This window comes from Paenibacillus sp. SJS-P3 (genome assembly GCF_056711585.1).
Map to the genome: position 1 here is coordinate 972,903 of NZ_CM160043.1, position 56,949 is coordinate 1,029,851.

At 56.3% G+C, this 56,949-nt stretch carries 54 protein-coding genes and 3 pseudogenes (2 of these 57 running past the window's edge); 43 read left to right on the forward strand and 14 right to left on the reverse strand.

The window, feature by feature from the left end; translation table 11 throughout:
• From AC06G8_RS04400 to AC06G8_RS04430, 7 genes are all read left to right on the forward strand, one after another.
• Window positions 1-822 carry the 3' portion of an ABC transporter substrate-binding protein gene (locus tag AC06G8_RS04400; protein ID WP_447662500.1) on the forward strand. Its footprint begins 255 nt before the window's first position, so 822 of the gene's 1,077 nt are visible here — the last part of the coding sequence; its start codon lies off the left edge, out of view; the stop codon is at window positions 820-822.
• A 341-nt stretch (window positions 823-1,163) separates the two neighbouring features.
• Entirely contained in the window at window positions 1,164-2,513 is a 1,350-nt protein-coding gene (locus AC06G8_RS04405) for an outer membrane protein assembly factor BamB family protein (protein WP_480284503.1), read from the forward strand.
• 422 nt (window positions 2,514-2,935) lie between these two features.
• On the forward strand, window positions 2,936-4,237 hold the full coding sequence (locus AC06G8_RS04410; protein WP_480284504.1) for a multidrug effflux MFS transporter: 1,302 nt from the start codon (window positions 2,936-2,938) through the stop codon (window positions 4,235-4,237).
• A gap of 447 nt (window positions 4,238-4,684) precedes the next feature.
• Entirely contained in the window at window positions 4,685-5,839 is a 1,155-nt protein-coding gene (locus AC06G8_RS04415) for a DUF4062 domain-containing protein (RefSeq protein ID WP_480284505.1), read from the forward strand.
• Entirely contained in the window at window positions 5,836-6,024 is a 189-nt protein-coding gene (locus AC06G8_RS04420; RefSeq protein ID WP_021881857.1) for a hypothetical protein, read from the forward strand. The genes AC06G8_RS04415 and AC06G8_RS04420 overlap by 4 nt, the downstream gene beginning before the upstream one ends.
• 98 nt (window positions 6,025-6,122) lie before the next feature.
• On the forward strand, window positions 6,123-6,527 hold the full coding sequence (locus tag AC06G8_RS04425; protein ID WP_447662508.1) for an acyl-CoA thioesterase: 405 nt from the start codon (window positions 6,123-6,125) through the stop codon (window positions 6,525-6,527).
• Between the two features lie 47 nt (window positions 6,528-6,574).
• A complete protein-coding gene (locus AC06G8_RS04430) occupies window positions 6,575-7,354 on the forward strand; it encodes a Cof-type HAD-IIB family hydrolase (protein ID WP_480284506.1) in 780 nt (259 codons plus the stop codon).
• A 312-nt stretch (window positions 7,355-7,666) separates the two neighbouring features.
• On the opposite strand, the gene AC06G8_RS04435 is transcribed toward AC06G8_RS04430, so the two are convergent.
• Window positions 7,667-8,881 (reverse strand): MFS transporter, encoded by a 1,215-nt coding sequence (locus tag AC06G8_RS04435; protein WP_447662510.1) that lies wholly within the window; start codon window positions 8,879-8,881, stop codon window positions 7,667-7,669.
• A 254-nt stretch (window positions 8,882-9,135) separates the two neighbouring features.
• Here AC06G8_RS04435 and AC06G8_RS04440 point away from each other — a divergent pair, with 254 nt between their 5' ends.
• From AC06G8_RS04440 to AC06G8_RS04450, 3 genes are all read left to right on the forward strand, one after another.
• Window positions 9,136-10,086, forward strand: a complete 951-nt coding sequence (locus tag AC06G8_RS04440) for an NAD(P)/FAD-dependent oxidoreductase (protein ID WP_480284507.1) — start codon at window positions 9,136-9,138, stop codon at window positions 10,084-10,086.
• A gap of 1,164 nt (window positions 10,087-11,250) precedes the next feature.
• Window positions 11,251-12,654: a GIY-YIG nuclease family protein gene (locus AC06G8_RS04445; RefSeq protein ID WP_480284508.1), complete on the forward strand. Its 1,404-nt coding sequence runs from the start codon at window positions 11,251-11,253 to the stop codon at window positions 12,652-12,654.
• Window positions 12,655-12,973: 319 nt separating this feature from the next.
• Window positions 12,974-13,846: an SDR family oxidoreductase gene (locus AC06G8_RS04450; RefSeq protein ID WP_480284509.1), complete on the forward strand. Its 873-nt coding sequence runs from the start codon at window positions 12,974-12,976 to the stop codon at window positions 13,844-13,846.
• Between the two features lie 229 nt (window positions 13,847-14,075).
• Here AC06G8_RS04450 and AC06G8_RS04455 read toward each other — a convergent pair whose 3' ends face one another.
• Both AC06G8_RS04455 and AC06G8_RS04460 read right to left on the reverse strand, forming a co-directional pair.
• Window positions 14,076-14,900: an alpha/beta fold hydrolase gene (locus tag AC06G8_RS04455; protein ID WP_480284510.1), complete on the reverse strand. Its 825-nt coding sequence runs from the start codon at window positions 14,898-14,900 to the stop codon at window positions 14,076-14,078.
• Window positions 14,901-15,152: 252 nt separating this feature from the next.
• A pseudogene (locus AC06G8_RS04460) lies at window positions 15,153-15,353 on the reverse strand (alcohol dehydrogenase catalytic domain-containing protein); the annotation flags it as partial.
• Window positions 15,354-15,505: 152 nt separating this feature from the next.
• On the opposite strand from AC06G8_RS04460, the gene AC06G8_RS04465 reads away from it, so the two are divergent.
• From AC06G8_RS04465 to AC06G8_RS04510, 10 genes and pseudogenes are all read left to right on the forward strand, one after another.
• On the forward strand, window positions 15,506-16,123 hold the full coding sequence (locus tag AC06G8_RS04465) for a TVP38/TMEM64 family protein (RefSeq protein ID WP_447662515.1): 618 nt from the start codon (window positions 15,506-15,508) through the stop codon (window positions 16,121-16,123).
• A 134-nt stretch (window positions 16,124-16,257) separates the two neighbouring features.
• Complete coding sequence (locus AC06G8_RS04470) at window positions 16,258-16,965, forward strand: TrkA C-terminal domain-containing protein (protein WP_480284511.1); 708 nt, start codon at window positions 16,258-16,260, stop codon at window positions 16,963-16,965.
• Window positions 16,966-17,001: 36 nt separating this feature from the next.
• Window positions 17,002-17,163, forward strand: a pseudogene (locus tag AC06G8_RS04475) (DUF4385 family protein); the annotation flags it as partial.
• Between the two features lie 34 nt (window positions 17,164-17,197).
• On the forward strand, window positions 17,198-17,533 hold the full coding sequence (locus tag AC06G8_RS04480; protein WP_480284512.1) for a thioredoxin family protein: 336 nt from the start codon (window positions 17,198-17,200) through the stop codon (window positions 17,531-17,533).
• A gap of 222 nt (window positions 17,534-17,755) precedes the next feature.
• A complete protein-coding gene (locus AC06G8_RS04485; protein WP_447662518.1) occupies window positions 17,756-18,484 on the forward strand; it encodes an amino acid ABC transporter ATP-binding protein in 729 nt (242 codons plus the stop codon).
• Window positions 18,485-18,512: 28 nt separating this feature from the next.
• Entirely contained in the window at window positions 18,513-19,370 is an 858-nt protein-coding gene (locus AC06G8_RS04490; protein ID WP_480284513.1) for a transporter substrate-binding domain-containing protein, read from the forward strand.
• A 4-nt stretch (window positions 19,371-19,374) separates the two neighbouring features.
• The gene (locus tag AC06G8_RS04495; protein ID WP_076358822.1) at window positions 19,375-20,028 is read left to right on the forward strand and encodes an amino acid ABC transporter permease; all 654 of its coding nucleotides are present in this window, start codon (window positions 19,375-19,377) and stop codon (window positions 20,026-20,028) included.
• Window positions 20,029-20,046: 18 nt separating this feature from the next.
• Window positions 20,047-20,685 (forward strand): annotated as a pseudogene (locus AC06G8_RS04500) (amino acid ABC transporter permease); the annotation flags it as partial.
• Window positions 20,686-20,857: 172 nt separating this feature from the next.
• Entirely contained in the window at window positions 20,858-21,619 is a 762-nt protein-coding gene (locus AC06G8_RS04505) for a sulfite exporter TauE/SafE family protein (RefSeq protein WP_447662520.1), read from the forward strand.
• Between the two features lie 25 nt (window positions 21,620-21,644).
• On the forward strand, window positions 21,645-22,442 hold the full coding sequence (locus AC06G8_RS04510; protein WP_480284514.1) for an alpha/beta hydrolase: 798 nt from the start codon (window positions 21,645-21,647) through the stop codon (window positions 22,440-22,442).
• 198 nt (window positions 22,443-22,640) lie between these two features.
• On the opposite strand, the gene AC06G8_RS04515 is transcribed toward AC06G8_RS04510, so the two are convergent.
• From AC06G8_RS04515 to AC06G8_RS04530, 4 genes are all read right to left on the reverse strand, one after another.
• Entirely contained in the window at window positions 22,641-23,129 is a 489-nt protein-coding gene (locus tag AC06G8_RS04515) for a C40 family peptidase (protein WP_480284515.1), read from the reverse strand.
• A 264-nt stretch (window positions 23,130-23,393) separates the two neighbouring features.
• Window positions 23,394-24,431 carry an ABC transporter ATP-binding protein gene (locus AC06G8_RS04520; RefSeq protein WP_480284516.1) on the reverse strand — a complete coding sequence of 346 codons (1,038 nt, stop codon included), beginning with the start codon at window positions 24,429-24,431 and terminating at the stop codon, window positions 23,394-23,396.
• A gap of 16 nt (window positions 24,432-24,447) precedes the next feature.
• Window positions 24,448-25,257, reverse strand: a complete 810-nt coding sequence (locus tag AC06G8_RS04525) for an ABC transporter permease (protein WP_480284517.1) — start codon at window positions 25,255-25,257, stop codon at window positions 24,448-24,450.
• On the reverse strand, window positions 25,254-26,027 hold the full coding sequence (locus AC06G8_RS04530; protein WP_447662525.1) for an ABC transporter permease: 774 nt from the start codon (window positions 26,025-26,027) through the stop codon (window positions 25,254-25,256). The genes AC06G8_RS04525 and AC06G8_RS04530 overlap by 4 nt, the downstream gene beginning before the upstream one ends.
• Before the next feature lie 171 nt (window positions 26,028-26,198).
• Here AC06G8_RS04530 and AC06G8_RS04535 point away from each other — a divergent pair, with 171 nt between their 5' ends.
• A complete protein-coding gene (locus tag AC06G8_RS04535) occupies window positions 26,199-27,062 on the forward strand; it encodes a DUF421 domain-containing protein (protein WP_480284518.1) in 864 nt (287 codons plus the stop codon).
• Window positions 27,063-27,098: 36 nt separating this feature from the next.
• Here the strand turns inward: AC06G8_RS04535 and AC06G8_RS04540 are convergent, their stop codons facing one another.
• Window positions 27,099-27,914 carry a YhcN/YlaJ family sporulation lipoprotein gene (locus AC06G8_RS04540; RefSeq protein WP_480284519.1) on the reverse strand — a complete coding sequence of 272 codons (816 nt, stop codon included), beginning with the start codon at window positions 27,912-27,914 and terminating at the stop codon, window positions 27,099-27,101.
• Window positions 27,915-28,370: 456 nt separating this feature from the next.
• On the opposite strand from AC06G8_RS04540, the gene coxB reads away from it, so the two are divergent.
• From coxB to AC06G8_RS04575, 7 genes are all read left to right on the forward strand, one after another.
• Entirely contained in the window at window positions 28,371-29,411 is a 1,041-nt protein-coding gene (coxB, locus tag AC06G8_RS04545) for a cytochrome c oxidase subunit II (RefSeq protein WP_048745275.1), read from the forward strand.
• Window positions 29,412-29,445: 34 nt separating this feature from the next.
• The gene (gene ctaD, locus AC06G8_RS04550; protein WP_480284520.1) at window positions 29,446-31,335 is read left to right on the forward strand and encodes a cytochrome c oxidase subunit I; all 1,890 of its coding nucleotides are present in this window, start codon (window positions 29,446-29,448) and stop codon (window positions 31,333-31,335) included.
• Window positions 31,332-31,952 (forward strand): cytochrome (ubi)quinol oxidase subunit III, encoded by a 621-nt coding sequence (locus AC06G8_RS04555; protein ID WP_021878464.1) that lies wholly within the window; start codon window positions 31,332-31,334, stop codon window positions 31,950-31,952. The genes ctaD and AC06G8_RS04555 overlap by 4 nt, the downstream gene beginning before the upstream one ends.
• Window positions 31,953-31,955: 3 nt before the next feature.
• Complete coding sequence (locus AC06G8_RS04560; protein ID WP_076358834.1) at window positions 31,956-32,273, forward strand: cytochrome C oxidase subunit IV family protein; 318 nt, start codon at window positions 31,956-31,958, stop codon at window positions 32,271-32,273.
• A gap of 237 nt (window positions 32,274-32,510) precedes the next feature.
• Window positions 32,511-33,416: a cytochrome c oxidase assembly factor CtaG gene (gene ctaG / locus AC06G8_RS04565; RefSeq protein WP_480284521.1), complete on the forward strand. Its 906-nt coding sequence runs from the start codon at window positions 32,511-32,513 to the stop codon at window positions 33,414-33,416.
• A 48-nt stretch (window positions 33,417-33,464) separates the two neighbouring features.
• On the forward strand, window positions 33,465-33,929 hold the full coding sequence (locus tag AC06G8_RS04570) for a DUF420 domain-containing protein (RefSeq protein WP_048745272.1): 465 nt from the start codon (window positions 33,465-33,467) through the stop codon (window positions 33,927-33,929).
• Window positions 33,930-33,953: 24 nt separating this feature from the next.
• Window positions 33,954-34,913, forward strand: a complete 960-nt coding sequence (locus AC06G8_RS04575) for a carbohydrate kinase family protein (RefSeq protein ID WP_480284522.1) — start codon at window positions 33,954-33,956, stop codon at window positions 34,911-34,913.
• A 144-nt stretch (window positions 34,914-35,057) separates the two neighbouring features.
• Here the strand turns inward: AC06G8_RS04575 and AC06G8_RS04580 are convergent, their stop codons facing one another.
• Window positions 35,058-36,719 (reverse strand): alpha-keto acid decarboxylase family protein, encoded by a 1,662-nt coding sequence (locus tag AC06G8_RS04580; protein WP_480284523.1) that lies wholly within the window; start codon window positions 36,717-36,719, stop codon window positions 35,058-35,060.
• Between the two features lie 229 nt (window positions 36,720-36,948).
• Here AC06G8_RS04580 and AC06G8_RS04585 point away from each other — a divergent pair, with 229 nt between their 5' ends.
• From AC06G8_RS04585 to AC06G8_RS04620, 8 genes are all read left to right on the forward strand, one after another.
• Complete coding sequence (locus AC06G8_RS04585) at window positions 36,949-37,665, forward strand: hypothetical protein (protein WP_480284524.1); 717 nt, start codon at window positions 36,949-36,951, stop codon at window positions 37,663-37,665.
• Window positions 37,666-37,701: 36 nt separating this feature from the next.
• Window positions 37,702-38,091, forward strand: a complete 390-nt coding sequence (locus AC06G8_RS04590; protein WP_480284525.1) for a GntR family transcriptional regulator — start codon at window positions 37,702-37,704, stop codon at window positions 38,089-38,091.
• Window positions 38,088-39,089, forward strand: a complete 1,002-nt coding sequence (locus AC06G8_RS04595) for an ABC transporter ATP-binding protein (protein WP_480284526.1) — start codon at window positions 38,088-38,090, stop codon at window positions 39,087-39,089. The genes AC06G8_RS04590 and AC06G8_RS04595 overlap by 4 nt, the downstream gene beginning before the upstream one ends.
• A 49-nt stretch (window positions 39,090-39,138) precedes the next feature.
• Complete coding sequence (locus AC06G8_RS04600) at window positions 39,139-40,041, forward strand: ABC transporter ATP-binding protein (protein WP_480284527.1); 903 nt, start codon at window positions 39,139-39,141, stop codon at window positions 40,039-40,041.
• Entirely contained in the window at window positions 40,034-41,353 is a 1,320-nt protein-coding gene (locus AC06G8_RS04605) for an ABC transporter permease (protein ID WP_480284528.1), read from the forward strand. The genes AC06G8_RS04600 and AC06G8_RS04605 overlap by 8 nt, the downstream gene beginning before the upstream one ends.
• A gap of 254 nt (window positions 41,354-41,607) precedes the next feature.
• Window positions 41,608-41,784: a hypothetical protein gene (locus AC06G8_RS04610; RefSeq protein WP_480284529.1), complete on the forward strand. Its 177-nt coding sequence runs from the start codon at window positions 41,608-41,610 to the stop codon at window positions 41,782-41,784.
• 110 nt (window positions 41,785-41,894) lie between these two features.
• Window positions 41,895-42,296 (forward strand): hypothetical protein, encoded by a 402-nt coding sequence (locus AC06G8_RS04615; protein WP_480284530.1) that lies wholly within the window; start codon window positions 41,895-41,897, stop codon window positions 42,294-42,296.
• A 1,444-nt stretch (window positions 42,297-43,740) separates the two neighbouring features.
• On the forward strand, window positions 43,741-43,995 hold the full coding sequence (locus AC06G8_RS04620; protein ID WP_480284531.1) for a hypothetical protein: 255 nt from the start codon (window positions 43,741-43,743) through the stop codon (window positions 43,993-43,995).
• On the opposite strand, the gene AC06G8_RS04625 is transcribed toward AC06G8_RS04620, so the two are convergent.
• The gene (locus AC06G8_RS04625) at window positions 43,992-44,246 is read right to left on the reverse strand and encodes a hypothetical protein (RefSeq protein WP_480284532.1); all 255 of its coding nucleotides are present in this window, start codon (window positions 44,244-44,246) and stop codon (window positions 43,992-43,994) included. The two genes, AC06G8_RS04620 and AC06G8_RS04625, sit on opposite strands and share 4 nt — an antisense overlap.
• Before the next feature lie 394 nt (window positions 44,247-44,640).
• On the opposite strand from AC06G8_RS04625, the gene AC06G8_RS04630 reads away from it, so the two are divergent.
• Together AC06G8_RS04630 and AC06G8_RS04635 are read left to right on the forward strand one after the other, a co-directional pair.
• Window positions 44,641-46,200: a hypothetical protein gene (locus AC06G8_RS04630; RefSeq protein ID WP_480284533.1), complete on the forward strand. Its 1,560-nt coding sequence runs from the start codon at window positions 44,641-44,643 to the stop codon at window positions 46,198-46,200.
• 186 nt (window positions 46,201-46,386) lie between these two features.
• Window positions 46,387-46,566, forward strand: coding sequence for a hypothetical protein (locus AC06G8_RS04635; protein ID WP_480284534.1), 180 nt, complete (start codon window positions 46,387-46,389; stop codon window positions 46,564-46,566).
• 334 nt (window positions 46,567-46,900) lie between these two features.
• On the opposite strand, the gene AC06G8_RS04640 is transcribed toward AC06G8_RS04635, so the two are convergent.
• The gene (locus tag AC06G8_RS04640) at window positions 46,901-48,532 is read right to left on the reverse strand and encodes a diguanylate cyclase domain-containing protein (RefSeq protein WP_480284535.1); all 1,632 of its coding nucleotides are present in this window, start codon (window positions 48,530-48,532) and stop codon (window positions 46,901-46,903) included.
• A 432-nt stretch (window positions 48,533-48,964) separates the two neighbouring features.
• Here AC06G8_RS04640 and AC06G8_RS04645 point away from each other — a divergent pair, with 432 nt between their 5' ends.
• Complete coding sequence (locus AC06G8_RS04645) at window positions 48,965-49,180, forward strand: hypothetical protein (RefSeq protein ID WP_480284536.1); 216 nt, start codon at window positions 48,965-48,967, stop codon at window positions 49,178-49,180.
• Window positions 49,181-49,417: 237 nt separating this feature from the next.
• On the opposite strand, the gene AC06G8_RS04650 is transcribed toward AC06G8_RS04645, so the two are convergent.
• The 3 genes from AC06G8_RS04650 to AC06G8_RS04660 form a co-directional block, all read right to left on the reverse strand.
• Entirely contained in the window at window positions 49,418-49,567 is a 150-nt protein-coding gene (locus tag AC06G8_RS04650; protein WP_480284537.1) for a hypothetical protein, read from the reverse strand.
• Window positions 49,568-49,791: 224 nt separating this feature from the next.
• The gene (locus AC06G8_RS04655; RefSeq protein ID WP_480284538.1) at window positions 49,792-50,115 is read right to left on the reverse strand and encodes a GNAT family N-acetyltransferase; all 324 of its coding nucleotides are present in this window, start codon (window positions 50,113-50,115) and stop codon (window positions 49,792-49,794) included.
• The gene (locus AC06G8_RS04660) at window positions 50,088-50,576 is read right to left on the reverse strand and encodes a tetratricopeptide repeat protein (protein WP_480284539.1); all 489 of its coding nucleotides are present in this window, start codon (window positions 50,574-50,576) and stop codon (window positions 50,088-50,090) included. Before AC06G8_RS04660 ends, AC06G8_RS04655 begins: the two co-directional genes overlap by 28 nt.
• A gap of 375 nt (window positions 50,577-50,951) precedes the next feature.
• Here AC06G8_RS04660 and AC06G8_RS04665 point away from each other — a divergent pair, with 375 nt between their 5' ends.
• The 4 genes from AC06G8_RS04665 to AC06G8_RS04680 all read left to right on the forward strand — a co-directional run.
• Window positions 50,952-51,872, forward strand: a complete 921-nt coding sequence (locus tag AC06G8_RS04665) for a M15 family metallopeptidase (protein WP_480284540.1) — start codon at window positions 50,952-50,954, stop codon at window positions 51,870-51,872.
• A 151-nt stretch (window positions 51,873-52,023) separates the two neighbouring features.
• Window positions 52,024-53,388 carry a helix-turn-helix domain-containing protein gene (locus AC06G8_RS04670; protein ID WP_480284541.1) on the forward strand — a complete coding sequence of 455 codons (1,365 nt, stop codon included), beginning with the start codon at window positions 52,024-52,026 and terminating at the stop codon, window positions 53,386-53,388.
• Window positions 53,385-55,667, forward strand: coding sequence for a glycoside hydrolase family 3 C-terminal domain-containing protein (locus tag AC06G8_RS04675; protein WP_480284542.1), 2,283 nt, complete (start codon window positions 53,385-53,387; stop codon window positions 55,665-55,667). The genes AC06G8_RS04670 and AC06G8_RS04675 overlap by 4 nt, the downstream gene beginning before the upstream one ends.
• A 428-nt stretch (window positions 55,668-56,095) precedes the next feature.
• Window positions 56,096-56,949 carry the 5' portion of an alpha-L-fucosidase gene (locus AC06G8_RS04680; protein ID WP_480284543.1) on the forward strand. 553 nt of this gene lie beyond the right edge of the window, so the window shows 854 of its 1,407 coding nt (coding positions 1-854); the start codon lies at window positions 56,096-56,098; the stop codon falls past the right edge of the window.

The following is a 56,949-nucleotide window of genomic DNA, read 5'->3' on the forward strand; positions in this document are numbered from 1 at the left end:
GTCGCGGTCCCGTCCGAGTACGCCATCGACAAGATGACGCAGGAGGACCTGCTGCTGCCGATCGACCATGACCGCCTGCCTAATCTCAAGCATATCGATTCGCGGTTCCTGAATCTAAGCTTCGACAAGGACAACCGGTATTCCATTCCTTATTTCTGGGGAACGGTAGGCATCGTCTACAATCCGGAGCTGACGCCGAAGGATCTCGTGTTCGACAGCTGGGACGACCTGTGGGACCCGCGCCTCAAGAACAACCTGCTGCTCGTCGACGGCGCGCGCGAGGTGATGGGCTTCGGCCTCAACAGCCTCGGCTATTCGCTCAACGACCGCAAGGAGGAGCATCTGCAGGAAGCGCTGCGCAAGCTGCAGAAGCTGACGCCGAACGTGAAGGCGATCGTCGGCGACGAGATCAAGATGCTGCTCGCGAACGAGGAAGCGGCCGCCGGCGTCGTCTGGTCGGGCGATGCGTCGGAAATCATGGACGAGAACGACAAGCTCGACTACGTCATTCCGAAGGAAGGCTCCAACGTCTGGTTCGACAACATGGTCATTCCAAGGACGGCCCGCAATCTGGACGGAGCCTACAAGTTCATGAACTTCATGCTCGATCCGGCCAATGCCGCCCAGAACGCCGAATACGTCGGCTACTCCACGCCGAATAAGGACGCGATACCGCTGCTGCCCGAGGAAATCTCCTCGGATGAGCGCTTTTATCCGCCGGAGGAGCTGACGGACCGGCTCGAGGTGTATGATAACCTCGGCAAGCGCATGCTCTCGCATTATAACGAGCTGTTCCTGGAATTCAAGATGCATCGGAAGTAAGTGCTCCGGCCATCCTCCAACATAAAACCTGTTCCCGCACGTGCCTCCAGGCATTTCGGGACAGGTTTTTTTGCTTCTTCCGCTTCTCCGTGACGGGGCTTGCCGCGCAGAAGAGAGGGAAGGACGGGCGGTGTGTGGAAGGAAAGGGAGCAAGGGAAGGAATTTGGGATAGAAGCGCGTTTTGGTGAGAATACGGGCGCGCCCGAGGCAACTTTTATCCGCTAGCTCCGTCTAGAGAAAGGAGACTGGGAGTAAACCCCAGACGGGGAGGAACCGCTGCCGGTTGTTCCGGCGGGATTCCTGCTCCACTACCTTCAACGATGGAAAGGATGCATGCCCATATGTTGACTTCTACCCGAAAAAACTCCGCTCTGCGGCTGTCTTCCGCGCTGCTTGGCGTATCCCTGCTGCTCGGAGCGGCGATTCCCTCCGCTCCTGCAAGCGCCGAGGCGCCGGTACTGTCCGCGCCGGGCTACGCGCCGGCAGCGCTGAACGCGCCGCTGGCCAAGCCTCTTTGGACCGCCCCGATCGACAAGCCGGGGCCGCAAGGCTTCCTGTACGCGACCAATGCGGTCGCGGAGAAAGGAAACGTCTATTCCGTCATGGGCGGAAAGCTCCTTGCCCGCAGCGCCGAGAGCGGCAAAGAGAAGTTCCATTACGGAACGGGACTTCGACCCTTTGTCGTGTATGAAGGCAGTTCCGTCTATGTCGTGCAGCGGGACGGCAAGATCGCCGCTCTGAATGCCGCAACCGGCAAGCTCAAATGGACATCGTCCGCAGGCGCGCAAGAGGAAGGACGCACCCCTATCGTGCGCGGCGATACGGTGTACGCGACGACTGGGAATGTCGTCACGGCGTTCCGGGCTTCCGACGGCAAAAAGCTGTGGAAGCAGACGGAGAAGTCGGCAAGCTACGCGCCTTATGAAATCCAGGAGCATGACGGGGTCGTGCTGATGTCCTATGTCGTATCCGGGGCCATTACATCGATCCAGCTGGACGCCGTGGACAAGGGAACGGGCAAGCTGCTGTGGAAGGCGGACTCTACGAGCAGCCTGCTCGACGTGAAGGACGGGAAGGTCTATGCGGTCAAGGACGGCTTGCCCAATGCCGATCTGGACGCGACACCGAACCGCGTCTTCAAGGTCTCGGTGCTCGACCTGCGGACGGGCAAGTCGCAGGGAACCCGGGAATACGGCTACAAGCTGCCGGGCCAGCCTCCCTATCCGTACGGAGGGGAGAGGGCGTTTCTGGACGGAAACGATCTCTATCTGGATACGGGTGCCAATGTGCTGAAGTTCGACTTCAGCCGGTACGCCTCGGGCCAGAAGCCTTCGAAGACATACGCCAAGCGCAGCGAGCGGACGGAGCTGGCGGGCAAGCCGGCCTCCGGCAGGCTGTTCCTGGTGGACCGGGACAACGGAGCGCTGCGCGGGCTCAAGACTGCCAACGGAAATCCCGTGTCCTGGGCCGGAGATAATCCTGCGGTCCGCACGGAGGTGTTCGGCAACGGCGTCTACTCCGCCCAGTCTGACGGCTTCCTGTATGCGTTCAATCTCCAAACGACGGATTCCGTCCTGAAGGTGAACGCGGGATCCCGCCTGTTCGGACCTACTCTCCGGACCGGCTCGGTCCTGATCGTGCAGACGGACAGCAAGCTCATTGCCGTCCGCATCCCTGGCGCGCTCAACTAGCAAGTCCCGCCCTTTCAGGCTGAAGCAATGAGCTTCGAGCCTGCCGATAGGCTGAAATCCCCGAGGAAGATCACACTGCCGCCTTCAGAAGGCGGCGGAATTGTGGCCGGCCGAGGGGATTTTTTTCTAAATCCCGGAAGCAGGTCGAGGAGCTGGCGGAAGCTGTTTCGTTCGGGCGTATGGACAAGCCGTTGATGGATGAACGGGATGGAATCTTGTCCGGGATGGCGAAGGCGCCTTGAGAATATAGGCATAGCCGAGCCTTGCGGTAGAAGGGAGAGATATCTTCCTTCAACGAAAAGAGAGATTGGCGGGAGGCGGGATTTGCGGTACGATAGGTGAATTCGATGTATTTCGGCCGGGCGGGATTGGGCGGATCGCTCCCTTCCCGCATCCGCGGCTGAATCCAAGGAGGATGCATCTTGCCGACCACCACTGAAGACCATCCGCAGCCGGGCCAAGAAGGAGCTTCTTCCCGACAGCCTGCCGGCAGCCAGGCAGCGGTCTCAGCCGGGCAGCCGGACGCCGGAGCGGATTCCCCAGCGCCGCGCCGCTGGGGATTGGCGATCATGCTGGGCTCGCTCACGGCGATCGGGCCCTTTTCGCTGGATATGTACTTGCCGGCGCTGCCGGAAATGACAGCCGAGCTCGGCGGGACCAAGCTGCTGGGGCAGCTCAGCCTGACGTTCTGCATGCTCGGCCTGGCTGCCGGGCAGCTGCTGGCCGGTCCGCTCAGCGACGCCCGGGGCCGCAAAAAACCGCTGCTCGTCGCTCTCGCCATCTATGCGGCTTCCTCGCTGCTCTGCGCCTTCAGCGGCAGCATCGCGATGCTGCTCGCCTGCCGGCTGATCCAGGGCCTCTCCGGAGCGGCCGGCATCGTCATCGCCAGAGCGGTCGTGCGCGATCTCTACTCCGGCAAGGAGATGACGCGATTCTTCTCGCAGCTCATGCTGATCAACGGCGCCGCCCCGATTCTGGCGCCGATCTTCGGCGGCCAGCTGCTCCGCTTTGTCAGCTGGCGCGGGACGTTCGTGTTCCTCGCCATTCTCGGCGTCATCCTGCTGACCGCCGCATGGCTCGCGCTGCCGGAGACGCTGGCTCCGCTGCGCCGCGCCAAGGGCGGGCTGAGGCAGACGTTCGGCAGCTTCCGCTTCTTCCTGCGCGACCGTTCCTTCATGGGCTTCGTGCTGACGATGAGCCTTGTGTCGGGAGCGATGTTCGCGTACATCTCCGGCTCGTCCTTCGTACTGCAGCAGCTGTACGGAGTGTCGCCATCCCAATACAGCTTCATCTTCGCGCTCAACGGAGCGGGAATCATCATCGCTTCCCAGTTGACCGGAAGGCTCGCTATGAGCATGAACACTGAGCGCCTGTTCCGCAGCGGCGTCCTGCTCGCACTCTGCGGCGGCGCCGCTCTGCTCGCGACCGTGCTGCTCGGAGGAGGCCTCGCTCCGGTAATGGCCTCGCTGTTCATCGTCGTCTCGAGCGTGGGCATCGTCGGCACGGCATCGACGTCTCTGTCGATGCAAAATGCCGGCAGCGCCGCAGGCAGCGCATCCGCGCTGATCGGCATGCTGCAGTTCGCCGCAGGAATGGCGTTTTCGGCGCTGTCGGGACTCGGAGGCGAGGGCAGCGCCCTCCCGCTCGCGGTTGTCATCGCCGCCGCCGAAGTTCTGGCCCTGCTCGCGATGGCGACGCTGCTCGGCCGCCGCCGTACCCGCTGAGGCCTGCCGCCGGCCAGCGCGTCCGGTCAGGGCGGGCATGCGCGCTGGACGAAGGCTGCTCCTCCCAGACTTGAATCCCAACGGCCTCCGCGGGGCGTTCGGGTACGCATCCGAGATCGTCAACTCCTCGCTGGAGGCGATCCACTGTTGACTGGGGTTCGAATGCATTCCGCTCGGAACCGTATTCTACATCACTCAGGCCAGCCGGTTGTTCCGGCTGGCCTTTTTTCCATTTCCAGTGGATTCATGCGGCATGGTTTTGACCTTTTGCCCGTTTTCCTTGTCTCCAGGAAGCAGCCGTGCCACGCTAGGGTGGGATTTCCTCCAACCGCCTTATTATGAACTCTGCGCTCGGATTGCTCCTTTTGTCCCTCGAACCCTTCTTTCCATATGGTACAATCAGGAAACGAGCTCTGGCTGAACGGCCGCACGGGAGGGAAAGCCGGTATGGGCAAAACGAAAGTATTCATCAGCTCCGTCAACGAGGATGGATTGAAGCCGCTGCGGCGGACGGCTTTCCGGGAACTGGAGAGCCTCGGCCATGAACCGCTGCTGTGGGAAGAAAATCTGGGCCCGTGGCCCTCCTATCTCAACCCGGTGGAAAAATGCCTGGAAGCGGTCGGGGAGTCTGACCTCTATGTGCTTTTCATCGGAACGAAGGCAGGGACCTACGATCCCGTCTCGGGCATCACGGTGACCCATTCGGAGCTGATCTCAGCGCTCGACAAAGGGATCGCGGCTCTCGTCTGGGCCGACGTGCAGGTGAAGGGCAAATTTTTTGCCTCTGTGGCTTACCGGCTCGATGCCTTTATCGATCATTCGGTCGAGGAGACCGGCCAGTATCCCGATAATGGCCGGCTGCTGGATTTTCTCCGCACCTGCGAAGAGGCGGACGCCCATGTCGATCCCTATGTCTGGCTGCTGCTGTACGACATCCGCCAGCGCGGCATCTATATGGAGGATCTGGCCGCAGCGGTTCCGATCGACTGGAAGAGCTGCTTCAGCGATCTGCTCCGCCGCGGCCTGCTGCTGCTCCCGCTGGAGCCGTCCATCATGGACAACAGCCTGCGGCTGGAGCAGGCCGGCCAAAGCTTCGACCTGATGACGGCGCTGCTGCCGCAAGTTCGGCTGGAGCCTCCGGGCAGCTGGGCGGACTGGCTGGGCACGGTCAGCCAGCGGCTGCAAGGCCGCCAGGTGGAGCATGCCTACGGCAACTGGAGCCGCGAGACCGTAGGGCATTACGAAGCCTGCAACGGGGCGTCTTTATACCGGCATGAGGGCGGAGAGCTGCGGTTCGTCGCCTGCTGCGGGGAGACATCGGCGGTGCGGGCTTTTGCCCTGGGCGATCAAAGCTCCTATGTCGCGCTCACGTACGGCATGGGAAGCCGCGCCGAGGGCGTATACTACAAGGAAGCCCGCCAAAAGTTCTTTTATTGTGTCCGCAGCGGCCCTTATGTGGCGACATTCCATTTTCCGGCGGGACTGTCCTGGAGCAACCTCCGCTATATGCGCTACAAAGACAGCGTGAATAATGCTATAATAGGGCCTAACACGCAGATGATCCGGCTGGTGAGCTTATTTCTGGGAGGGATGCGGCAATGAAAAGCTGTGTATGGGTATCCAAGAACGGCCGAGTATCCGAAGCGGACGGCATTCAGCCCCGGGACGCGCTCCTGTTCGCCACCGGAACGGCAACCTCGGAGGACCTGCTCCTTCAGCAGAGAATAGCCGCCGAACAAAATATCAGACTGATCCGGTCGAGGCTCGCGGAAGCGACCCGGCGGTAGCGGTTACATGAATCCGTCCCCTGTGGCGGATTTTTTGCTGCATCGCGGGATGAGCCGGCTGCGCAAGGATGCTGAGTCAGGAAATGGAGGCGCCCGCGATGGTTTCGGAGCTTGAACTGATCGTCCGGTCGACGGAGATCGATGTGAACGGGCATGTGAACAATGCCAAGTACCTGGAGTATCTGGAGTGGGGACGGGAAGACTGGTACGAGCGGGCGGGACTGGATTACGCGGCCTTCCTTGAGATGGGCATCCAGACGGTGACGGTCAACGTCAACATCAACTACAGGCGGGAATGCGTGCAGGGAGACCGCCTGACCGTGCGCACGCATCCGCTGCGTGCCGGTCGGACCAGCTATGTCCTGAAGCAGGAGCTAGCGGATGCCGCGGGAATCGTGAGGGCCGATGCCGAGGTGACGAGCGTCTGCATGGATGCGGCCGAGCGGCGCAGCCGAGAGCTGCCCGATCGGCTGCGCGAGGCGCTGCAGGCAGTGGACGCATAGGATCGAGGAAACGTTTTTAACATAGGGAACCTAGAGGGGGAATCACGATGACAGGCAAACTGATCTTTTTCGATATCGACGGAACGCTGCTCGACCACGACAAGAACATCCCGGCATCAGCCAAGGAATCCGTACGGCTGCTCCAGGAAGCGGGCCACGAGGTTGCGATCGCTACGGGACGCGGACCCTTCATGTTCAAGGAAATCCGCGAGGAGCTCGGCATCGAGTCGTTCATCAGCTACAACGGCCAGTATGCGGTCCGGAAGGGCGAGGTGATCGTACGCAATCCGATCCGTCCGGAATACCTGCAGCGGATTACCGAGGCTGCTGTAGCTAATGACCATCCGATCGTCTACATGAACGAAGATGCGATGAAGGCCAATATCGAGCAGCATGATTACATCGACGAGAGCATGAGCTCGCTGGCGCTCAAGAACAAGGTCATGGAATGGGACAAGGAGTACTATATCGGGCGCGAGATCTACCAGTGCCTGCTCTTCTGCACGATCGGCGACGAGCTGAAGTACCGGGAGACGTTCCCGGAGCTGGACTTCATCCGCTGGCATCAGTTCTCGATGGACGTGCTCCCGCTCGGCGGCTCCAAGGCCAAGGGCATCGAGACTTTCGTGAAGCTGGCAGGCGTCCGCCCGGAGGATGTCTACGCGTTCGGCGACGGGCTGAACGACATCGAGATGCTGCAGCTGGTGCATAACAGCGTGGCGATGGGCAATGCGATCGAGAGCGTGCAGAAGGCTGCCAAGCATGTGACGAAGGACGTGGCCGAGGACGGCATCAAGCATGGCCTGGAGCTCGTCGGCCTGTTGTAGGTGTCGGCATGCATCGGCGGAAGGCGGTCAGCTTCTCGGCAAGCTGGTTGGTCCATATGGACCATGGCTGCCGCCAATGCCCGTTAAAAGAATGAACATCAATGCGCAGCAAAACCATGAATACCAATGCAGAGCAAAACTATGAACCCCAATGCATAGCAAAACTATGAACCCCAATGCATAGCAAAACCATGAGCGAGCAGAACAAGAACACACACAATGGCTTAGCAAAACCATGCACACAATGTCATAGCAAAACCACGCACAAAAAAACCAGCCGTCGAACGGCTGGTTTTTTTGATTCATTTCCCGTCAGCTGCGAGCCTGAGCCGTCCGGGTTACCCGCTGCTCGAGATGCCGGGTGCGGATGAGTATGGCTGCGCCGACGAGCATGAGTCCATTGATGACGAACACGTATCGGATCGGAATCCAGCCGCCCAGCAGCCCTCCGATCATCGGGCCGAGCATCGTCGCCAGCTGGGTCGCGGACTGGTTCAGCCCGAAGGCGCGGCCTCGAAATTCCGGCTCCGTCACTTTTACGATCATGGCGTTCAGGGCCGGATACACGCCGGCGAAGCAGAGGCCGTAAAAGAAGCGAAGCACGCCGAAGCCGACATAGCTGCTGGAGAAGAACTGCAGCAGGTTGCCTATTCCGCCTCCCATCAGGCCGATGACGAGCACGTTCGTATAGCCGATCCGGGAGCCGAACTTGCCCCACTGGGGAGCCGCGATCAGCGTCGCGATGCCGACAGCGGAGAAGATGATGCCGGAGAGCAGCGTGGCGTCGCTCTTGCCTGCCCCAAGCTCGATCACATAGACGGTCAGCAATGGCTCTAATATCATGACGGAGAACGTTCCCAGCGCGACCAGTCCCAGCATCGTGACGAAGACTCGGTTCGAGAAGGCTTCCTTCAGATCCTGACGGACCGAGGAGCGCACCGTCTTGCGGTTGAAGTTCTGCTCCTTGACGAAAAAGACCGCGATCAGCGCGGAGACGAGCACGATGCAGCCCGAGAAGACGAAGCTTTCGCGGTTGCCCATGTAATGGCTGACGATGCCGCCGATGAGCGGGCCTAGAATGCCGCCTGTCGCGCCGGAGGTCGCCATGATGCCGAGCGCGTAGCCGGTTTTCTCCTCCGGAGTATTCGTCGCCACGAGCGCGATTGCCGCGGGCACGTATCCGGCGAGCAGGCCCTGGCCGATGCGGAGCAGCAGGAACAGATAGGGATCGTGGATGAAGAAGGTGAGCATGTACAAGGCCGCAAGGGCGAAGCCGGAGCGGATGAGCATCGGGCGCCTGCCGTATTTGTCCGAGAGGGAGCCCCAGTAGGGAGCAATCAGCGCACTCGCGAGAAACGTGATGCCGAAGGCGAATCCGGACCAGAGGGTGAGCCGGCTCGAGACGCCAAGCTCATTATGCAGAAAGATCGGGATGAAGGGGATGGAGATCGAGTAGGCCGTGCTGCAAAAAAAGACGCCGGTCCACAACACAAAGAGGTTGCGCTTCCATAAGAATGAATCCGCCATGAGGGGTATCAAATCCTTTCTGGGGGCTGGCTGGACCCTAGTTCTAGCCTGTATTCGGTTCAAAATTCTTAATCCGGTTGCTTGCGGTGTTCTCCGATCGTTTCCGTCATCTTCCATTCTACTCCTCCCCCTCTCGGAATCCAACCCTCAAAGGCAAGTTGGGTGGGGCTGATTCCGTGTATGCCGATTAGCCTCAGCGGAGTGTCGGTAATAATAGCAGGAAGAAGTTACGCCGGAAGGAGACAAAAAAAGCGATGCGATACGATGTCGTCATTATCGGGGGCGGTCTTGCGGGACTGAGCGCGGCGGTTCAGCTGGGCCGCTACAACCATAAGGTGCTGGTCATCGATTCCGATGACGGAAGATCGAACTTCTGCCTTCGCTACCAGAATCTGATCGGCTGGAAGAACGGGGTAAGCGGTCCGGAGCTGCGCAAGGCGGGCAAGGAGCAGGCCGAGAAGGTCGGCGTCCGGTTCGTCAAGGGAACAGCCGTAACCGCGAAGGCGGACGGAGAGGAAGAGTTTGTCATCGAGACGGATGCCGGAGAGCGGTACGAGGGACGGAGGCTGCTGCTGGCGACAGGCGTCATGGACAGGCTGCCGCCGCTCGAGGGACTGGTTCCCTGTCTCGGCATCAGCATCTACGTCTGCCCTGATTGCGACGGCTACGAGCTGTCGGGCCGGAGGGCGATCGTCATGGGTTCAGGCAATCCGGGAGCGCATATGGCGGATATCCTGACTTATTGGACGCAGGATCTGGTTTATGTGAACCATGAGCAAAAGGAAGTCTCTCCCGATCTCATGAACAAGCTCCGGCAAAAGGGCGTCGAAATCATGGAGGAGCCGATCCGCCGCCTGATCATCCGGGATGAGCAGCTGCAGGGAATCGTGCTGGAGTCGGGCAAGGAAATCGAGGGCGGCAAGGCATTCGTCGCCTTCGGCGGCAACGAGGTGCGTTCCGGACTGGCGGCGCAGCTCGGCGTCACGCTGCACGGCAACCGCCATATCGAAGCGGATCCGCGCACCAAGATGACGAATGTCCGCCATGTGTGGGCTGCAGGCGACGTCCTTGCACATTCGGAACAGGCTTCCATCGCCATGGGAGACGGCTGCCAGGCGGCGATCTGGATTCACAAGAGCCTGATCGAGAAGGATGGGAGCAAGGCGCTGAGACCTTTGGAGGCGGCGGCTGAGCAGGGAATGTAGGAGGAAGGATTGCTGCGGCATTGGATGCAGGCTTTGGCTGCATATACCAGCAGCGGCGGGCAACCCGTTTGTTTCAGACAGGGCTGACGAATGGCAGGAAGCTTCGCTTCCGGCGGTCCGGCAGCCCTGTTTGTGTCCGCGAGAGGGCTCTAGGCGAAGAAGCTGCCTATTAGCTGGTTGAGGGGGGATGATGGGAGACAGGATAGGATGATGGGAGACATATTGGAACATTGGCTGCCTATCAAAGGATCCGATGGGGCATATCATCCGTTATCTGTAGAGTTTATTTGGATGGGATCCAATAGACAACCTTTCGGAACCACGTCCATTCGCTCGTTATCGGACATACGACCCGTAATTTTTGAGCCGAAAGGACATCTATTTGCTTGTTATCGGACATACGATCCGTTATTTGAGACGAAAGACATCCAATCGCTCGTTATCGGACATACGATCCGTTATTTTCCTGTTTTAAGGTCTTTAGCGGTCTGTTTTTAGGAAATAGCGGAACTGATGTCCGATAAATTTGAAAAACACGTGTTTAAGGCCAAATAACGGATCTGATGTCCGATAAAGGCCAGAACGGCATTTAGACTGCTCATAAATGGAGCTGGCTGTCCGACAATCCGAGAGGACATGGTTGCGGAGCCCGATTGCCGAACGCGATGTCCGGACATGCGAGAAAACGCAAGTTAGCGTGCCGATAGCCGATCCAGGTTCGTTCGGATGGCCGATAGTACTCATGACGATTCGGTATCGGCCCATTGACGGGTTGAATGTCTAAATGCGGCGGTTCTTCCGATCGAGCCTTCCACCGTGATCCAGCCTTTCGCCGAGCGAGACTGTCCAGCTTTCCAACCGTTTGCTGCGACCGCGGCTAAGGGCTGCGCAAATCCGGACGATACCGAGGAGGCACCAAACCAGTTCGTACGAGGTGCCCTCGTTTCTTTCTATAATGGCACTAGGAGCATTGCGAATCACGGAAAAACTCCTTTCTCCATATATCCGTTGTGGTGACAGTGTATCAAATCGGCCTGCGCCAATCCACTTTTTTACAGTTTAATGACGGAATGGCTCATGATCTTCCTTTTTCCGTATGCCGGCGTTAAAATGAGGCTCTAGAACAAATGTTTGGAGCCGCCGAACAACGGAGGAGGACAGGCGATGCCGTTCCAGTTCAAGGCCGGGGATTATCCCGACAAGCCCGGCTGCTACCTGATGCGCGACGCATCGGGCCGTCTGCTGTATGTCGGCAAGTCCAAGAAGCTGAGGAGCCGTCTGCGTTCCTATTTTCATACAAATCATAAACGCAAGCGGCTGAGAGAGCTCGTCGGCCTCATCGATTCCATCGAAGTGCTGCTCGTCAACAACGAAACCGAGAGCCTGCTGCTGGAAAACAACCTGATCAAGATCCATAAGCCTCCCTACAATCGAGCGCTGAAAAAGGACAACAGCGGCTACGCCTACCTGATGCTGACCGCCGAAAGGATTCCGAGGCTGGACGTTTATTATCGCGACCGCCGCGAGCAGGGGGGCGCAGCCTCTTCCGCCGAGGCGGCTGGTCAAGCATACCTTTCCTTGCAGCCGAAAGATCTGAATGCTTCGAGCACCTCGAATCCCTCGAACGCCTCAAAGGAGCTGAACATCTCGAACGTTTCGAACATCTTGAACGATTCGAACGCCTCGAACGGTTCGAGTGCTTCAAATGTCTCTGATGCCTCGAACGGTGCGAATGTCTCCAACGCTTCAGATTTGCCGAACGCCTCGAACGAGCCGAACACTCCAAACGCATCAAGAAGCGGGTGGAACCATTCAGCTTCAACAGCCTCGGCTGCAGGCAAGAACAGCCCGACGAATGCCGGACTGGAGCCGAAGCGCTTCGGGCCGTTCGCGAGCGCCCGCTTCCGCAACGAGCTGCTGGAGTTCGTCGCCGACCACTACAAGCTGCGTTCCTGCACCAAGCTGCCCAAGCGGGCCTGCCTGCTCTACCACATCGGCAAATGCAGCGGAATCTGCGAAGGGCATATCAGCGAGGAAGAGTACGGCCAGAAGGTCAAGCAGGTATCCGATCTGCTGTTCAGCGGCAGCAAGGAGGCGCTGATTGCTCAGATGTACCGTCAGATGGGCGAATATGCCGAGCAGCTGAAGTTCGAGAAAGCCCAGAATATGCTGGGCCATATCCGCAACCTCGAGAAAACGCCGGACAAGCAGATCGTCGACCGCGAGACGAATGTGAACCAGGAGGTTCTCTACTTCGGCGAGGAAGGCGTCATGATCGCCAAGGTGCAGGAAGGCATGCTCCGAGACCTGCAGCTGCACGAGCTGGAGCGCGGGTACGGCGAGGCAGCCTGCGACCGTTTCCTCATCCATCGCTATCGGCACAACACCAAGCCGGACGAGCTCATCGTCAATGTCGTGTCGGATCCGGGAGCGGTGCGCAGGGCGCTCCGCATGCCCGGAGAAGGCCGGGCCCGCCCTCTTCTCATTACGCAGCCCAAGCGCGGATTGAAGCATGCGCTGCTGCAGCTGTGCAAGGAGAACTACGACTACCGCAAGGGCGGCGGCTGACAGCCGGACATTGGAGCTTGTCTTCGGATAACATGCTTGCCTTCGGATAGTAAGCTTGCCTTTGGGTATCAAGCTTGCCTTCTGATACTATCCGATACTAAGCTTGCCACCGGATATTAATCTTGCCTTCGGATAGTAACCTTGATGCCGGATTGTATAGCTTGCCTCCTGGATAATGAAGCTTGCTTCTCCTCCGGCGTGGGTAATAGGACATAGCTTGAACGCAGATGCGAAGATTCGAAGCCCGCGGCGAGCGGAGACAGATCCGCATCGCACGGACTTGACCGGATTCAGGCTATTCAGGAGAGGAGACGCAGCCATGCAGCAGCCGTTGATGCTCGTTACCGGAGCGAACTCCGGCATGGGGCTGGCTACGACCGTAGAGCTTGCCCGATCGGGCGCTAAGGTCGTCATGCTTTGCCGCGACGCTCGGCGAGGAGCGGAGGCGAGGGAAGAAGCCATCCGCCGCAGCGGATCGAGCGATATCATGCTGATGACGGCCGATCTAGGTTCCCTCGACAGCATTTCCCGGTTCGCTGAAGATTTCCGTGCCCGCTACTCCCGGCTTGACGTGCTCGTGAACAATGCCGGGGTTGTCACCGTGAAGCGGGAGACGACGGAGGACGGGTTCGAGCGGATGATCGGCGTGAACCATCTGGGGCATTTTGCGCTCGTCCACGGATTGATGGAACCGCTCCTTGCAGCGGGCAACTCTCGGATCGTAATCGTCTCCTCCGGCGCCCATAAGGCGGGCAGCATTCATTTTCCCGACCCGCATCTTACGAAGGGATTCAATGTCGTCAAGGGGTATGCCCAGTCCAAGCTCGCAAACCTGCTGTTCACGCTGGAGCTGAGGAAACGCTGCTGTGATCGAGGGATTCACGTGCATGCCCTCCATCCAGGGGCAGTCTCGACCAGCCTTGGCGTCAGCCGCGACACGGGCTTCGGCCAGGCGGTCTACAAGCTGCTGACCCCGTTCTTCCAGACGGCTGAGGCAGGCGCTTCTACGGCTATCTACCTGGCGTTGTCGGATGAGGGTGGAGAGGAAGGGAGCTTGTATTATATCAAAAGCAAGCCGGCCGAGCCTTCCCGCAAGGCTTTGGACGAAGAAATGGCCGCGCGGCTCTGGCAGTGGAGCCAGCAGCAGACCGGCTTGATCTGGAGCGAGCCGCCGGCGGCCGTGCTCCGCTGAGCTGCGAGACGTCGGTCGGATTGTCCGACGGCTAAGGTCCAAATAGACAAAAAGGCAGCCGGAACTTCCGGCTGCCTTTTCCTTGTATGGCCGAGCGACGCCGCTCCTTCTCGGTTCTCCAACCTTCTCGGTTCTCCAACCTTCTCGGTTCTCCAACCTTCTCGGTTCTCCAACCTTCTCGGTTCTCCAACCTTCTCGGTTCTTCAACCTTCTGGGTTCTCCAACCTTCTCATGCATGCGGCCGGACTGCAGCCAGGAAATCCTCCAGCCTTTGCTGGAACAACTCCGCCTCGTCGAACAGCAGGCCGTGCCCGCTCTTTTCGAATCGATAGGCTGTCGCTCCAGGCAGAGCGGCCGCGAGCTGCTCGGAAGCGGCTCGCGGGACAATGCGGTCGTGCACGCCGTAAAAGACGGCGGAAGGCAGCCCTGCAAGCCTCTTCAGCTCGCCGCTCAAATCTTCGGCCAGCGCCGCCTCGGCCCCCGAGACGGTTCCGGCAAGCGAAGCTTCCAGCCCGAGCGAAGCGAACCAGCTCATGAATTCAGGACTGTGGTAGCGGTAAAACATCTGTTTGGCATAACCGGTCACCATGGCCGGCCGGTCTGCCTTGGCTTTGTCGATCAAATCCTTCGTTTGAGCCGCCTGCAAGCCATGAGGCCATTCGGCGCTCTTGGCAAGAGAGACGGCGGCGGAGACAAGAGCGAGTCCGGCCAGCTTCTGCTTGCCGTGGCGGACCGCGTACCGGATCGCAGCCCCTCCTCCGGTGGAGAAGCCGGCCAGCAGAAATCGTCCAAGACGGAGCGACTGCCCGATATCGTCCAAATCGTCAGCGGTCTGGTCATGGGAATAGCCGTTCCAGGCGGCGTCCGAACGGCCGAAGCCTCTCAGATCCGGTGCGATGCAGCGATAACCGAGAGCGGGCAGCCGCGCCAGCTGGGTATCGAAGATCCGATGGTTCAGAGGCCATCCGTGCACCAGCAGCAAGGGAACGCCTTCGGAGGGGCCGGAGACATGGACATAGAGGGCGGTGCCGTCCCGGGTTTCGATATAAGGCATGCTGGACCTCCTTTGGACCAAATAAGACTGGACTAAAAGGATATGTCCGCATTCTCTTTCTTATGAAAACGTTCTATCCCTTTCCTGCATCCGGAGGGGCTTCTATTCGAATGCAGGGCATGCGATTAAACTGGGAATGGACAGAGAATGGACAATGAGAGTGTGATGAGAAAAGGCACCTATGACCCCTGATCAGGAAGCAGAAATCATCCGTGAAGAGAAATTCGAGATCATAACGTCGGCAAGCGGGACCTCCACGATGCCCATCGGTTCGTGGCCGATGACGTAATCGTCGTACATTCCCTTGATCTCGCGGTTGAAGATGTGCAAGTCCGAGCCGCATATGGCTGTTGTCGTGATCCGGACGAGCACGTCGTCCTTCTTCTGAAGCTTGGCAGCTCTGACTCCCTTGACCTCGACATTGCGTCTTCCCTGGTAAGTCAGTGCTTTCATGCGCATGCGCTCCTTTGATCGCTTTAATCAAACAGCTCTTGCAGGGCGGATTGATGGTGCGGCAGCTGTCATCGGCGCATAGTATCGCCCCTTTATTTGAGTTTCTAGCCGCACTGTATGTAGAATGAAACCATAAGGAGGCGGGAGTCTGGATGAACAAACTCAAATGGCTGTCGGCTGCCGGATATGCCGCCGTTCTGGCTGCCGTCTATTTCTATCATCAGCCGATTATCGCCTGGATGAAGGATGGGAACGCCCCGGCGGCGCTGATGGCCCTGGCGGCGGCAGGCTTCGCTTTTTTTCCGATCATTCCTTACGGAATCGTCATCGGCGCGCTCGGCTATATGTACGGTCCTCTCGCGGGAGGGCTCATCAGCCTGTTCGGGGCATGGACAGCGGCTCTGCTGATGTTCGGGGCGCTGCGTTATTTCTTCCAGGACAAGGGACGCCAGTGGCTTGGCAAGGTCCGGCAGCTGGACGGCTTTGTGCGCATGACGGAGCGCCATCCCTTCTTGTCCATCCTGATCGCCAGGATGATTCCGGTCATTCCGCAGTATGCGGTCAACGCTTACGCCGCGGTCGCGGGAATTCCGTTTGCGCTATATGCTGCGGCTTCGGCGCTGGGCAAGGTGCCGGCGATGCTTATCTATGCTTACGCCGGCCAAAGCCTTGCCACTCATCCTTCCCGCATCTTCGCTCTGGCAGTCTTGTATATCGCTTTTCTCGGGCTGGTCCTGATCGCCTACAGGCGTCTGGCGTCGCGTTCGTGAGAAAGGATGAATGAGACGTTGCCTTCGCGGGTAGAAGAGAGGTAAAGGGAACGATGCGGGCGGCTGTTCCGGGGGAACGGGAAGCTGCCGGCAAACGGGATCGATACGCGCTCCCTGACAAGGGAACAGGAAAGGTGCCGACATCCATGGGCTATGCCTTTATCTTGCTATATTTGCTGATCATCCTGATCGTGCTCCGTCTAAGCACGATCCTGCTCGTCATGACCGGCATGGAGCCGAGCCAGTCCAGCTTCCAGGCTGCGTCCATGCTGACAGGGGCCGGCTTCACGACGTCCGAATCGGAGCTCGTCCTGCGCCACCCTGTCCGCCGCAGGATCGGTCTGGCGCTCATATTATTCGGCGCCTTCTCCCTCGCGGTGCTGGTGTCTGTCATCAGCAGCCTCATCTCCGAGAACAGCCACATGTCCGTGCTGGCGGCTGTGGCGGCCGTGCTCGCCTGTGCCTGGTTTCTCCTGAGAGTGCCTGCGGCCAACCGCCGAGTCGCCCACTGGATCGCGAGCCGGGTTCCGTCCCATACGGAAGCAGCTCCGGTGCCGGTAGAGGAGCTGGCGGACGACCAGCATCAGGAGGACGTCATGGGCGTCCAGATCGCGGCGGATTCGCCTTGGCTCGGCTTGACCTTGAGGCAAGTGCTGCCCGAGGGAGAGGAAATCGTGCCTCTGGCCATCAAGCGCGACGGCCGCAAGATCCGCAAGGCCCGCTGGGAGACGCCGATCGAAGCCGGCGACTTCGTGCTGTTGTATGGCGAGGAGGAAGCGATCCAAGCTTCTTATCGGGCGATCTCGGCATCCGAGGGCGCCATCAAGGAGGAAGGCGGATGACCGCGAAGAAAGGTAGGAAATTCGACTACGGTATATAAGGATAAAGCTGAATTTCCCGGCATGGACATGGCACGCAAATTTCTGAAGATGGGCTATGCGAGAGCTGTGTTCAAGGATGCTTGGGATTCAGCCAAGAAAGACCTGGATTATATTCGGATGAAGCAGAAGCATATAATCAATCACGAGCAGGAAGGTTAGGCTTCCTGTCCCAAAGAAAGGCAGGAAAGAACGGATGGCTTTGACGGAAATGAACGAAAACACCTTCCTCGCGCTTGGGCGCATCCACCGCAGGGAGGCTCTTTTCTTTTCGACCCCCTTATGCGGAACATGCCGGGTAGCGGAGAGGCTGCTGGAAGCTGCCGCTTCCATCGGCGGCACGGTGCCGGTGAGCAAAATCAATATCAACTTCGCTCCGAAACTGCGCGAGAAGTGGCAGATCCGAAGCGTGCCCGCGCTTGTCATCCTGGAGAACGGCCAGCCGGTCGAGACGGTCTATGCGATGCAGTCGGCGGCAGCGCTATTTATGAGGCTGCAAAAACCGGATATAGAGGCAGATGGAAGAACATGATTCAAAAGAGCTGGAATGTATCTTATTCATGGGAAAGTATCTTTCATGAGTAAGAATTCATTTTATATTGCAATCGCTTCCTCTGACATGAGGAAGAAATTTTCTGCTTTTAGTTCAAAAGGAGCGGATTATAAGTTATGATAGTTAACATATTCTTGTTGGAAAAAGGGTAACGGCAGGATGGATCTCTTACTTTTCATTTCATCGGAACGGAGGTATGCCATGATTTCTTTCCGGCAGGTCAACAAGCACTTCGGGAATTTTCATGTCCTTCAGGACATCAGCCTCGATATCGCCGAAGGCGAGGTCGTCGTCATCATCGGGCCTTCCGGATCGGGCAAAAGCACTCTTCTGCGCTGCATCAACCGGCTGGAGGACATCTCGGACGGATTGCTTGAGGTGGACGGCGCGGCCGTTCATGACAAAGGGACGGACATCAACGCTCTCCGCCGCCGCATCGGCATGGTTTTCCAGCATTTCAACCTGTATCCGCATCTCAAGGTCATCGACAATATTACGCTCGCTCCGGTGAATGCCGGCGGCGTAAGCAAGGAAGAAGCGCGCAAGACCGCCAAGATGTATCTCGAAAAGGTCGGCATACCGGACAAAGCGGATTCGTACCCATCCGAGCTGTCGGGCGGCCAGCAGCAGCGGGTTGCCATTGCCAGAGGCCTTGCCATGAAGCCCAAGATCATGCTGTTCGACGAGCCGACCTCGGCGCTTGACCCCGAGGTCATCGGAGAGGTGCTCAGCGTCATGAAGCTGCTCGCCAAGGAAGGCATGACGATGGTCGTCGTCACCCATGAGATGGGCTTTGCCCGCGAAGTGGCGGACCGGGTCGTGTTCATGGACGGCGGACGGATCGTCGAGGAAGCGAAGCCGGCGGACTTCTTCGAACGTCCGCAGCAGCCTCGCGCCCGCGATTTCCTGAGCCGGGTCATCAATCATTAAACCAGACAAAGAAAAGGGGAAACGGACAATGAAGAAAAACAAGCTTTGGGGCGCAGGCGCGTCTCTGCTGCTGGCAGTTGCCCTCGTGGTTTCCGGATGCGGAGCTAAGAACGACAATAACGGAGACGGCTCCGCAAGCAACGGCTCGGCAGGCGGTACGGAAGCAACGGGCGTCATCAAGGATATCAAGGACCGCGGCAAGCTCATCGTGGGCGTCAAATACGATACGAAGCTGTTCGGCCTCAAGGATACGGCTTCCGGCAACGTCGAAGGCTTCGACATCGACATCTCCAAGGCGATCGCCAAGAAGATCTTCGGCGACGAGAGCAAGATCGAGCTCAAGGAAGTGACGAGCAAGACCCGCATCCAGATGCTCGACAACGGCGACATCGACCTCATCGTGGCGACGATGACGATCACCGACGAGCGCAAGAAGCAGGTCGACTTCTCCGACGTGTACTTCAAAGCAGGCCAGTCGCTGCTCGTCAAGCAAGGCAGCCCGATCACCGGACTGAAGGACGTCACGAAGGACACCAAGGTCCTTGGCGTCAAAGGCGCGACTTCGATCAAGAACATCGAAGACAAGGTCCCTGGCTTGCGCGTGCTGCAGTTCGAGAATTACCAGGAAGCTTTCACCGCTCTGAAGGCGGGCAAAGGCGATACGCTCACGACCGACAACGCCATTCTGTACGGCATGGCCAAGCAAGATCCAGGCTACACAGTCGTAGGCGGCACGTTCACGGATGAGCCTTACGGCATCGCCGCCAAGAAAGGCAACGCCGATCTGGTCGCCCTCGTCAATGAAACGCTGAAAGAAATGAAGGACAGCGGCGAATACGCCACCATCTATGAAAAATGGATAGGCGAGAAGCCTCCGACGGAGTAGGCCTATGCTGGACTTCTCGGTACTGACCAACAACATGGACGATTACCTCGAAGGGTTCAAGTATACGATCTATGCCAGCCTGCTCGGGCTGGCAGGCAGTTTCGTGCTTGGCACGCTGATCGCCGTGTTCCGCATTTCTCCCTTCGCGGCGCTTCGGGGCTTCGGCACGGCATATGTGGAATTCTTCCGCAATATTCCGCTGCTTCTGGTCGTTTATCTGTTCTATCTGGGATTGCCTACGGCGGGAATTCAGCTGGACGGCTTCCAGGCAGGTACGCTCGGATTGACGATTTATACGTCTTCCTTCATCGCAGAAGCCATTCGCGCGGGCATTCAATCCGTTCCTGCAGGACAGATGGAGGCTGCACGCTCGTCTGGCTTGACCTACCTCCAAGCTATGAGGCATGTCATCCTTCCCCAGGCGGTGCGGATCGTCATTCCGCCAATCAGCAATCAGTTTCTGAACCTGGTGAAAAACTCGTCTATTCTAGGAGTCGTAGCGGGTTTGGACCTGATGTATTTCGCGGATCAAGTCAATCTCAACACTTTTCTACCGGTAGAGACTTATCTATTCACGGGTGCTTTCTACCTCATTCTGACCTTCCCGCTGGCTTATGCGACGCGCGTTCTGGAGCGCAAGCTGGCGCGAGCCGGTTAAATAAGGGGAGGACGCCACATGAACTTTGCAGGAGCACTTGCTCCCCATAATCTCAAATTTCTGCTGGAAGGCTTCTTGCTTACGCTTGAAGTGGCGGCGATTTCCATCGTTCTGAGCTTTGTTCTGGGCGTACTTCTCGGCATTCTGCGTTATGCAAAAATCCGTATCGTTTCTCCGCTTACGGGTATTGTCGTGGAAACGATCCGCAACCTTCCGCTTATCCTGCTCATTTTCTTCACCAAATTCGCGCTGCCGGAATTCGGCATCAAGCTGTCTATTTTCTGGGCGGCTGTTGTTGCCCTCTCCATTTTCGAAGCGGCCATGATCAGCGAGATCGTGCGAAGCGGTCTCAAGTCAGTGAACAAGGGGCTCGTCGAGGCGGCGCGATCCTCGGGTTTGAACTACATTCAAACCCTTCGTCTCGTCGTTCTTCCGATCGGCCTGCGGCGGATGGTTCCGCCGCTCGTAAGCCAGTTCATTTCCTTGCTCAAGGATACATCGCTTGCCGTCATCATTACGCTGCCGGAGCTTATGCATAATGTAGCGATCGTATCCGGCCAGGATCCTAAGCAGGTATTCCCTGTTCTCATCTTCGCCGCCCTTCTCTACTTCCTCGTCAACTACGGCCTTTCCCTGCTTTCCAAGCGATTGGAAGTCAACGAGGGAGCGCGCCGCAAGGCGACCGGCAAGAAGGCAGGGCCGGGAGCGGGAACCAAAGCAGCTGCAGAAGCCTAGATCATCCCGACGGGGCATGGACATCCATGCCCCGTTCGCTTTACAATGGACTCACTTGCCGTCCATATTACTGCAATCGGGGTTGAAGACATCCATGACATGGGACTTATTCGCTTTAGTGGCGGCCGGGGGTTTTCTGGCCGCCTTTGTCGATTCTGTCGTCGGAGGCGGAGGCCTCGTCTCCGTGCCCGTCCTGCTGACGGCCGGGCTGCCGCCGCATCTGGCGCTCGGGACGAACAAGCTCGCCGGCACGATGGGCTCGCTTACGAGCACGCTTGCGTTCATGCGCTCCGGCAAGGTGGAGATGAGTGTCGTCAAGCGGTTGTTCCCGCTGACGCTCATCGGCTCAGCATGCGGCACGCTGCTCTTGCAAGCGGTGCCATCGGCCTGGCTGAAGCCGCTTGTCGTCGTGCTGCTGCTGGCCATCACCGTCTACACGCTGCTCAAGCGCAGCTGGGGCGGCGAGGGCGCCTACCGCGGCAGCCTGACGCGCCGAGCGGTTCTGCTGCTTGCTGCCGCAGCCCTGCTGATCGGGGGCTACGATGGCTTTTTCGGACCCGGAACGGGATCGTTCCTCATCTTCGTCTTCCTGATGGCAGGCTTTGATTTCGTCCGAGCGGCGGGTAATGCCAAGGTGCTCAACTTCGGCAGCAACATCGCCAGCCTCATTACGTTCGCATGCCTCGGAAGCATCGATTGGAGAATCGGCCTTACGATGGGCGTCTTCATGGTCGCCGGCTCGCTAGCCGGATCCCGGCTTGCTATTCGTCAAGGCGCCAAGTACGTCCGGCCGCTGTTCATTGCCGTCAGCTCGCTATTGATCCTCAAGCAGATCTGGGATCTCGCATCCCGCTAATCTATCGATGAAGGGAAGTCTTTCGATGGCTCTTATCCAATGCGACTTTTTCTCCGATGTTCTCGGCTTGTCTTGTTCCATGAACGTAATCCTGCCGCAGCAGACGACCCGTCAGATCGGGATGGAAGGAAAGGCGGGAGAAGGAGGGCGCTACCCGGTGCTGTATCTTCTCCATGGCATGTCGGACGACCACTCCATCTGGCTGAGGCGCACATCCATCGAACGGTATGCGGCCGGACTCGGCATCGCCGTCGTCATGCCGGCCGTGCAGCGCGGCTTCTACGCGGACATGCATCGCGGCGGGCGGTACTGGACATTCGTAAGCGAGGAGCTGCCGGAGCTCGCCTCCCAGTTCTTCCCGATCTCAAGAGAGCGGGAAGACAGCTTTGCAGCCGGCCTGTCTATGGGCGGATACGGAGCGATGAAGCTCGGCCTTGCGCGTCCGGACCGTTTCGCGGCCGTAGCCAGCTTGTCAGGCGCAATGGACATCCGCCGCCGATACGATCAGGACGTGACGGCACGTCAGGAGATCGAGAATATATTCGGTCCGGAGGAGCAGCTATCCGGCAGCATCAACGACCTGTTCCACTTGGCGGAGCAGACGGCGGCGCTCCCGGCGGAGCAGCGGCCGATGCTGTATCAATGCTGCGGAACCGAGGACTTCTTATATGAAGAGAACGTCGAGTTCAAGGAGCATGCTCTTCGTCTCGGCCTGCCGCTTCATTATGAGGAAGGACCGGGCGAGCATGAATGGGGATATTGGGATGCGGCGATCCAGCGCGTGCTGGCGTGGCTCCCGCTCAAGGACGAAGCGCGCTCGTAGGAGCGCGTTTTTTTCATGGCGGCCGGCTTCCACGGATTGCCTGCAACCGTAGAGCTTGAGGATGCGTCAAAGGTAACATAGAGGAAGACAACCGGTAGACTGCTTCTATGCGCATTGTGATTCCGCCGCATTTCCTCCGGGCAGACGAAAAAAGCTCCCCGAAGGGAGCTGATCGATCCGGCAGCAGCCGAGCTTGTCCTAGAGGACGCGGCGAGCCGTGTTGTAGTGGTTCTTCCACCAGCCGGAGTTGATGGTATCGGTCGTGACGCCCGGCTTGCCATACGTGTGGACGATTTTGCCGCCGCCGATGTACATGCCGACATGCGATACAGGGGAGTAGAAGAAGACGAGATCCCCGGGCTTAAGGTTGCTTTTGGAGACGTATTTGCCGACCTTGGATTGTGCATTGGACGTACGGGGAAGCGTGACGCCTGCTTTCTTGTAGGCGTACTTCATCAAGCTGGAGCAGTCGAAGTACTTGGTCGTGCTGGTCGAAGCGCCGAATTTGTATGGAGTGCCCATCTGCGCTTTGGCGGCATTGATGACGGTCGTGGCTTTCGAGGAAGCCGATGCGGTTGCCGCCTCTGCTTTCGGTGTCGACAGGAGGGCGCCTCCGGAAATGGCGATGCTAAGTGCAAGCGCAGCAGCTGCGATTTTTTTTGTAAGTTGGTTGAAGTTGTATGTCATGATGTATGATTCCTCTCTTCTTGTGGAAGTATTGGAGCGGCTGATCAGTTCCGCATAAACACCATACCACAGCTGAAAACTGCCAACCCTTTCCTCTGAGACCTAAGAACTAGATTTCATGCGGCTTTTTCCCCTTTTGTGAGAAAAAAATGAGAAACCTCTCATATCGGTTTAAGCCTGTCCTCAGCTGGTTTTAAGCCCGAAAAGGCGCCAAGCAGGCCGGTTTCCGGCCTGCTTGGCGCCTTTTCATCATTTCCTTCCGCGCTAGTACAGCTTATGGACGACATCCTCGAATTCCGGTTCCCTCATCCGGATATCCTCCAGCTCGCCGTATTTTTCAAGCTCCCGAAGCACCTGGACGCTGCTTGACGTCTCCAGGTCGCATTCAAGGACGAGCGTGCGGTCTTCAAGGGATTTCATGCGGATGCCGGCAGCGGCTGGGGAAGGCGGCTCGGGACGGGAAAGTCCGCCTGCCGCCGGGGCGCTTACGCACAGGCTTCGAAGCTGCTCGGCCGCGGCCGCGGCGCTCTCCGCCTGCCGGAAGGTCACCTCCATGACGGCGGGCAGCCCGATGCGGGCCCGCAGCTGCGCGATGCCGCCGTCATAGTCGAGCTTGCCGCTGCTGATGACGAGCACCCGGCTGCACAGCTGCTCGATATCGTCCATATCATGGGTCGTTAGCAGGATGGTCGTCCGCATCCTCTCATTAATATCGCGCAGGAGAGAACGGATGTCCCGCTTGGACGCGGCATCGAGGCCGATCGTCGGTTCATCCAGAATGAGGATGGACGGCTCATGCAGCATCGCCGCCGCCAGATCGCCTCTCATCCGCTGGCCGAGCGACAGCTTGCGCACCGGCGTGTCCATGAAATCCGACAGGCGCAGCAAGTTCTCAAGCTCTTCGATCCGGTTTTTTTTCCGCTGCGGGGTCAAGCCGTACATAGCCGCCAGGATATCGTAGGAATCGCGCAGCGGCAAGTCCCACCACAGCTGCGTACGCTGCCCGAACAGCACGCCGAGCGTGCGCGCGGCTTCCTTGCGCTTGCGGTGAGGATTGATTCCCCCCAGCATGACTTCTCCTTGGGTGGGATGCAGAATTCCCGAAAGCATTTTGATGGTCGTGGATTTGCCGGCTCCGTTCGGGCCGATGAATCCGGCGAATTCGCCTTCGGAAATCGAGAAGCTCATATCCGATACGGCCTGCTTCGGAATGGACCGCCGGCGGAACAAGCCGCGACGCTTGACCGATGCTTCCGGATCCGGCACCCGGAATTCCTTGGTAAGTCCGATCGCTTCGATCATGTTCATTCTCCTTTCGTCACGAGCCGGTGCTTTGATAGCGCGACAGGCCGAATTTCCACAGCTGGAGGGACAAGAGGAGCATTGCTGCCGCTACACCGACGCTGAGTCCGAGCGTCCAGGCGCCATGGGTGCCGCGGATGATGTAGAGAGCAGGCATATAATTAATGAAGGCAACCGGAATAAGACCGGTAAGCAGCCCTTGCAGCCAGCCGGGATAAATGGTGAGCGGATATTGGGCGGCGGTGCGCGCGGCGTCTTCGGTCAGCACCTGTAGAGCTTCGATCCGGGTCAGCCAGAACCCGGCTGAAGCAGTGAGCAGCCCGATGCCGAACATCAGGACGGCTCCTGCCGTGATAGCGACAACCGTCAGCGGGATTGCAGTCCAGATGCCGGGCCTGCCTTCGAAGATAGCTCCGAGCGAGATGGCGAGCATGGAGACGCCGAGCAGCGTCTCGCCGAATCTTGGCGAGAAGTTCTGGGCCATCAGGATGAGGAGGACGGGAGCCGGACGCAGCAGCAGCCCGTCGAGATCGCCGCTGACGAGATACTTCTCGAGGTGATGGACATCCGAGGCGAAGCTGCGGTACAGCGCCTTGGACAAAGTGAGCACGGCGTACAAATAGCCGGATTCCGCGATGCTCCATCCCTCGATCGTGCCGAAGCGGTTCAGCACGACGGCAAGAAGGGCGAACTCTACCGCATTGATCATGGCGGCGGCGGCAATTCCGACCCAGAAGTTGAATGAATACTGCATCCGGCTCCGGAAGCTGGAACGGATCAGAAGGCGGTACATGGTCGCGAATCGGTTCCATTCGGCTCGGTTCATCCGCCCTGCACCTCCACCTTGCGCCTCATGAAGCTGGTGACAGCCAGACAGACGAGGGTGAGCACAATGCACCAGACCAGCGACGGACAGATCGCGGCAATGCCGTCATAGCCGAGATAAATCCGGCTTGGTATGTAGCTGAGGCTCGGGTAGAAGGACCAGCGGCTGATCCATCCCATCCAGCCGGGCAGCCATTCGATCGGGATCAGGAAGCCGGACAGAAGAGTGGAGAAAGCGTAGTTAAGCCACTGGAACCAAGCTGATTCCGTTGTCCAGAGCGCGGCTGCGCCGATGAGATAATGGACGCAGATGGAGAGGTAGGCCGCGCAGACGACGGCAGCCGCAGAGGCAGCGGCGGCAGGCAGGGCAGGGAGGCGGAGCGGAACGGCGAACAGGTAGACGATGTAGATCGGCAAGCTTTTGTAGATAGCCTGGTAAGCAAGCTGTCCCCATTCCCTGCACATGAGCTGGTAGAACAAGTGCACCGGCCTGACGAGCTCGGTCGCGATCGCTCCGGTACGTACGAGCTGCGGAATTCCGAGGCCGTTGGAGGTGAAGGACGTCACCCATAAGAGGCACTGGTTGAGGGCGACGTAGGACACAAGCCCGGAGAGCCCGTAGATTCCGAGATCCTTGGTCTCGCCGATCCCGGTCCATATCGACAGATAAATGAAGCCGAACAAGGCGCTGGCAACGTTGTGAAGCAGATGGGATGCGCGGTATTGCAGGTTGCGGTTGAAGCTGGCGCGCGACAGCGCATAGAAAAGCATGAGGCACCTCGATCCTTCAGATAATGGGATATCTTCCAAATAAGGTGAAATGCGTAAGAGAGCGGAAGAACATCATATAACATCGCATGCTTTCGGTGCAATCCTTTTTTGACGCATTTTTCCGTATTCTCTGGACAACCTAGGAAAGATACAGAAGGGAGGAGTCCAACAATGCCGCAATGGCTGGAAATCATGCTGCGCACGCTCAGCTCGGTGGTGGTCATGTTTATCGTAACGAAGCTGCTCGGCAAACGCCAAATCTCCCAGTTGTCGTTGTTCGAGTACATAACGGGCATATCCATCGGCAATATCGCCGGCTATATCTCCATGGACACCGCTAAGACATGGTATTTGGGGTTTATCGCGATCGGTACGTGGTCGCTTGTGTCGATCGGCATGGAATTTGCCACCATGAAGAGCCGGGCTCTCGGCGGTTTTGTCGACGGAAAAGGAACCGTGCTCATCAAGAACGGTTCTATTCTCGAGAAGAACTTATTCAAGGAAAGGCTGACGCTCGACGAGCTTCTCGAACAGCTGCGAAAAAAGAGCATATTCAAGGTTTCCGAGATCGAATTTGCCGTCATGGAAAAGAGCGGGGAGATCAACGCGCTGCTCAAAAAGGAAAACCAGCCGCTGACGCCTTCCATGCTGGGCTGGAAAATGTCGAGAGAGCAGGAGACGAAAACCGTCATGATGGACGGTCATGTGCTGCAGGATCAGCTGAAAGAGACGGGGTTGGATGAGGATTGGCTGCGCCATGAGCTGGCCAAGCTCAAGGTGAAGCCGGAAAACGTGTTCCTGGCGCAGGTCGACGCCAAGAAGCAGCTGACGGTGCAAACGGGTTCTCTGGACGGCTCGCTTGAACCGAACAGCCTTACGCCCAGACAGCAGCTGCTCGCAACGCTCCAGCAGGCCAAGGCGGATCTGGATCAGTTCGGCCACTTCGCCCGCACCGACGAAGAAAGGGAGGCCCTTCTGTCCGGATCGCGCCAGCTGGATCAAGTCATCCGCCTCGCGCAGCCGGAGCTGAAGTGACGCTCCCCGTATTGGTTCTATTTATATAGAAGCTTGTCAGCGATTCTGGCTGGCGCCGCCCGCGTCGCCGGGATTGCCGAAGCTTCCGGTCTCCGGATCGGAGCCGCTGTATTTGCCGATGATCGCCTTCCCTCCGTTCTTGTCGGCCTTCTGCTTGATGATCTGCAGAGGAACGGGCATTTCGTTGCCGCCGGCAAAATGCTTCTGCACCAAAATGTTGAACGGCTCCACATAAGGGCTCAGATCGCTGCCGGCCCAGGATTCGCGGGAGTACTCGACGAACTGGTTCACCAGATCGCGATTGGCCGTAATGTGGACCTCCTGGACCGAGGGGGCAAGCTTGCGGACTCGCACGGCGATCGTCTGCTTCAGCTTGCTCGAGAGCTCGTTGTGGTCGTTGACGGAGAAATACGAATTGTATGGCGTGACGAGCTGACGGTTATCCCATTTGTCGCTGCCGGTCTGATGGTTGTAGACGCCCTCCATCCAGCCGCCGTTGTTCTGCTCGCGGATGACCTTGCTGCCGCTGCGGACCGCATGGGTTGCCGTTCCGTCGAGCACGATGCCCACATAGGCGTTCTTGTCGGTCAGCATGACGATGGCTTGCCCAATTCCGTTGAGGCGGGTGACGTCGCGCGAGAGCTGCGAGCTGTATTCGAAGAAGCGGTTATGGTGCTGGGTGGAATCGGTGCCGAGCGTTCCGTACATCCGGCTTCCTTGCATTTTGGGATCGTTCTTCTGGCGCGTGCCGTAATTCTGGTCGCTGTTCTGGACATGCTGCTTGTAGCTGCAGCCGCCGAGCAGCAAGGATAAGATCAGGGCGGAAGCAAGTACGCGTGATGGCTGTCTCATGAAGTGAGCCTCCCCTTTCGTTTGTGGCGAGTGCCTTTAGGATTCGCCGCGGAGGGGTAAATATGCGGTCCCGAACCTATACATAATTGACCATGGGTTTGGTGGATAATGATAAGGAGGAAAGGTGTGCAATCCATGAATTGGAAGCCTTTCTCGGCGTCCGAAGCTCTTTTTGACAGCTTTGAGAACAATTTGTGAACTCTCTGTGGAACATTGACAATTAGGGGCTTCAACTTTATATTTAATAAAGTAATTGACATGCAGGAGTTGCCATTTTTACAGCTGTGCATGAAGCATTTGCCTCAAGACGTACATAAGGAAGAGAAAGCGTTTCACCGGATGAATCCGGGTGGTTTTCCAACTCCTACAATCGTTCCGTAAACGGATGACTGCCTTCCGGCGGTTCTCCGTTTTTGCTTGGGCAAATGCCGAAAACGTCAAAAGTGGGGTTGATGAATGATGAAACGGTGGCATCTTGCACGACGTCTCCTGCCGTTGCTCGCAGGAATGGCTCTGTTCCTATCGGCATGCGGACGAGCCGACTTGTCCACGCTGAGGCCGCAGGGTCCGGTGGCGCTCGAACAATTCAATCTGATGAAGCTCACCATCACGATCATGGTGCTCGTTATCGTGGTTGTTTTCGCACTATCCTTCTATGTAATCGTTAAATTCCGCCGTCGTCCCGGAGACAACAAGGTTCCGGTACAAGTGGAAGGCAACCACAAGCTCGAGATCATCTGGACCGTCATTCCGATCGTTCTCCTTCTGATTCTTGGCGTCCCTACGGTCCAGTCGGTATTCGGCCTGGCCAAGGACTATTCCAAGGACGACAACGCCGTACAGGTCATCGTGACCGGCCATCAATACTGGTGGGAGTTCGAATACCCGCAGTACGGCATCAAGACCGCTCAGGAACTGATGATTCCGACTGGCAAGACGATCTCCATCTCCGCCAAATCCGCGGACGTCATCCACTCGTTCTGGATTCCATCGCTTGCCGGCAAGATCGATACGAACCCGGGAAGCAACGTCAATAAAATGTACTTCAGCTCCAAGCATGACGGAGTCTACCTCGGCAAATGCGCCGAGCTGTGCGGACCTTCCCATGCTCTCATGGACTTCAAGGTGAAGTCCGTCAGCAGCGATTCCTTCGACCGCTGGGTAGCGGGAATGAAGGAGCCTGGACAGCTGCCGGCCGATGCGGCCATCAGCGACGTGTTCCAGAAGCAATGCCTCACCTGCCACGCGGTAGGCGACAAAGGCCTGCAGCTGTATCCGAACCTGACCAACATCGGAGACCGTGAGACGATCGGCGGCATCCTGGTCAACACGGACGATCCGAAGTATAAGAACGAAGGCTCGACTTACGACAACCTGAAACGGTGGATCTCCGATCCGCAAGCGGTTAAGCCGGGCAACTCCATGCCGAAGGTTGACCTGACTAAGGAACAGATCGACGGCATCGCCAAGTATCTGTCCGAATACAAGCAGAAGTAGCATTCACCTATCGGTATTGAAGGGGGTACCAGCCTTGGCTCACGCACATCCGGTCAAGCGCCATACCGGTCTCATGGACTGGCTGACGACTGTGGACCACAAAAAAATCGGCATTCTGTATTTGATTGCCGGCGGATTCTTCTTCCTGATCGGCGGCCTCGAGGCGCTGCTGATCCGGGTTCAGCTTTGGAAGCCGCTCAACAACTTCGTCGGCGCGGACACGTACAACGAGCTGCTCACGATGCACGGCACGACGATGATCTTCCTCGCGGCGATGCCCGTCATCTTCGCGCTCATGAACGCGATCGTGCCGCTGCAGATCGGCGCGCGCGACGTCGCCTTCCCGTTCGTCAACTCCCTTGGCTTCTGGACGTTCTTCTTCGGCGGCCTGCTGCTCAACATCAGCTGGCTGGCCGGCACGGTTCCGGATGCGGGCTGGACATCCTACGTCCCTCTCGCAAGCCCTACGTATAATGTAGACAAAGGCGTCGACTTCTACGTTCTCGGCCTCCAGATCGCCGGTATCGGCACTCTGGTCGGCGGCATCAACTTCCTGGTCACGATCATCAACATGCGCGCTCCGGGCATGAGCTTCATGAGGATGCCGATGTTCACCTGGACGGCATTCATCACCTCAGCCCTGATCCTGTTCGCCTTCCCGGCCCTTACCGTCGGCCTGGTCGCGCTTATGTTCGACCGGCTGTTCGAAGCCAACTTCTTCGAAGTTGCGGGCGGCGGCAACACCGTCCTATGGGAGCATATCTTCTGGATCTTCGGTCACCCGGAGGTTTACATCCTGATTCTCCCGGCTTTCGGGGTCATATCCGAAGTCATCAGCACCTTCTCGCGCAAGCGGCTGTTCGGTTACAGCTCGATGGTATTCGCCACCGTCCTGATCGGCTTCCTCGGCTTCATGGTATGGGCCCACCATATGTTCACGGTCGGCCTGGGACCGGTAGCGAATGCGCTGTTCTCCATCGCAACGATGCTGATCGCGGTTCCGACCGGAATCAAGATCTTCAACTGGATCTTCACGATGTGGGGCGGCTCAATCCGCTTCACCTCCGCCAACCTGTTCGCCGTCGGCTTCGTTCCGACGTTCGTCATGGGCGGCGTGACCGGCGTCATGCTGGCCGCGGCTCCAGCCGACTTCCAGTATCATGACAGCTACTTCGTCGTTGCCCACTTCCATTACGTCATCGTAGGCGGCCTCGTGCTCGGCCTGTTCGCCGGCCTGCATTACTGGTGGCCGAAGATGTTCGGCCGCGCGCTGAACGAGTTCATCGGCAAGCTGACGTTCTGGACCTTCTTCATCGGCTTCCATCTGACGTTCTTCGTCCAGCATTTCCTCGGCCTCATGGGCATGCCCCGCCGGATCTGGACGTATCTGGACGGAATGGGCTTCAACACGATGAACCTGATCAGTACGATCGGCGCCTTCCTGATGGGCCTCGGTACGATCTTCTTCATCATCAACATCATCGTCACGGCTGCCAAGCCGAAAAACGCAGGCAACGATCCGTGGGAAGACGGCCGCACGCTGGAATGGTCGATCCCGTCCCCGGCTCCTGAATACAACTTCGCCCAGACTCCGCTCGTCCGCGGATACGACGCTCTGTGGAAAGAGAAGATGGACGGCAACGAGGGCATGTCGCCTGCGGAGCCGATCGGCCCGATCCACATGCCGAGCCCATCGATCCTTCCGTTCCTGATGTCCGTCGGCCTGTTCATCGCCGGCTTCGGATTCCTGTACGCGAAGAACGACTGGAACAATGCATTTGTCTCCAACATCTTCGGCAACCATATCGTCGCTGGCCTAGGCCTCGCGATCACGCTGGGATGCATGGTCGTCCGCTCGCTGAAGGACGATCACGGCTTCCATATCGAGCCGGAAGAAATTACGGGCAAGGGGGTTAAGGCATGAGCGCACATTCGCATCTAGACGGCAAGCTGCCTCATGAACCGGAACGCGCGACCCTCGAAGGACGCAACAAGGTTCTCGGATTCTGGCTGTTCCTTGGAGGAGAGACGGTGCTGTTCGGCACCCTCTTCTCCGCCTTCCTGGCGCTGCGCGACCAGGTCGGCGACGGCAACCCGACTTCTCAAGAGCTGTTCAAGCTGGCCACGGTGGCGATTGCTACCGTCATCCTGCTGACGTCCAGCTTGACGAGCGTGTTCGCCATCCAGGCGATGCATCGCGGCCAAGTGAAGGCGATGCAGAACTGGCTGATCGTAACCGTCGTGCTCGGCCTTGCCTTCCTCGGCCTCGAGGTCTACGAGTTCATCGAGTACACGCATGAGGGCCATCAGTTCAGCACCAGCGCCTTCAGTTCTTCCTTCTACACGCTGGTCGGCTTCCACGGAGCCCACGTCGCGCTCGGCGTCGTGTGGATCTCGCTGCTGATCGGCCAAGTTTACCGCAAGGGCCTGACGGTCGTCACCGCGCCGAAGGTATATGTCGCCGGCATGTACTGGCACTTTATCGACGTCGTTTGGGTATTCATCTTCACCGTCGTTTATTTGATGGGAAAGGTGGGGTAACGAATGGCTAACCATACGACCCATTCCGAAGAACCGGCCAAGCGCCACAAGCACGAAGGCCCCAAGAAGCATATCGTCGCTTACATCTTCTCGATGCTCCTAACGCTCGTTGCCTTCGCCACCGTCATCGGCGGCGAGATCAACACCTCCTTCATCTACATCCTGCTCATCATCATGGCGATCATGCAGGTCATCATCCAGATGGGCTTCTGGATGCACATGAAGGACCGGGGACATCTGTTCCCGATCGTAGGCATCCTTTCCGGCGTGTTCGTTGTGTTCACGATCGTCATCATGGCGGAATTCTGGACCTGGTGGTAAACCGGTTCATCTATACCTGAACGAAAGGGGAGAGTCTAAGAGACCTCCTCTTTTGTTGTTTCTATGTCTTCGGAATAATCTTTCCGTCCGGCGCCCGACGAGGAAGAAGTTCTCAATATTGCCTTTTGCTTTGACGTCGCCAATCAAGTAAGCTTAGCTTATCCGTGTCCGCTGCCATGCTGCTAATGGCCGGATGCAGCGGGCCGCAAGCGCGGCCGAAAGAAAGGAGACCGCTTCATGCTCGGACTTGAATATTTCAGCTTCCGCGCTCTCTGGAGTCCCTGGCTGCTGTTCCTGACGATTGCTTTGCTGATCGGATATTTCTATATCATCGGCCCATGGAGGCTGAAGCATTTCCCTGAAGAACGCCGGGCAACGCGATGGCAGCAGGTCATGGCCGTCTCGGGAATCGTGCTGCTGTACATAGCCCAAGGCGGCCCGATGAATCTGCTGGGCCATCTCATGTTCACCTTTCATATGGCCAATATGTCGATTTCCTATCTCATCGCTCCTCCGCTCATCATTTTGGGCATTCCGGCTTATGTATGGAGATTCACTTTCGGCAAGCCTTTCTGGAAGCGGTTCAGCGCGTACATGAATCCGATCTTCACGCTTGTGCTGTTTAATTTGCTGTTCTCCTTCTATCACATCCCCGCAGCGCATGATTACATCATGACCAACTATTTGCTGCATGAGTTCTACTATTTCGTGCTGCTCGTCACAGCGATGATGATGTGGTGGCAGATCACCTGCCCGGTGCCGGAATGGAGCCGGCTCAACGGTTTGCGCAAGATGGCGTACGTATTCGCCAGCGGCGTGCTGCTGACTCCGGCCTGCGCTCTCATTATTTTCGCAGGGGAGCCGATGTATGCCGTCTACAACGATCCGAGCGTATGGGCGAAGGCGATGAATTACTGCGTCGCCGGCAACACCCAGCAGCTGCTCAGCCAGTTCCAGGGGCCGGCTTTCTTCAATCTGATGGCTCCCGCAGAGGATCAGCAGCTGGGCGGCATTCTCATGAAGCTTGTTCAGGAAATCATGTACGGCTGCATTCTGGCTTACATTTTCTCGCAGTGGTACCGTCAGGAAAATGCGGAGTCGGATGGGGATCTGCGCGGGACGGGACCGGCGGGAACGGTTTAAACCTCGCGATTGCTTCGCGGTTATTTTCGGATTGGAGTGGGGATCAGCTTGGACAAGTACACGATTTTTCCGACCATCAGCACCTTTTTCATCGTACTGAGCGCGATTCTGGTCGCGATCGGCTGGAATCTGGCCATCAAGCGCCGCCTGGAATCGCACAAAAAAATGATGCTTGCCGGGGCGGTCGCCGCCCTGATCTTCTTCATCATCTATACGTCCAGAACGCTTGTCATCGGCAACACCGACTGGGGTGGTCCGGACAGCCTCAAGCCGTACTATCTCGTATTCCTGCTGTTTCATATCGTGCTTGCCACGGTGGCCGCCGTCTTCGGCATTACGACGATCGTTCTCGGCTATAAGCAGAAGTTCGCGCGCCACCGGCGGATCGGGCGCTTCACGTCGGTCATCTGGTTCATTACGGCCATTACGGGAACCGCCGTATACATTTTGCTGTACCTCATGTATCCGGGCGGACACACGAAGCCAGTATTTCACGTTATTTTCGGCTGGTAAGCCGAATGACCGAGGAGGATGCGGATGTCGACGGTATTTACGATCGGGGAAGCCCTTATTGACTGGATTCCGGATCAGAGAGGCGTGGAGCTGAAGGCAGTCAGCGGATTCAGCCGAGCGGCGGGAGGGGCTCCGGCCAATGTCGCCAGCGCGGTGTCGCGGCTTGGCGGCAGCAGCGCGTTCATCGGCAAGCTTGGCGAGGATGCCTTCGGCGATTTCCTGGTGGAGACGCTTGCGGAAGCCGGAGTAGACATAACCAGGGTGCTCAGGACGCGGGAAGCGAATACTGCGATGGCTTTCGTCAGCCTGAAGGCGGACGGCAACCGCGATTTCAGCTTTTACCGCAATCCGAGCGCGGACATGCTGCTGGAGAGGGACGAGATCGGAGACTGGTTCAAGCCAGGAGATCTCCTGCATTTCTGCTCGGTAGACCTTATCGAAGCGCCAGTCAAATACGCGCACATTGAAGCGATTTCCAGATGCCGCGAAGCCGGGGGAATCGTCAGCTTCGATCCCAATGTAAGGCTGCCGTTGTGGAACAGCCCGGAACAATGCCGTCAGGCTATTCTGGAGTTCCTCCCGATGGCTCATCTCGTGAAGATCTCGGACGAGGAGCTGACGTTCATTACCGGCATCTCCGATGAGGACGAAGCGCTGAAGTCTCTGTTCACCGGCGATGTCAGGCATGTCATCTATACCCGCGGCCCGGCAGGAGCGACGTGGCTGTCCAAGGACTTCCGCGTCGAAGTTCCGGGCCATGCCGTAAGCGTCATCGATACGACAGGCGCAGGAGATGCCTTCATCGGCTCGCTGCTGTACGGCATTCAGCGCCAATCGGCCTTTCTCGGCGGCATCCAGGCGAAGACGGCGAAAGAGCTGCTCGCGTTCGCCAATGCAGCCGCAGCGATAACGACGACGCGCGCTGGCGCGATCGCTGCGCTGCCGACGGTCGCGGAAGTCAACGCCCTGCTGGCAGCGGAATGAAGGATGGCCGTGAGGCGGCATCGTTAGCCAGGAAGAGGCTACAGCCGAATATATCGAGGCGGCGGAACGATCATGGCCGCTTGCATGCATACAAAAAAACCAGTCTGTCCGGAGCTTGACCGGGCAGACTGGTTTTTTTCTTGGTCAACGGTTCATTTTTTGCTCTTCAAGAATGGCTCTGGTTTTCACAAGGAAAGGCGGAGCATCCATAGGGTTGCCGGGTATGAGCTCGATCATGCACAGCCGGGAACGGCATTCCGATTCCGCCTGCTTCATGGCATCGCGGAGCTCGGCGACGGTTCTGGCGGTCGCGGTGAAGGCGTCTCCGCCGAATGCTTCCGGCAGCTTGGCGAAGTCCCACTTGGGAATGACGTTATAACCGGGATTGACCGCGTTGACATTCAAATAATTTTCCACAACGTACAGGCCGTTGTTCAGGATGAACAGGATCGGCTTGCACTGATGCTCCAGCATGGAGCTAATCTCCTGAGCCGTCAGATGGATGGAGCCGTCGCCTGTGAACAGCAGCACCCTCCGGTCCGGTACGGCGATGCATGCTCCGAAGGCGGCGGGAGTGGCATAGCCGATGGCTTGCCATCCCCCTTGCGCCACGTAGGTGACGTTCCGGGGCAGCTTCAACTGGGACATCCCGTCGAACAAGGTGCCGGTCTCCACGACGAGGACATCGCCTTCCTGGATGAATTGCTGGAACAGCGGATAGTAATTGGCTGCCGCCAGGTCATCATCCGGCTGTCCCTGTGGAAGATCATAGGGAAAGGTCGCAGCGGGAAGGGGAGCGGCCTGTACGATCTGGAGCTGCATGAGAGCATCGATCATATCTCGGGCTTGTATGCCTGCATACATGGCCGCTCCGATCCGGACGTTGTCCGGGTTGATTTGAATCGTCTTCGCAAAGTCCAGCTTGGCCGTGAAGCTGGCCGTGTTGGTGTCGGCCCAGACCAGACCGACAGCGATGATGCAATCCGCATTTTCAACGGCTTGGCGGACGGATTCCTCGCCGCATCCAGCGGAGTACATGCCGATATAGTTGGGATGGCTCTCGTCGAACGAGCCTTTTCCGTACACCATGGACGCTGCGGGAAGATGAAGCTTTTCCGCCAGAAGCTGGACGGCATTCTCCAAGCCGTATCGCATCACCTTCACATCGGTCAGCAGCACCGTGCGGCTGCTTCCCTTCAGCAGCTGGCCCGCATGGGCCGCCGCCTCTGCGAGGGAGGATGGAGTTGTTGCCGGAGCGGGCCATGATTCTATATGCGCCTGAATCGGCTTGCTTATCAGGTCGTCGGGGATGGTCAGATACACCGGCTTTTTTTGAGTCTGGGCAATGTGCAGAGCTTTAGGAATTTCATACGAGGCGTTCTCCAGGGTGATGGACGCGGCATAGGCGGTCAAGGATTCATAAACCTTTCGGAACGTTTCGAAATTCCCGTCCATCAGGGAATGATGCATGAGTTTATGAGCGGACTGATCCATAGAAGGAGGAGAGCCGACGATGTGCACCACCGGAATGGATTCGCTGTTCGAGCCGGCGATGGCGTTGCAGGCGCTGAGCTCGCCGACCCCGAAGGTGGTGAGCAGGGCGGACATGCCCTTCAAGCGGGCGAAAGCGTCGGCGGCATAACCGGCGTTCAGCTCGTTCCTGCAGCCGATGAAGGTCAGCTCGGGATGGCGGCCAAGCTCGTCCAGGATGCTGAAATTATAATCGCCTGGAACGCCGAATATGTTGGAAATCCCGGCTCGGCTCAGGCAGCTGAACAGGAACGCCCCTAATGTTGGCTGATTCAAGCTCTATTCCTCCCTATAAGTTAGATAAGGTTAGTTTGTCATCTTGATGGTTTTGTATGTGGCTGGATGACTGCAAAGCGAGATGGTACCAATTTTGGAACGTATCGGGGAATGCAAGTCCGTTCCAAATTTAAGTATTGACTAAAACTGGAATCAGTGTATATAGTGTATATAAAGATATACACAGTATACACACTGTATAAACACGGTGTGGGGAGGAGGAACGCTCTTGAGCACCTGGCAAGGCGCTAAGCTGCTTGTCAAATACGACTGGATGTCGATCGGGTTCGGGTGGCTATTCAATATTGCGATGCTGTTTTACTTCATCGTGACGACCACTCCGCTAATCATGCAGCTCCGGGATGCCGGGCAAGCCGAATCGAGCGCATGGGCGATCGACTTCATCATGCTGGCAATCATACCGGTCCTTGGCTTCTTCATGAACATGACGACCATCGGCAACTGGAAGCAGGCCCATATCGCCCGCAAGATCGCGCGGATCAGGCTGCTGCCGATCAGCTATCGGCAGATCGCCGTCGGACGCCTTCTGACGATGGCAACGATATTCACGCCCATGCTGCTGATCTACTTCGGAGCCCAATATGTCCTTGTTTATCATGAATTTCTGACTCCGCTGCAATTTTTGAATTTCGGCCTGCAATGGTTCGGATACGGCATTGCAATCGGCTGCGTTTATGCTTTTCTGGAGATGGGGCTTGGAGGGAAAGCCTACTTCTGGTTCTGCGTTGTCATCATGGTTTTCATTCTAGCCGTTGCAATCTTTTTGTCCTTCAACCGCATTGCGCTGGTCAACCACCAATTGCAAGCCGTGCAAGAGGGAAATTGGACTTGGGCGATCATCATGCTGGCGGCCGCCGCGCTCAGCTTCGCCGGCACGATCGGGCAGATGGCCAGGCGGCTCAGCCGCCGCAACCTGCTGGGTTGACCGGCCAAGAATTTTTCAACTTAAGGGGGTGCAGCCGTGCGGCTACCCATTCATATCAACGAGCATAGCGCCGAGCCGCTGTACCACCAGATTGAATCCCAGCTCAGGACGCTGATCATGAGCGGCCAGCTGGAGGAGAATACGCTGCTGCCCTCCAACCGCGAGCTTGCCCAGAATCTGCAATGCAGCCTCATCACGATCCGCAGGGTCTATCAGGATTTGGAGGCGGAGGGCTTGCTCCGTACGAAGCAGGGAACAGGCACCTTCGTCGCCAAGGTTGATGTTGAAGCAGGCGCCAAGCAGCGGCTGGAGGCCGTAGAGACGGCCATCTCGGCTGCGGTGGACGCTGGAGCAGGTGCAGGCCTCGGCCGTGCCGAGCTGGAGAGCTTGCTGCGCGAAGAGCTGGAGCGGAGGAAGATGACATGACGAACCGATCGGAGGGAAACCGGGTGAGTACAGCTGTTCAGAATGTGAAGGAGGCTGTGGGAAGCGGGCCGCAGCAGGCCGCCGATGGAAGCGCTTCAGCCGCAAGCTTCTCGGGCGTGCTGCTGAACCGCAGCCGGTTCCGGCTAGGTCCCCTGGATCTGGAGCTTCCGGCAGGCTGCGTGACCGCGATTGTCGGTCCCAACGGCTGCGGCAAAAGCTCCACCTTCCGGCTGCTGCTTGACCAAGCTCGCCCCGATGCAGGGGAGATCACGATGCTGGGCGAACAGGTCGGCAAGGGGGCGGATGATACGGAGCTCAAGCGCAGGATCGGCTACGTCCCGGAAGAAGACGACAAGCTCGACGGCAGGCTGCGGGGCACGGCCAAGGCGGACTTCGTCCGTCAGTGGTATCCCGGATGGGATCGCAATGAATTCGAGAGAATGCTCAGGCAATTCGAGGTGGATCCTTCGCTGCGCCTGGGGAAAATGTCCAAAGGAATGCGCCGCAAATACGAATTGGCTCTCGCCATGGCGCACGGTCCGGAGCTGCTGCTGCTCGACGAGCCTTCATCGGGTCTGGATCCGCTGGCCTGGCGTACGATGGTCGACGAGCTTCATCGGTACATGGACGGAGGCAGCCGGACGATCGTCATGGCTACCCATATCATCGACGAGGTGAAGCGGCTGGCCGACTATATCGCGATCATGGACTCCGGCCGGATCATCGGCATGTATGAGAAGGATGAACTGCTCGGATCCTGGCATACGTTCTATATATCGGCGCCAGAAGGCGCTTCGCCGGCCGACACAGCCCTCGCAGCCGCTGAAATGCCCGGAATCGTCCGGGTCGAGGAGACTGGAGGAGGCACCTGCCGCGTAGTCACCTCCTGCGCATGGGAGGCGGAGCAATGGTGCCGCCGGCAGGGCTATCCGGTCAGCGGCCAGAAAGCGCTGGAGCTGGACGATATCCTGGACCATCTGATCCGGCACAAGAGATAAGAGGACCTCGCAAAGAAGACAAGATTAGACGAACAGGGGGAAACAAGAAGTGAAACCGCTCATTGTGGAACGAGTCGTCAAGCAATATGCAGACAAAACCGCCGTCAACGGCATCAGCCTGGAGGTGGACAGCGGAGAGATCTACGGCTTGCTCGGCGCCAACGGCGCGGGCAAAACGACGACGATGCGAATGGTGCTCGGGCTGATCTTTCCCGACGAGGGCCGAATCCTGTACAACGGCAAGCCGTACACGAAGCAGCAGCTCAGGGACATCGGCTACCTGCCGGAGGAGCGAGGCCTCTATCCGAAGGTCAAGGTCAGCGAGCAGCTTGTATACCTTGCCCGGCTGAAAGGAATGTCGGCGGCCGACGCCGACAAAAGCCTCAAGATGTGGCTTGAGCGCTTCGGCGTGCCGGAATATTATGACAAACGCGTGGAAGAGCTGTCCAAGGGCAACCAGCAGAAGATCCAATTCATCGCGACGATCATCCATAGGCCGAAGCTGATGATTCTTGACGAAGCGTTCAGCGGACTCGATCCGGTCAACGTCGAGCTGCTGAAATCGACCGTCAAGGAGCTCCGCGACCAGGGAGCATCCATTCTGTTCTCGACGCACCGGATGGAGCATGTCGAGGAGCTATGCCGCAACATTACGATTCTGCATCGCTCGAACGAGGTGCTCAAGGGCAGCCTCAAGGAGATCAAGAACCGTTTTCCGAAAGAGAGAGTCATGCTGGCAGCGGATGGAGAGGTCGCCGGATTGGAGGAGCTGCCGGGCGTTCTCGGCGTCAAGCGGCATGAGCATGCCTACGAGCTGCGGATCGCGGACGAAGCTTCCGGACGCGCGGTTCTGCGGCATGCGATGAATCAGAGCGACGTCACCCGTTTCGAGATCATGGAACCGACTTTGAACGAAATCTTTATTAAAACGGTAGGTGAAAATCATGAATGAGTTCTGGACGGTCACCGGCTTTACGTTCCGCAACAAGGTCAAAGGCAAAGCCTTCCTCATCACGACACTCATCCTGGTCCTTATTCTATCGCTGGCCATCAACCTTCCCTACATCATCTCGCTGTTCAAGTCCGGCGGCTCGGACAGCCCGAAGACGATCGGGTACGCCTCCATGCAGAGCGACCTGGCCCAAAGCAGCGTGACCCCGACTCTCGTCGGCGAATGGGTCAAGGAATATTTCGACTCCCAGCCGGCAGGGCAGCAGAAGCTGAGGCTGGAGAAGATCGATGGAGGAGCGAGCGCGGCCTCGGCGGAAGCCGCTCTCAAGAAAGCATTGAGCGACGGGAAGATCAGCGGTTACATGCTGCTGGAGCCCAGCAAGGAGACCGGCTTCTACTCCGCTCTATTCAAGTCCGAGAAGATGCTCGACAATTCCTCGGTCGAACAATTGAAAATCGCGCTGCAGATCGTCAAGGCGAATGCGGCTGGACTTACGGCTGAGCAGAAGACGCTGCTGTATGCGCCGGTCGACGTGAAGGCGCTGCAGATCTCGGCCGACGGAACCGCAGAGGATGCCGGCCGCACGGCTTCCCAGCAAGGCGTCAACATGGGCATGGTCTATGCGGTCCTGTTCCTGCTCTTCATGTCGATCATGGCGACGGGCCAGGTCATCGCCAGCGAAGTGACGACGGAGAAGAGCTCCCGCATCATGGAAGTGCTGATTACGAGCGTGTCTCCGCTGAACAGCATGTTCGGCAAAATATTCGGCATGTTCCTGGTCGGCCTGCTCCAGATCGCGATCTACGTGGCGGCAGTGCTCATCAACATCCAGATCCCGACCAACCGGGAAGCGCTCGGCAATCTGGATATCCATCTCGGCGACGTCAGTCCCGACCTTCTGACCTTCGCGCTCCTGTTCTACCTGACCGGATACTTCCTGTTCGCGACGCTGTACGCGGCTGTCGGCTCCCTGGTCAGCCGTACCGAGGATCTCGGCCAGGCGGTCATGCCGCTCACCTTCGTATCGCTCGCCGGATTCTATCTGGGCATCTTCAATCTGGCGAATCCCGACAGCATGCTGGTCAAGGCCACTTCGTTCATTCCGTTCTTCTCGCCGTATGTCATGGTTCTGAGAGTAGGCGTAGGCCATGTGGCGACATGGGAGGTGCTCGTCTCGCTCGGCATCATGCTGGTCAGCATCTACGTGTTCGGCTGGCTGTCCGCCAAGATCTACCGCACTGGCGTCCTGCTCTATGGCAAGCGTCCCAGCATCAAGGAGCTGCGTAAAGCGATGAAGGCTTATAAAATCTAGAGCTTATCGAACCTGGTGTAAACTTTATTTAATAATGGCGGAAGCTTGATGGTATTTTGGCGGTGGGTTTGTGTATTAATGTCGTCTAAATAATAGTGTCTTCTGATATTTCCCTTGATTTTTCTGGATTTCTTCACTCCTGATCCAAGTGCCATCGAGAATAAGTAAGTGGCGATAAACGTATTTTTTGATTTGCGGTATTATGTCGTTTTTCAAAAGTAACGATTTAAACTTGCGAGGAGGATGAATCCAATATGAAGAATCTTATCCCAATGGTTAGCCTAATCTTGTTAGTGGTTTACTCGCTCATCTCGCATTATGAAGTTCCGGTGATCGACTTTGCTAAAGGTTTATTACTTGGTTTATCGGTGGCTGGTAGTTTATATACGATTGTGCAGTTCGGTCGTAGTGCTAAGAATAGAATAGTATAAGAAAATTATGATTAAACCGGTCATCTATGATGGCCGGTTTAATCATAATTGAGGTAGGTTATCAGAGAATTTTGCAGCGGCGAATATCTAACTATTGGGGAGATACCACGATGAGGAAAGAAATCCCGTTTAAAGATGGTAAAGTTATCTTCTTTAAGGATTCAAACTTCTGGAGTGAACTTTTACATAACTGCTGTAGGGAAACAAAAGCTATCTATATTGCAACATACAACTTTAATTTCCGAGACAAATATGAGAGAAGTTTTTACAAAGAGCTTTCAAAACTTGCTAATTTAGGGCTGCGTGTTAATTTGTTATATTCAAAAATGACATTTTCTGAAGAGGATACATTAGAGATTGAAGAGATATTTAAAAACTTTGTGTTGTGTGCTGAACTAAAAACGAATCATTCGAAGCTTTTTATTGCTGACAATTCATTGGGTCTGCTAATTTTAGTTTTGGAAGCAATAACAATTACGAGTGTGGAGTTACCTTTACAGATAGCGAAATAGTATCTGAGATTAGAAAATTCTATTGTGAGGAACTACTTGATAAAAGCGAGTTTACAAACATACCAGAGTGTTTCGACCCGTTTGATTTCCTTTCTCGAATATTGAATGTAGTTGAGGAATTAATTAATGTAGAAAGCAAAGCGGAGTTCTATGGAGATATCAAGCACGCAATCCCTGAGTTGCGATATTTAGATGATCTTGAAGGGTATTTAGACAAACTCGACCGCCCCGTACCTGCACATTTTAATTGGTTCCCACTCTACATGCAATTTTATGAGGAAGGACATGTAGATGATAGTGTTTTTCAAGGTTTTAAGAAGTATCTTAATGAAATTCATCCATATAAAGCGCTTCTTCTCCAGCCGCTCGACGTCGAGACGCTCCAGGGCCGCCATTACCCTTAAATGTTTCAGTAATTATTTTTATCAAAAATAAAAATTATAAGATTTAGTTATATACAATTACAGGAGTTATCAAATAGATATGCCTAAAGCGAGAGATCATTTTATGGTATTTTCATTTTTATATTTTTTAAAAATAACCCAATTATAAATAAAGAGGCAGGGAGAAAATTAATAAAAAATAAGATTAATGGGAGATATTCTGTATCGATATAAAAGAAATTTGATAATATGTTGAAGTACATATAAAATAACCATACTAAATTATCCAGACCATTTATTCCTCCATACCGATCGGTCACGGAACTGTATTTCAAAAAAGAATAGAGACACAATAACCAAATAAAAAATCCAATGGTATATATCAAGAAAACTGCAAATAAATCATATATTGACGACTTTCCGTTACTCAAAAGAGTAAAACCTATAAATATATATATTAACATTATAGAAATAATTATTGCATATTTAAACTGATTTGGACACTTTATCAACAAAAAGTTTCCTGCTATTTGTATTATTAAATAAAATGTAAATGATAATATATTGTTCCTTATTACTACTTTCATTTTCCAATTACTCCTTTTTACGAATACATATTAGTACTTCAATAAACAAAAGCACATTCTTCGCCAGCTGTCTCTCCTCGGCTTCCCGCTGTTTTTGTCACCGGCCGCCTTCTCGTCCGCTGCCGGTACTCGTTGGCCAGGTCTGTCTTGTCAGCGATCGACGGTACGGGGATCCGATTGCGCTGGGACGAGACCACACCTTTGATTGGAGATGGATGACAGTTTTATTGTATCCAAGCCACCCCTCATTGCTATTCTTTCTAAGACTTGTCCATATAAAGCTACCTTTAGCGGTCTAAAAGGAGCCTAATCTCCAGCTATTCCAAGCCGGCTTTTTCCGGTCCGGATCGACGCAGCAATCAATCACAACTTCCCCTTCGGCCAGATATATCCCCGGGTTCTCACTCGACTGAATGAACTGCTGAATCCAGCGGCGATTTGCTTGAATGCCGGTTCCATTCGTGAGCAATCGTTTTGCTGCCAGATCAAGGACCAATTTTTAAGTTCATAAAATGGTGTGAACAGATTGGTGGAAAAATTATTAATGAGAGCATTGATACCGATGAGATAATTGATAATGTATTGATCCCGGTTGAAATTGAAAAGATGCCCGAAAAAGAGATACTTATGATCTATTGGCCGGTAGAATTACTTCAGAGATCAGAAGAATCAGTAACGCTATCTTCCAATGTGGGGGAAGTTGCCTTTTCTAACTTTAGCATTTGTTAACTAGGGGCTTTGTATAACATATTCAGAAGTTCCCCATAGTCCGGATCCCCACCAAATTTAGTCCTGTACCAGTTAACGGGATCATTAGAATCATCCCCATCTAAAGTAGCTGCTTGGGTAGCTAATTGCATCGTGATTTCCCAGCCTGTAGGGATCCCGGATGAACGCGAGATACCCGAACCAAGCATGAGAGCGTATGCCCCCTTTTTACTTTGTAGCGTGAATGCAAGTGAGATAAGTGGATCGAGCATTTTAGAGCCTCCTTTATTCGGTAGTCCTATAGTACCACGGGATTCCCAAATTTTAACAAAAAAAACTCGGTCTGGAGTCGTACCGAGTTTAGATGGTAGATAGTTAGTTTTGAATATTAAATAGGGAATATTAAACTTGAAGTCCATTGTATATTTTAAGTCTATGATAGCTTGAACCTATTTTTTATCCCTAGGTGTCAAGGATCGATACTTAGTCAACCATAAAAGTTCGTCAGAAGCTAATTCATTAGAAGGAAATAATGAACTAAAGTAACGTCTGATTGATATAGCATGGATGGACCGCTATATACCGTTTCCCTAGGTCGTGTCCTCTAGAAACTTATTTCTAAACACCGATATTAATTATATGTCATTCTTTTAAGAAAGAGGGAGCATGTTGAACAAGTACAAATATCACTTTATTTTTCTTTTTGCTGTTTTGATTTTCATTATGACAGGTGTTGTTGCTCTAGCTGCTGCAGATACTGCAGAAAGCAAAAAAAGAACCCTTGTCTGGTTTGATAGTCCTTATATTGATGTGGACACAGTGTCGTTTGAGTCAGGCGAGCATTACCGGAAAACCTATAGATTTTCAAAGGATTTTTCCACCTTAAAAGTCGGGGAATCTCTCAAAGGGAACATGGTTGGGGAAATCCGAGACCCAAACTCCGGATTTCGAGTTCGCGATAACAAATGGAATCATTATGGGTATGCGTACATGCGGACATTGCCCACTGGAATGGCGGCCGTATATGCAGATGAAACATCAATGGATAGTGGGGTGCTCACCTTTAACCCAATAACCGAAATTGTATCTAAAATACAATCTTTCCCCAAAGGAACGGGAATACGATTCGAAGCAAATGATATCTATAGGACCTATACAAGAAGCCGCGGAGAGGAGGTGTACTCAATTCGATCAAATACAAAATTGAGTAATGGTTTTCTCAAAATCTTCAACCACAATGATTTTGTTGATAATCAATATAAGCTCTCTGCCCCAATTTATGATGGGGATCCCTATATAGAGATAAGCTGGAGCAAGAACCTCCAAACACTTAAACGTATTCAAGAGGACCATACGATGTCTACAGTCAAGTTCATTGGATCCAACTATACCAGCGGTGCATGGTTAAACAGCAATAATAATATCTGGCCAACCAAAAAGAAGAATTTACAAATACAAAAACTGTTTTCTTTTAAACCCTCAAAGTCAGAGACCTATATCCTGCAAGATGGAAAGAAAACCGAACTAAATCAAATGCAGGGAAGAGTACAAGAGTACCTATCACCGAACCTCAAATATATTCTTGGTGAGGAAACTGTTCTCAATGGAAAGACGTCATTTGATGGTTATAAAGATGTTCGCTTTGTTATCTATGATACTCAAGTTGCGGGAGTGACAAAAGTAATTCAATCCCCTTTAAGGCTTACGATTAATACTATTGAATGGTTTAATGATGATTTACTCAAGATTACTTATCGTACTGGCCAGCCAACAAAAGAAACAGTTCGGTATCTCCATATCCCAACTGGAATTTTTACGATGCAAAAGGGAGAAGTAGTTACTTCAAGTTGGACAAACCCTTTTCAGTCTTCAATATATGCGTCTGATATAAAAGATTTAATCACCCTTCAGGATCCCGTGCAAATTATTTTTAATGGAGAATTTGTGCGCTATACAAAGCAAGGATCTTTTCAATATCAAAACTCTGTTTATATGCCCTTAGAGGATTTTTGCTCTACAGCTGGCTTATTATGGACTATGAAGGGCTCAGAATTGCAGGTCAAAGACAAAGGGCTAATATGGAACGAGAAGGTTTCAAATGTAATTACCTACAAAGGAGTACATTACGTTCCAGCCGTTAATAGTATAAAAAAGCTAGGTTACCATGTGGAAAGTGTTGAAGCAGGCTCCATGAAACATAAATTAATTGTCACTTCCACGGAATGAACGTTACCGGCAAAAGAGGCTGTCACTCTGGCGAACAAAGCAGCTGTAGCCCAAACTCGTATGGGTTTTGAAGCTTTTATCTGCAACCCAGAAGACGCTTGTAGGAGATCACCCGCCTGACGGAAGCAGGCGGCTATCGTTGCGCTGGAAGCGCAAGCAGCAGCGGACCAAGCAGCGGCTAATCTGGTGAAAGCGCAAATTGCCGCTTTGTCAGCAAAAGTAGCTGTCACTCTGGCCGATATTCAAGCCCGTACGGCTTACGATGCTTTATTTGCAACTCAGAAGACGCTGGTAGGGGATATCACCCGATTGACGGAAGCAGAGGCGGCTATTGCTGACCTGAGACTCTTACAAGTAAAGTGTTGACCACTTTTGTTTTCGCGACCGTATATGCCACACAAGCCAGGGAACAGAGCAAGCCGATGATCAGGTCAGCGATCTGAATTATCAGCTAAATGCGGCTTCCGTAGCCGCTACCGCCGTAAAAGTAAACGAGAATTAATTCAAGCTCGTTCCGAGCTCTTCCTATCAAACCATTACAGTTTCGGGAAGAGACAAAGATCAATTCTTCGGCAATTAATAGTTTAAAGGATGCATGATCCTGCTTCTCCATCTATTCAGCATGGAGTTCGGCCGCAGGACGGAAACATAGAGAAGCCGCATACCGATCGGTATGCGGCTTCTGTCCGTTTTCAAAAGGCTAGGCATCCTTGCCCGCGAAGGTCACCCTGTTCTTGCCTTCGCGCTTCGAGCGATACAAAGCCTCGTCGGCTTTGCGGATGACCGAGATCGGATCCGGGTCGTCATCCGGCCATCGGGCTGCGCCTACGCTGCAGCCGATTCCAATGGAATGGCCTTCAATCGCCAAGGGTTCATTGATGGCCTGGATGATCCGGTTCGCCAGCGCTGTGCCGCCAGCTTCGGAATCGCTTGCGGAGGTATAGAACACGGCCAGGAACTCGTCGCCTCCCAGGCGGACCGCAAGCTCTCCAGCGCGCATGCAGGATCGTATTCTAGCCGCCGTCAGCTGCAGGAGCCGATCGCCCACTTGATGGCCGTACTCGTCGTTGACGGATTTGAAGCCGTCCAAATCCATGTAGAGAAAAGTCAGAACCTTGCCGCTGCGGGCAGCGGCGAGCGCGTGGTCCAGATACGAATCCAGCGCGCGGCGGTTGGGGAGTCCCGTAAGCTTGTCCTGATGGGCCTGATTTTCCATCTCATCCAGCGCCAGCTCGGTCTTCGTCAGGTCCATGACCAGGTGATGGAGGGTTTTCGACAGAATTTCGATGTCGCGGATTCCTTTGTGGATCGGGATGGCCGAATGCTCGCCCCGGAGCAGGCGCTCGGCGGCATCCGTGATCCGTCTTAACGGACGGGCGGCCATGCCGGCTGTGAACCAGCCTGCGATCGCAAACAAGAGAGCGGTTATAACCCCGATCCCAATAATGAAATGCCGGATGCCATCTACGGGAGCGAATGCGATGTCAATCGGCTGCCTGACGATGACGGTCCAGCCAAGTCCCTTGTAGTTCTGATACCCGTCTCCAAGCGCGTAACCCGTCAAATAGGTTTTGCCGTCGCTCCAGCGCTCCATCGAATAGCCGTTCTTGCCGGCTTGGGCTTTCGACAAGCTGTCCAGGACAAGCGGCTTGCCCACCATGGCGGAAGGGCCGATGAGAACCGTACCGTTGTTCTGGCTTACGACCAGAATATCCGCATTTTCTTTGTGCTCTTTCATGGGCTGCAAAATAGAAGCTTCGATCTCGCGCGCCCAAGCCCAGCTGAGATGGGCGGCAAGCACTCCTTTGACGTTCAAGGCCTTGTCGTAGATCGGCAGGCTGATATCGACGAACTGCATCGGCTCTCCAGTCGGATTCGGAAGAAGCTTGCCCAGCAGGACCGCCTCATGGACATCGCCGATGAATTTACCTTGTATCCCTTCCTGAAATACAGGACGCTGAGCGATGTTGCTGCCCGTCAAAATCCCGTCGGTGGAAGCGATGACCGTTCCTTTCGGGTCCATATAGCCTACCCACGTAAATGAAGGTAGGCTCAACTTCAGCTGATCCAGCAATGCGCGGATCTGATCCGCAGAGCCGGGATGCTGCAAAGCTTCCAGCTTGCTCAGCACATCCAGCTCGCCCGAGCGGGACCACATGAAGGAATCCAATTTATCCGCCATCTGATAGGAGGTTTCCGATAAGGATTGGCCGATCTGGGATTCAATTTCAACGGTTGTTTTGCTGCCGATCGACCAGCTCAGCGCTCCGGTCAGCAAAATAATGACAGCTGCGAGCAAGACAGCGAAAATAGATCGAAGAGAGTAAGACATCGGTGGATTCGATTCCTTTCTTGATGTGCCGTCGTACGGGATGCGATTGACCTGCAGCGCCGCAGCAGTGATAAGCAGGTGATGTGGATGAAGATATGCGGTCAAGGAAAACAAACAAGGCTGGCGAAGGCAGCCAGACCCATTCCACATCTTCATCTTCTCAACTCTATATCGGTTAGGTACAATCGACATTGCAGCGAATGCTTGCAAAAGGGAGGAATCCGAACCGGCGAACTCCCATCCTGCCTGCCTTCTGCACAGCTGCCGTCCAGGCGGGCAATCGTATCAGCAGCGATAAGATTGCGCGGGTTGCCGGTCTGGCGATCGCGGCCTCCATCGGAGGCCTGCATGAGCTTGCTCCGGCGCAAGCCGCGAAATGGAACGCCTAGTCGCCTTTACAGAGAAGATTTATAGAATCGGAGAGTGGATTCGATGCGTGAGCTGATGGACAGCAACGGGATCCGGAGCTCGGAGGTCGGCGCTTACCTGTTCTCCCAATTCTCCGTCGGCAACGTGAAGCTGGTCTCGGAGCGGCTCGGCATCGACGGCTCCAAGGTCGCTTATGTCGGGGACGCCGATGCATCTACGGCTCCAGGAATGGATAGGCAAGCCGGACCCGGTGCGTGGATTCTGGCTGAACCATCGTGATTTTATTTCCTCGGAAATAGGGCACGATGAACGAAGCTCGGCGATTGTCGCCGTCAAGCGCTTATCCCGTTCATGAAGTGCAGCAGCCCCTCTAATCGGCTCGATAGAGGGGCTGCTTTTTCATATGGAGATTCAGCGCGGTTCTAAACCAATAAAAGCCCTCAAGGGTCGGAGAGGGACTTAAACAGCTATGAATCGGTCGCGAATGAGGGGTATCCGGAACAGGCAAGGGTCAGATCAAGCTTGAGGAAGAAGGTCTTGATACGTTTTGTAAGACAGAATAGCGATAATCAGTGATCCGATAAAGAAAAGAACAGATCCCCCCAGTGTAAACAATCTGCCGATCAGGGTGTTTTTAGCTTCTTCGATTTGAGCAAGCTGGTTCATCTCTGTCACTCCCTTAGGCCATTTATCCTAGTGTATGCATCCCTAATCAATAGGTTCTAATCCCCGTTCGGAGCCGGCAAGCATCATCTTGAGGAAGAGCGGATCGCAATCCTTCGCGGGGCAAGGGCAAGAATAGGGAAGGCATAAACCCCCGCTGCCATGGGTGATGAGCGCGCCAGGCAGCGGGGGTTCGGTATGGGGCTGAGTACGAGCCTTCATCCACGTTACAGCGAGTATTTCTTATACATGCCGACGGCCTCGGGTCCGGTGTAGTCAAAGCCGTATTGCTTGTACAGCCGGTCGGCCGGAACATCGGCGATCAGGCTTATGTAAGAGCCTTTTGGCGCATGGCTGTCCAGGTACTCCGTCAGATGAGCCATGATGAGCTTGCCCAGCCCCTGTCCTTGATAAGCCGGTTCGACCGCGATGTCGACGATTTGGAAGAAGCAGCCGCCGTCGCCGATGATCCGGCCCATGCCGATCAGCTGATCTTCATGGCGGAGGAGTTCGTATGTGCGGATCAGCCTTTCAGCAGTTCCTTGGCGCATGACTCTATCTTCTCCCGATACCGGGGCAGATGGCCGGCGAGCGCGGCGAGCGCGATCGATGCCGCCTGGCGCTCCTCTCCGGCGTCGGCTAGGCAGATGGCCAGGAAAGCTTGAACGGCGCCGTCCAGATGATCGGAGCTCCGCCGCTGTTCCGTGGAAAGCAAGGCGATTGCCTCCGGAAGCGCGCCGATGCCGCGCAGCAAGCTGGCCAGCTGGATGACGGCGGTTCTTCTGCGCTCTCCCTTCAGTCCTCTGGACAAGGCGCGCCGGTACAACGGCAAGGCCAGGTCGGATTGTCCGGCCTGCTCCAGGGAGGCGGCACGTTCGAAGGCAGCCTCGGGGCTGTCTTCCGGAAGCTCGGAGGCGAGGCGCTCCATGGCGGCGACGAGTTCCTCTCCGCTCAAGGAGCCGGCGGAGCTCCATAGCTGCGCGACCCGTGTATCCCATTCTTCATCCGGCATGCGGCATCTCTCCTTGATTGCAATCCTTTCGACTAGTATAGGGCTTGCGGAGGCAGGAGCCAAGCTTGCGTGAGAGCCGGATTATAATAATGGGATTTTCGCTATCGATCTCCGTCCCTGGCAGCTGGAATCATTTTCATTATTAAGATACAGATCGGATATCAGCAGTAGAAACGCAGATAATTTTCCTTTGGTTCCGTTTCCGAACGGCTTAATGACCTCAATCGCCAGGAAGAGCGCTGCATGAGCGGATTTGGACGCTCCTTCTTCCTAGTTACATTTTCGACAGAGTCGTATACAATCGGTATAGATGTATTTGGCGAGAAAAGCGCGCAAACGGGCGTCATTCCGGGCTTGAAGAGGAGGAGGGACTCCATGCACTCGAAAGGAAAGAAGCTGCTGGCCTGCTTGCCGGCCGCATGTCTGGCCATCCAGCTGACAGCTTGCGCCGGTCCGGCCGATGCCGTCAATTCGGGCGGCGCAAGCCTTGCGGAGCTGGAGAGCGGAGCAGGCGAAGCCGGCCGTTATGCAGCAGCGGCGCAGACGACGGCTCCGGCGGGGACCGCTGCTCCGGCTGCTTCGGGCGCGCCGCAGCCTTCGATTGCCGGCCCGCTGCCTTCCGCTCCTGCCGGCAAGGACGCGCCCGCCAAGCAAGGAGTGAAGCCAGTGGCAGAGAAAAAGCATCGGCTGCCGGAGGGCTTCGTTTACTTGGATGAAATCATCCCGACGGTCAAGTCCGATATCCGGTATTACACCGACTACAATTTCGTGGGAAGAAGGCTGGACGGCTACAAGGCGCCCTACGCCATCCTGTCCGGGCAAGCGGCCAAAGCTCTGAAGGCGGTCAGCGACGAACTTGCCGCGAAAGGACTCGGACTGCTCGTCTACGATGCCTACCGTCCGGTCAAGGCTGTCCAGCAGTTCATGCGCTGGTCCAAGGATGCGGACGACACCGCCATGAAGGAAGTCTTTTATCCCGAAGTGGACAAGGCCAATGTGTTCAAGCTTGGCTTCGTCTCCTCCCGTTCCGGGCATTCCAGAGGAAGCACGATCGATCTCACGACATACAGCCTGAAAACAGGCAAGCCGACCGACATGGGGAGTCCCTTCGATTTTTTCGGGGAAATCTCGAGCCACGGCACGAAGCAGATCGGAGCCGTCCAAGCGGCTAACCGGGCCGTCCTCAAGAAAGCGATGGAGAAGCAGGGCTTCGACCCCTACAGCAAGGAATGGTGGCACTATACGCTCAAGAAGGAGCCGTTCCCCAACAAATACTTCGATTTCGACATCGAATGACGGGATGCCGCCGGCGATTTGCCGGGCATCTTCCGCAGACGTCCATGCAGGCATCCATTTTTTATAGGCGGCATCATAGCTATTCTCTTAAGGGGAACGCGGTGGTGGCGCCTTTTTTTGCGACTTGCTGCAAATGGAAGGGAGGAGCAAGATGGCGTCGCTGCTCAGCGAAAGGAAAAAAGAGGATGTGCTTGCGTTGATAAACGGGTGCTTCGGCATTGCGGTTCGCTTCATCGAGCCGCAGCATCCGGCCTGGGAAGAGCGTGGCGTCGCTGAGGGCGAGGCCGTCCCTCCGGTCCCGGGAGCCATGCGGAAGCTGGAAGACGAACCCCGGGACGGGGCCGCAGCCATCCTTCATCAGACGGAAGAAGGGCTGAATTATATCGAGATCCGCGTCCACGGCGATGAAGCGTACGAGGGCAGCTTCCTTGCCGGTCCGGTCCTTTACGCTGCTGAGCGGGGGAGTAGAGCCGACGTCATCAAGGCGGGCGGGGACGGCCTACATGACGACTCGCATGCAGGCGGACCGGACAGGAAAAGCATGCGGCTTCATTCCCGAAGCCTGCCCGTACTGGGCAAGGATCGTTTTCTCGAAGCCGGCGTGCTGATCCATTATTTGGCTTGCGGCACCCGAATCGCCGCTTCCGATATTCAGAAGGCGGGCTATGCGGCATCATGGAATTCAGGCCTGGACAGGAGGGTGGATCTCGATGTTTCCTTCCGCCTGTACGACTTGGACAGCCGCCACGATCTGACATTCGAAAAAAAGCTGATCCGGCTCGTCAAGGAAGGACGCGCGGAGGAGCTGGCTGCCGAATTCAGCGGCCTGGAGACGATGCAGGGCATCGGGATCCTTTCCCGGAAAAGCCGGGTCCGGCACGAGAAGAACCTCGGCATCGTCGGCATCGCGCTTGCCGCGAGAGCGGCGGTCGAGGGGGGACTTCATCCCGAGGTCGCCTACACGATGAGCGATCTGCATATCCAGCATATCGAGGAGCTGGTCGGCACGAGGGATATCCGCAAGGCGACGGCCGGGGCGATGACGGATTTCGCGCGCAAGGTCCGGGACAGCCGCGATTGCTCGGTCTCCATTCCGATCGCCAGATGCAGGAATTACATCTTCATGCATCTCTATGAGTCCATCTCCCTGACGGATCTGTGCCGGCTGGTCAACCTCAATGCCAGCTACTTGTCGCGGCGGTTCAAGAAGGAGACCGGCTTCACCGTCATGGACTGCATTCAGAGCATGAGGGTGGAGGAAGCCAAGAAGCTGCTCGGTCTGACGGAGCTGTCGATTACGGAAATATCGACCCGGCTCGCTTTCAGCGACCAGAGCCATTTCACCAAGGTATTCCGGAAATGGACGGGAATCACCCCGGGCAAGTACCGCAACGGCACGGAGGCTGCCGGAGCGGCAGGTCAAAATCATGCCAAAAAAGACGAATACCTACAAGGAGCCGAAGAAAACGCTTTCTATACTATGAGGGAAAGCGAATTCGGGAGGGAACGTCGATGAAGCGGAATCTGGAAGAGCTGGTCAATCAGATGACGGCAGAGGAAAAGGCGGGGCTGTGCAGCGGCCTTGATTTCTGGCATTTGAAAGGGGTAGAGAGGCTCGGCATCCCGTCCATCATGGTGACCGACGGCCCTCATGGACTGCGCAAGCAAGCGCAGGGCGCGGACCATCTCGGCCTGATGAACAGCGTTCCGGCAACCTGCTTCCCGTCGGCGGCGGGGCTGGCCAGCTCATGGGACCGCGAGCTGATCTACAGCGTCGGCGCCGCGCTCGGCGAGGAATGCCAGGCGGAGAACGTGGCTGTCCTGCTCGGACCGGGCGTCAACATCAAGCGCTCGCCGCTGAACGGCCGCAACTTCGAATATTTTTCGGAAGATCCTTGCCTGTCCTCCGAGCTCGCGGCATCCCATATCCAAGGCGTCCAGAGCCAGGGAGTGGGCACTTCGCTCAAGCATTTCGCCGTCAACAACCAGGAGCACCGGCGGATGACGACGGATGCGCTCGTGGATGAGCGGACGCTGCGCGAGATCTATCTGGCGAGCTTTGAAGGAGCGGTCAAGCAGGGCAAGCCGTGGACGGTGATGAGCTCCTACAATAAAGTGAACGGAACGTATGCCTCGGAGAACCCCTGGCTGCTGACGGATATTCTGAAGGATGAATGGGGACATGAAGGCTTCGTCGTATCCGATTGGGGAGCGGTCAACGAGCGCGCAGACGCTCTGGCGGCCGGGCTGGAGCTGGAGATGCCCGCCAGCGGCGGGCTCGGCGAGAAGAAGGTGCTGGAGGCGCTTGCCTCCGGCAAGCTTGCCCCGGAAGCTCTGGACCGCGCCGTGCTGCGGCTGCTGAGGATCATTTTCATGGCGGCCGACCAGAAGAAGGAGGATGCCTCTTACGACAGGGGCGAGCACCATGCCCTGGCGCGTCGGGTCGCGGCCGAGAGCATGGTGCTGCTCAAGAACGAGGATCGGGCGCTTCCGCTCCGCGGCGGCGGCAAGCTCGCCGTCATCGGAGCGTTCGCCGAGACGCCGAGATTTCAAGGCGGCGGCAGCTCCCACATCGTGCCGACAAGGGTCGACAGCCCGCTCGAGGAGCTGCGGAAGCTGAGCGGCGGAGAAGGGGGCGGGATCGCCTATGCACCCGGCTACAGCATCGGCATGGATGCTCCGGACACGGGGCTGGCCGCAGAGGCTAGGCGGATCGCGGGAGCTGCGGATACGGCCGTGCTGTTCGTCGGCTTGCCGGACCGGTATGAATCCGAGGGATACGACCGCAGCCATATGAATCTGCCGGACAACCAGCTGCAGCTCATAGAGGAGATCGCCGCCGTCCAGAACAATCTCGTCGTTGTGCTGATGAGCGGCTCGCCGGTCGTCATGCCCTGGCTGAGCTCCGTCAAAGCCGTGCTCCAGGCTTATCTCGGCGGCCAGGCGGCCGGGGGAGCGATCGCCGACCTGCTGCTCGGCCGGACGAATCCTTCCGGCAAGCTGGCGGAGACATTCCCGCTCAAGCTGAGCGACAATCCGTCCTATCTGAACTTTCCGGGAGAAGGCGACCGGACCGAGTACCGCGAAGGCGTGTTCGTCGGCTACCGGTATTACGACAAGAAGGAAATGGATGTCCTGTTCCCGTTCGGGCACGGACTCAGCTACACGGAATTCGAGTACAGCGATCTGGAGATCGGCCGGGATTCCATCCGGGATACGGAGACGGTGGAGGTGCGCGTGACCGTCCGCAACACAGGAGCAGCCGCAGGCCGGGAAATCGTGCAGCTCTATGTGAGCGATCCCCGGAGCAAGGTCATCAGGCCTCTGCAGGAGCTCAAAGGATTCGCCAAGGTCGCTCTGGAGCCGGGGGAAGCAAAGACGCTGTCGTTCACGCTGGGCAAGCGCGCCTTCGCTTATTACGAGACGGCGGTTGCCGATTGGCATGCCGCGACGGGAGATTATGAGATCAAGGTCGGAGCCTCGTCGCGGGACGTCAGGCTTGCCGGGAAGATCGCCATTGAATCCACCGTCAAGCTTCCCAAAACGTATTCGCTGAACACGACCGTAGGGGATCTGCTGGCCGATCCGGAGGCGCTTCCGGTAATCGGGCCGCTCCTTCAGAAGATGAAGGAATCGAGCGGCCTTGGAGAAGCGGGCGGCGAGGAGTCCGGCATGGGAGAGATGATGCAGGCGATGATCGCCTACTTGCCTCTGAGGTCCGTTCTCGCCTTTGGCGGCGGAGCCGTCACCGAGCAAGAGCTGCTGGCATTGATCGGCAAGCTTAACCGCAGCTGATTCCAGGATCAAGCCGGAGCCTGCCGGTTTCGGTGGGAATAGCAGATAGACAGACGTGTCCGGTCCGCCATGGCGGCATTCGCCGGACACGTCTATTTATTGTCGGCAGAGAGTTCCGGGATTCTCGCACAGCGCGAAGTCCCGCAGCTCGGATTGCGTGTGCGGGCTCTGCCGCGCCACCCGCGAGATGCATGCATGAAATTCATTCTGCCGTACAAGCGAGGCGGCATGTATACTGGATGAACCCGGGGATCGGAAGATAGAAGTTGACATGAGAATCGGGCATAGCAGATAAAATAGGAATGGAATCTGGTGAAATGGCTCTTTTTTTTCCTATTTGGCGAAAAAAGAGGAGTCGTAGAATGAAGAGAATTGCGTAGCGGCCCTTTTATTTCTTATTCTGATAAGAAAAGGGGAGGTTAACTGACATGGATGAAGCTGCGGCAAGTGACGCTATTGTTGAACCTATGAACGAAATTGAACAAGGGGTCCATCACTTCAGCAAGGAATCCGACTGGGTGCAGCCGACCAATCCGGTTACGCTGGAGAGGCTCGAGTGGTTCAAGGATCAGAAGCTTGCTCTGATGATGCACTGGGGACCCTATTCACAGCTGGGACTGGTGGAATCTTGGACGCTCAGCGACGAGGACGGAGACTGGTCGCGGCATGACGTGGACTGGACCGGAGATTACCAGCAGATGAAGCGGGAGTATTTCGATCTGAACAAGACCTTCAACCCGATCCGTCTGCAGCCGGAATTCTGGGCCGAGGCAGCCGCCGATGCCGGCTTCAAATACTTGATCTTCACAACGAAGCATCATGACGGATTCTGCATGTGGGATACCTGTACGACAGACTACCGCATAACCGGATCGAAGACGCCGTTTCATTCCCACCGTTATGCGGATATTTGCCGAAACGTGTTCGACGCCTTCCGCGACAAAGGAATGGCGATCGCCGCATACTTCTCCAAGGCGGATTGGAATACACCATACTACTGGGCAGAGGGCATGGAGAGAAGATCCGACGATATGTGGCGCGGTCCTTCCTATGATCCGCAGCACTACCCGTGGCTATGGGAGCGATTTGTCGAATTCACGCATGAACAGATCATGGAGCTGATGACCCGGTACGGCCGTATCGATATCTTGTGGCTTGATGCGGGCTGGGTGCGGGATGGAGGCAAGGTTCCTCAGGATATTCGGCTGGGCGAGGTCGTCGAGCGGGCGCGTCTCATGCAGCCTTGGCTGCTTTCGGCCGACCGGACCGTCGGAGGCATGTA

Excerpts from the sequence above, each read along its gene's own strand:
- AC06G8_RS04405 (WP_480284503.1), top strand. The coding sequence starts at position 1,164 with ATGTTGACTTCTACCCGAAAAAACTCCGCTCTGCGGCTGTCTTCCGCG.
- AC06G8_RS04415 (WP_480284505.1), top strand. The coding sequence starts at position 4,685 with ATGGGCAAAACGAAAGTATTCATCAGCTCCGTCAACGAGGATGGATTG.
- AC06G8_RS04420 (WP_021881857.1), top strand. The coding sequence starts at position 5,836 with ATGAAAAGCTGTGTATGGGTATCCAAGAACGGCCGAGTATCCGAAGCG.
- AC06G8_RS04425 (WP_447662508.1), top strand. The coding sequence starts at position 6,123 with ATGGTTTCGGAGCTTGAACTGATCGTCCGGTCGACGGAGATCGATGTG.
- AC06G8_RS04430 (WP_480284506.1), top strand. The coding sequence starts at position 6,575 with ATGACAGGCAAACTGATCTTTTTCGATATCGACGGAACGCTGCTCGAC.
- AC06G8_RS04435 (WP_447662510.1), bottom strand. The coding sequence starts at position 8,881 with ATGGCGGATTCATTCTTATGGAAGCGCAACCTCTTTGTGTTGTGGACC.
- AC06G8_RS04440 (WP_480284507.1), top strand. The coding sequence starts at position 9,136 with ATGCGATACGATGTCGTCATTATCGGGGGCGGTCTTGCGGGACTGAGC.
- AC06G8_RS04445 (WP_480284508.1), top strand. The coding sequence starts at position 11,251 with ATGCCGTTCCAGTTCAAGGCCGGGGATTATCCCGACAAGCCCGGCTGC.
- AC06G8_RS04450 (WP_480284509.1), top strand. The coding sequence starts at position 12,974 with ATGCAGCAGCCGTTGATGCTCGTTACCGGAGCGAACTCCGGCATGGGG.
- AC06G8_RS04455 (WP_480284510.1), bottom strand. The coding sequence starts at position 14,900 with ATGCCTTATATCGAAACCCGGGACGGCACCGCCCTCTATGTCCATGTC.
- AC06G8_RS04465 (WP_447662515.1), top strand. The coding sequence starts at position 15,506 with ATGAACAAACTCAAATGGCTGTCGGCTGCCGGATATGCCGCCGTTCTG.
- AC06G8_RS04480 (WP_480284512.1), top strand. The coding sequence starts at position 17,198 with ATGGCTTTGACGGAAATGAACGAAAACACCTTCCTCGCGCTTGGGCGC.
- AC06G8_RS04485 (WP_447662518.1), top strand. The coding sequence starts at position 17,756 with ATGATTTCTTTCCGGCAGGTCAACAAGCACTTCGGGAATTTTCATGTC.
- AC06G8_RS04490 (WP_480284513.1), top strand. The coding sequence starts at position 18,513 with ATGAAGAAAAACAAGCTTTGGGGCGCAGGCGCGTCTCTGCTGCTGGCA.
- AC06G8_RS04495 (WP_076358822.1), top strand. The coding sequence starts at position 19,375 with ATGCTGGACTTCTCGGTACTGACCAACAACATGGACGATTACCTCGAA.
- AC06G8_RS04505 (WP_447662520.1), top strand. The coding sequence starts at position 20,858 with ATGACATGGGACTTATTCGCTTTAGTGGCGGCCGGGGGTTTTCTGGCC.
- AC06G8_RS04510 (WP_480284514.1), top strand. The coding sequence starts at position 21,645 with ATGGCTCTTATCCAATGCGACTTTTTCTCCGATGTTCTCGGCTTGTCT.
- AC06G8_RS04515 (WP_480284515.1), bottom strand. The coding sequence starts at position 23,129 with ATGACATACAACTTCAACCAACTTACAAAAAAAATCGCAGCTGCTGCG.
- AC06G8_RS04520 (WP_480284516.1), bottom strand. The coding sequence starts at position 24,431 with ATGATCGAAGCGATCGGACTTACCAAGGAATTCCGGGTGCCGGATCCG.
- AC06G8_RS04525 (WP_480284517.1), bottom strand. The coding sequence starts at position 25,257 with ATGAACCGAGCCGAATGGAACCGATTCGCGACCATGTACCGCCTTCTG.
- AC06G8_RS04530 (WP_447662525.1), bottom strand. The coding sequence starts at position 26,027 with ATGCTTTTCTATGCGCTGTCGCGCGCCAGCTTCAACCGCAACCTGCAA.
- AC06G8_RS04535 (WP_480284518.1), top strand. The coding sequence starts at position 26,199 with ATGCCGCAATGGCTGGAAATCATGCTGCGCACGCTCAGCTCGGTGGTG.
- AC06G8_RS04540 (WP_480284519.1), bottom strand. The coding sequence starts at position 27,914 with ATGAGACAGCCATCACGCGTACTTGCTTCCGCCCTGATCTTATCCTTG.
- coxB (WP_048745275.1), top strand. The coding sequence starts at position 28,371 with ATGATGAAACGGTGGCATCTTGCACGACGTCTCCTGCCGTTGCTCGCA.
- AC06G8_RS04555 (WP_021878464.1), top strand. The coding sequence starts at position 31,332 with ATGAGCGCACATTCGCATCTAGACGGCAAGCTGCCTCATGAACCGGAA.
- AC06G8_RS04560 (WP_076358834.1), top strand. The coding sequence starts at position 31,956 with ATGGCTAACCATACGACCCATTCCGAAGAACCGGCCAAGCGCCACAAG.
- ctaG (WP_480284521.1), top strand. The coding sequence starts at position 32,511 with ATGCTCGGACTTGAATATTTCAGCTTCCGCGCTCTCTGGAGTCCCTGG.
- AC06G8_RS04575 (WP_480284522.1), top strand. The coding sequence starts at position 33,954 with ATGTCGACGGTATTTACGATCGGGGAAGCCCTTATTGACTGGATTCCG.
- AC06G8_RS04595 (WP_480284526.1), top strand. The coding sequence starts at position 38,088 with ATGACGAACCGATCGGAGGGAAACCGGGTGAGTACAGCTGTTCAGAAT.
- AC06G8_RS04605 (WP_480284528.1), top strand. The coding sequence starts at position 40,034 with ATGAATGAGTTCTGGACGGTCACCGGCTTTACGTTCCGCAACAAGGTC.
- AC06G8_RS04610 (WP_480284529.1), top strand. The coding sequence starts at position 41,608 with ATGAAGAATCTTATCCCAATGGTTAGCCTAATCTTGTTAGTGGTTTAC.
- AC06G8_RS04615 (WP_480284530.1), top strand. The coding sequence starts at position 41,895 with ATGAGGAAAGAAATCCCGTTTAAAGATGGTAAAGTTATCTTCTTTAAG.
- AC06G8_RS04625 (WP_480284532.1), bottom strand. The coding sequence starts at position 44,246 with ATGCTCGATCCACTTATCTCACTTGCATTCACGCTACAAAGTAAAAAG.
- AC06G8_RS04630 (WP_480284533.1), top strand. The coding sequence starts at position 44,641 with ATGTTGAACAAGTACAAATATCACTTTATTTTTCTTTTTGCTGTTTTG.
- AC06G8_RS04640 (WP_480284535.1), bottom strand. The coding sequence starts at position 48,532 with ATGTCTTACTCTCTTCGATCTATTTTCGCTGTCTTGCTCGCAGCTGTC.
- AC06G8_RS04645 (WP_480284536.1), top strand. The coding sequence starts at position 48,965 with ATGCGTGAGCTGATGGACAGCAACGGGATCCGGAGCTCGGAGGTCGGC.
- AC06G8_RS04650 (WP_480284537.1), bottom strand. The coding sequence starts at position 49,567 with ATGAACCAGCTTGCTCAAATCGAAGAAGCTAAAAACACCCTGATCGGC.
- AC06G8_RS04655 (WP_480284538.1), bottom strand. The coding sequence starts at position 50,115 with ATGCGCCAAGGAACTGCTGAAAGGCTGATCCGCACATACGAACTCCTC.
- AC06G8_RS04660 (WP_480284539.1), bottom strand. The coding sequence starts at position 50,576 with ATGCCGGATGAAGAATGGGATACACGGGTCGCGCAGCTATGGAGCTCC.
- AC06G8_RS04665 (WP_480284540.1), top strand. The coding sequence starts at position 50,952 with ATGCACTCGAAAGGAAAGAAGCTGCTGGCCTGCTTGCCGGCCGCATGT.
- AC06G8_RS04670 (WP_480284541.1), top strand. The coding sequence starts at position 52,024 with ATGGCGTCGCTGCTCAGCGAAAGGAAAAAAGAGGATGTGCTTGCGTTG.
- AC06G8_RS04675 (WP_480284542.1), top strand. The coding sequence starts at position 53,385 with ATGAAGCGGAATCTGGAAGAGCTGGTCAATCAGATGACGGCAGAGGAA.